Below are 57,671 nucleotides of genomic sequence, written 5' to 3' on the forward strand. Positions count from 1 at the left end.
AGGCGTCCCCCAAGGTCGATCTGGTGCTCGACGTCAGCGGTTCGATGCGGGCGCGCGACATCGACGGCCAGTCCCGGATGGCAGCCGCGAAGAAGGCGTTCAACGAGGTACTGGACGCGGTGCCGGACGAGGTACAGCTCGGCATCCGCACCCTCGGCGCCAACTACGCCGGTGACGACAAGAAGCTCGGCTGCAAGGACACCCGTCAGCTGTACCCGGTCGGTCCGCTCGACCGGACAGAGGCCAAGACCGCCGTGGCGACGCTCGCTCCCACCGGCTGGACACCGATCGGGCCGGCTCTGCTCGGTGCGGCCGAAGACCTCGAGGGCGGTGAGGCCACCCGCCGGATCGTGCTCATCACGGACGGCGAGGACACCTGCGCCCCGCTCGACCCGTGCGAGGTCGCACGTGACATCGCCGCCAAGGGGATTCACCTCGTCATCGACACGCTGGGGCTGGTCCCGGACGCCAAGACCCGTGAGCAGCTGACGTGCATCGCCGAGGCCACCGGCGGTACGTACACAACCGTGCGGCACACCGACGAACTCTCCGACCGTGTCAGCCAGTTGGTGGACCGCGCCGCAGACCCCGTCGTCACGCCGGTCGCGACCGAGGGTGCGCGGGAATGTGCGAAGGCCCCGCAGCTCGAAGCGGGCCTGTACAGCGACCGTGAGAAGTTCGCCGAGCACCGCTGGTACCGGGTGGATGTCCTGCCCGGCCAGGAGCTGCGCGCCTCGGTGAGCGTGGCCGCCGACCGTGCCGTGAACAATGACTACGGGGTCATGTTGCGCGCCGTGACCGTCCACGGCCGGGAAATCGTCCGCGGCTCGGAAGCGGGCAACGGACGCACCGATGTGATCTCGGCCGGTCTGCGCTATCCGAAGGCTCCCCTCGACGACACGGACGGCGACGCCAAGCCTGCGGCGGAGACCGTCTGTCTGCAGGTCAGCAACTCTTTCTCGGCACCCGCCTCGGTCAAGACCGAGCCCGGCCTGCCTGTCGAGCTGACCATCGACGTGGTCGACGCGCCGGAAAACGCCTCCGACGTGGCCTCCTTCGGTCTCGGCCGGGGCTGGTGGCTCCTCGCCGTCCTGGTGCTCACCGGCCTGGTGGCCGGTCTGCTGTGGGGCTGGGTCTCACGCTGGCGCGTCGCTGTCTGGAGGACCAACTGATGCGTACCGCACACCTGATGACCACAGCTCTGCTGGCTGGTGCCGCACTGTTCGGCACGGCGGGCGCAGCCGTCGCGGACGACCCTTCGGCGAGCCCGAGCGGGAGTACGTCGGCGCCGACGGAGGCCGGCACCACCTTCCGTACCGCGACCGCGATCGCTCAGGGCCAGCAGGCCACGGCAAGCGCGTCCGCGGGTGACTACCTCTACTGGGTGTTCCCCGCCGACGCGGGGCAGCGAGCCACGGTGAAAGCCACGGTCACGCTGCCCGAGTCCGCCGGACGGCACGGCGTCTCGACGTGGCAGCTCGATGTGTACGACGGACTGCGCCGTCGGCAGGCCTGTATGTACGGCATGCAGACCCGGCCGGCGGCGAAGGACGCCGCCTCGGTCGAGCTGTCCTGCACGCTGCGTACGGTCCGTTCCTGGGCGGAGCCGTGGGCCAATGATCCGCTGCCGGGCAGCTACTACGTACGTCTGACGGTCGTCGACCTTCCCGAGGAAGACCTCGGCCAGCCGGTACAGGCAAAGGTCGAGGCCCAGTCGGCCGACGCCGGCGGGGCGCACGCGGGGGACGGCTCACTCTCCGCTCCGCTGGTCCCCGGCACTGCCGCGCGGACGGAGAAGGAGAACGAGGGCGGGGACGCGCCGGAGCGGGCGACCGCCCTCGGTGAGCCGGACGGCGGCTGGTCCTCCGGCCGATGGTCCGACCGCTGGATCTGGACCGTGGCCGGAGGCCTGCTCGGGGCCCTTGCGGGCATCGGCGGCTACTCCCTCACCCGAGGGTCCGGCCGTCCCGCGCGGGTACCACCGGCCGCCTGACCAGGTGAGCGGCCACGGCTCGGCGCCGTGGCCGCTCCGCACTCGGCAATACCCGGACCAGCCGTCCCGCTGCCCGCTCTTCGTGACGTCCTTGCCCTGCACACGGCATACGATCTTCGGTTTCCGGACGGTCGGGGGGCGACCGGGGGCGGTGACGGCTCGTCAACCGTGGCGGTCCGGCCTGTATGTGGCGTAATCGGTACTGGCACGCGGTAAGGCCTGTCTCTTAGCGTGGCGCCTGACCCGGTCACTCGACTGACAGTGCAAGGGGGAACAAAAGTGAAGAAATCAACGAAGGTGTGGTTACGCTCCGCAACCGTTGTCATGGGAGCCGGTCTGCTGGCGATCGCCACCACGACGTCGGCCTCGGCAGCCACCGCGTCGCACGGCTCGGACCGCGCGCAGGCCACGTCGTACTCCATGCGGGCTTTTGACGGCGAGTCGGACGGTAATGGCGTCTACGCCGATGCCTACCTGGCCAACGGCGCCCACGTGTCGCAGTGGGACGGCAACGGTGCCCACGGGGACTGGGGCCCCTGGTCGACCTACTCGTCACAGATCAAGCAGTTCCGGGTCTGCGAGGACCACACGGGCTGCTCGTCCTGGATCTACTGGCCCAGCTGAGCTGTACCCCGTACCTGATCGTCGGTGGTGCCCGGGGGCTTCGGCTCCCGGGCACCACCCGGCCCACCCTGCGTCGCGGAGATATCGGCGTCAGTGCGTCGGCGGCTGTGGGCGATCCGCCTCCAGCAGGGTGCGCGCCGCCTCCCGGGCGTGGGCTGCCGGCGCGCTGTCCCCGGAGATTGCCGCTGTCGTGATGGCGCCCTCCGCGAGCAGGACGAGGGCCTCCGGCAGCCAGGTGGAGTGGCCCGCTGAGGTCGCGAGGTCCGCCAGATAACCCTTCAGCGCATCGACGTGTTCGCGTGACACCGCCGCGACCGCTTCCGATGTCGCACCCAGCTCCCCGAAGGAGTTGACGAAGGCGCAGCCGCGGAAGTCGGGCTCCTCGAACCATGACTTCAGCCAGTCGAAGACCGCCAGAATCCGGTTCTCGTCCGAGGGCCGGTCGTCGACATAGCTCGCGAGCGATGCGCGCCATCGCGCGTCCCGTCGGCGCAGGTACGCCTCCACCAGGTGCTCCTTGGAGGGGAAGAGCTGGTAGAGCCGCTTGAGGGACACTCCCGACCCGTTGCGGATCTCGTCCATGCCCACCGTCTGCAGTCCGCGCCCGTAGAAGAGCGTCTCGGCTGCGTCGAGGACGCGGGCCTCCTGTGCTGCGGCTTCCATGCCACCAACCCTCGCCTTGCCAGAGAATCACTGTTCTCCTAGGCTACTGCACGCAAGGGAGAACGCACGTTCTCCCATCCGTGAAGGGGAAAGTCATGACTGCTCAGAGGCCGCCGTTCCCGCCGTTCACCGCCGAGACCGCCCTGCAGAAGGTCAGGGCGGCCGAGGATGCCTGGAACAGCCGGGACCCCGAGCGGGTCGCACTGGGCTACACCGAGGACTCCGAGTGGCGAAACCGCGATGTCTTCCTCTGCGGGCGCACGGAGATTGTGGAGTTCCTGCGCACCAAGTGGCAGTACGAGCTGGACTATCGCCTTCGCAAGGAACTGTGGGCCTTCACGGACAACCGCATCGCCGTCCGTTTCGAATACGAATGGCGCAACGAAGAGGACCGGTGGTTCCGCAGCTACGGCAACGAGAACTGGGAGTTCGACGAGAACGGTCTGATGCGGCGCCGGTACGCGAGCATCAATGACTTCCCTGTTTCCGCGGACGAGCGACGCATATCCCTCTGACGGACGGGTGGTCCCGCTCTCCGGTCCCCCAGGGGCGGCGAGCGGGATGCGCCTCGTCACGTCCGTCCGCCCTGCGGGCGGACGGCGCTACTTCCCCGGCACGTCCTAGCCGTCGCCCAGGCCCAGATGTTCCACAAGCTCGCGGTAGGCCCCCGCAACATCCTCCAGGAGGACCGTGGTCATCTCCTCGCGGGTCGGCGTACCACTCGCGTAGGCGGAGTAGAGCCGTAGATCGCGCAGAGCCGTGGCCTTCATGCACAGCTCGCGGGCGAAGCGGCCGTTCCCCAGCTCGTCGGCCAGACCGCCGTCCACGGCCTGCCCGCAGCGCGCTTCGAGCGCGGCGTCGGCGTCGGGAGACAGCGTGTCCCCGTGCTCGGCCAGCACGGACCGTGCGATGAGGGCCAGTTCCGACGCCGAGTACGAAGGGAAGTCGATCCGGGTGGTGAACCGCGAGGCGAGGCCGGGGTTCGACGCGATGAGCTCGGCCATCTGGCTCCGGTAGCCGGCGAGTACCACCACGAGCCGGCCCCGGTCGTCCTCGGCCCGTTTGAGAAGGACCTGGAGGGCTTCGTCGCCGAAGGCGTCGCCTCCCGAGTAGCCACTGTTGGACAGGGCGTATGCCTCGTCGATGAACAGCACTCCGTCGAGTGCCGAGTCGATGATCTTCGTTGTCTTGATGGCGGTCGACCCGAGGTGCTGGCCGACCAGGTCGACGCGCTGGGCTTCGACGACATGACCCCGCTTCAGCAGTCCGAGGCCGGCGAAGACCTTGCCGACGATGCGAGCGACGGTGGTCTTGCCGGTTCCCGGCGGTCCCGCGAAGACGAAGTGCTGGGGCCTCGCGGCCGACGGCAGGCCCTGTTCCTCGCGCAGCGTCGCCATGCGCAGTTGGGCGATGAGCGTGCGGACCTGGCGTTTCACCGGCTCCAGCCCGACCATACGGTCCAGGGTCTGCTGGGCGTCCGCCAGGAGTTGGGCCCGTTCTGCGGCGGGCAGCTCCCTTGCGTCGGTGGTCGGCGGGCCCGGAGCCGTGGCGGCCCCCGCGATGGTAGCGGCGGTAGCGGCGGTCGCCGGGGGGATCTTCGGCGGGGACGGAGGTGCGGGCTGCGGCGTGGGTTGCGGGGTCGCCGCCGGCTCGGCCGGCCTGGCCTGTGCGCGCTCGGCCACGTCGAACAGGTCGGGCCAGTAGCGGAACGAGTACTGGTACTGCTTCAACGCCTCCTCCGACCGGCCGACTTCCTCGTGTGCCCGTCCCCGGAAGTAGGCCACCTCGGCGTCGAAGCGGCTGCCGGCCGTGAGGGCCAGCGGGAGCGGGGCGAGCGCGCTCAGGGCCTCGTGGTGCACATTCTGCTGGATGAGCGCGATACCGACGTAGAGCTGTGCCTCGTCGCGCAGGAAGCCGTCTCCCGTGATGCCGCGGGCGAAATTCAGGACGAGCGGCCAGTCGTTCTTCAAAAAGGCATAGCGTGTGCAGACGAATCGCGTTTCGTCGCAGTCCAGCAGAGCCTCGGACAGCGCTGTCCACGCCGTATCCAGCTCCCGCGCCTTGAGCAGTTCGGTAATGGTGGCCAGCCACAGGTCGCGGGCGTTCTCGAGCCGGAAGGTGACGTACTCGCCGATGGAGAACCGGGAGTTCAGTGTCATGCCGGACTTCTGGCGCAGGGCGCCGAAGGAACCCGCATGGGCGATCATCTCGTCGAGCGCCTCCTGCTGACGCCGGCCCGTGGCATGCAGTCCCAGCCAGGCGTCCGCCGCGCTCGGATCGTTCTGTACGGCCTCCGCGAACAGGCCGGCGGCGTGATCGATGTTTCCCTGCCGCAGCAGACCGACAGCCTGTGTCCAGGCTCGCTCGGCCTTCTTGGTGGCGCGCCACGGAGTGGCAGGTCCCGGCACAGTTCCCCCTCCGGCACGTGTACCCCCGTGTGGTGGGAGTCGGTACGGCATGATCACCCCTGAGTGGCAGATGATAACCAACCTGCTGCTCAAGCGCCTTGAGGCATGAGCGGTCAGGCGCTGCCCGCCGGGCCGCTCGAGTGAAGAGGCCGGCCCGCGGTGTCCACCGCGGGCCGGGACGGGTGATCTGCGGCCGTTACCGCCTGGAGCAGTGCAGCAGCCCAGGGTCGACGGTGGCTCCCATGCGCCGCATCCCGGCGTCGTTGGGGTGCAGATGGTCCCCGCTGTCGTAGGCGGGGAGCAGGCGGGCCGCGGCGGCTGGATCCTTGACCGCCGCGTCGAAGTCGACCACCGCGTCGAACGCGCCGCTGTCCCGGATGAAGGAGTTGACCCGCTGCCGGACCGCCTCACCGCTCTCGGTCCAGCCGCGCCACCCCCGGTACGGCATCACGGTCGCCCCGACGACGCAGAGGCCTGCGGCATGGGACCTGGCGATGATCTGCCGGTATCCGGCGATCAGATCGGCGGCGGTGGGGGCGGGGGTCGCCTTGATGTCGTTGACGCCCTCCAACAGGAACACCGTCCGCAGGCCCCGCTGCGACAGGACGTCCCGGTCGAGCCGCTTCAGCGCGCTCTGCCCCGAACCGTCCGAGAGGACCTTGTTGCCGGAGATGCCTTCGTTGGCGACGCCCTTGATACGGGAGCGCGGATCGTCCTGCAGCCGACGGGCGAGGAAGTCCGGCCAGCGGCGGTTGGTGTCGAGAGTGGACGCCGAGCCGTCGGTGATCGAGTCGCCGAGCGCGGCCACGGCGCCGGTTCCCCGCAGGGCGTTCACGACTGCCGCGTCGAGATAGAACCAGGAGGTCGCCCGCTGGGTGAACGCAGTGGCGGAGTCGTCCGCGGAGTGGTCGCCGACGGGTGCGACGTACGAGGTCTGCAGCGCCATCCGGTGGCCGGTCGCGGGTCCGGCCGCGCTCTGGACGTAGAGACTGACGGCCAGGTCGGACTGCGGCGGTACGGTGCCGGGCAGCGGATCGCTGGAGACCGATCCGCCGGGCGCGACGGTGACGGAGGGTGAACCACCGAAGGAGAGCGGGTGGTTGGTGCCGGGCACCAGCGTGGCGCCGGTCTTCCGCAGTCCGGCGTGGGCGCGGCCGAAGGTCACCGGACGGTCGCCGAAGGCGTTGGAGAGGCGGATCCGCAGTCCGCTCCCGCCGACACTGGTGCGGACGACGAGACGGTAGGTCCGCTCCTGGGCAGCCGTGCCCAGCAGTTGGGGACTGGCGGCCCAGGTGACGACGGGCGAGGTTTCGGCGGGCGACGCTTCGGTGGGCGAGGTGCCGACGTGCGAGGAGACGAGGGTCGTGGCGCGGTGCGGGGCGCCGGCGGGAAGGGTGGAGTTGGTGGGAGCGGGTGTGGCGTACGCAGCTCCGGCCGTGAGGACCATGCCGATTGAGGCGGCGACCGCGGCCACGGTGCGCAGTGGGTGGGTGCGTAACTTCGGTCTGGACATGGACAGCATTGACTCGCGCGCTGCCTGTTGTGTCCATGGCGCCTACCGGGGTTCACCCTCCTGGTGGAGCTCCGCGGCGGCCAGCAGATGGATCTGTGCGTTCACCCACGCCTCGGCCGCGGCCGCCTCTTCGTGCGGAAGTGCCTCGAGGAAGGTGCGTATCAACGCGGCGGCCCGGTCCAGGCCGACCAGCGACAGACGCGCGGCGGCCTCCTGCAGATGCGTCCTGGCCGGAGCAGGGAGACGGCGCACTCCCCGGTGCGCGGCGGCGGCGAGTGCCGAGAGCGCCTCGTCCAGGGCGGCGGCGAGCGGATCCGCCGGTGCGGTGGACGTACTGGGTACGGGTGCTGCCGAAGTGAAGGGCGCGAGATCGAGGACGGTGACACCGGTGGACGACAGAACGGCGATCGGATCGATCCGGATACGACCGCCGGAGCGGCTCAGTGAGCCGCTGAGGAAACGGGGCCCGCTGTCCAGGACCGTGGCCAGGGCGTCCAACGCACCGGGGCACAGCGGGTTGTAGGCGGCACGGACGAGCGCAGGAGTGCCGACGGCATCGTGGACGACCGCTTCGAGATGCTGCTCGGCCGGGTCGTACCCCACACTCTCGACACGGGAGATCTCGACGACGCGGACCGTCTCCGCCTCGACCCGCGGGCGGATCAGCCGGGGCGGCCGGGCATCCCACGGCGCGGTGTGCTTGGCGAGGTCGCGTACGAGGAGGGGTTCGGGCAGCTCCGTCCAGGCCGAGCCGACCGGTACGACGCTGGTGGCGGCGAGACGGCCGCGGGCCAGGGTGAGCGTACGGCTCGGGCTGCGCCGGGCGTTCTCACTGATCAGGCTGCCTGTCGCCAGGGCGGCCAGCGTCGAGCCGAGGACACGGCGCACGGCAAGGCCGTGCCCGGTGAGCGGGCGGTCGCCGGTCGCGCTCCACCGCTTGCGCAGCACCAGCACGACGCCCGCGTCGGCGTGCGCCAAGTAGACCTCGGCGACCGGAGCTTGGGGATCGCCGCCGATACGGCAGCCCAGGGAGGTCAGACGCACCCGCCGCAACGGGGTCTCCCCGGCCTCCTGCGCGCCCAGAACCTCGGGCACCGCGGAGGCGCGGTGGCGGGCGTGCAGCTCGGTGAGGAGCGCGGCAAAGCGCTCGGGCCGGTAGTGGGCGCTGCGGGTGGCGTACGCGTCCAACTGGTCGGTCAGCTCCGCGACCGCGGCCGCAGGCCAGTGCAGCGACGCGGCGGCAAGGTCACTGCCGGTGCGGTGCAGCGTGCTCGCAAGGACCGGGCCCGCGTGCACGGCACCTTCCATCAGCAGGTCGTCGACATGGACGAGGGCGGTGTCCAGGGCGGGTGCGGCGGCGGTACGGCCCGGTGCGGTGCGGCCGCCGACCGTCACTGATCCGTCGGCGTCGCTGTCGCTGCCGCTGTTGTCCGCCGCCCGGAACGCCCAGACGGCCAGGGCCGTGACCTCGCCGCGCAGCGCGGCCGCGGCGTCGGTGAGGGCGTAACCGACCTCACCGGGGACCGGGAAACGCACCGTGCAGGTGGGCAGTTCCACCCAGGGCCCCGGATGCTCCGCCGTGGGGCGGTGCACCCGGGCGACGAAGCCGCGCTCGAAGGCACGCCTGGCGCCGGCCATCGCCCGGGCGCCCACGGCGGCGGTCAGCGTCTCGTCGTCGATGGCGCCGGGCGACCAGCCGGACCGGACGGCGGGCACGGTGCCGGCGGAGGCGGCGTGGCTGGAGGATGCCTCGGCGGAGGTGGCCTGTGGGGAGTCGGTCTGATGGGAGGCGGCCTCGGGGGAGGCGGTCCGACCGGGGCCGGCCTGCTCGGGGTCGGCCTGATCGGCGTCGGACTCGGCGGAGCCGGTGTGGTCGGAGGCGGCTTCCTCTGAGGCGGCTTCGTCGGCCGAGCGCTGATATGCCAGCACCAGGCCGATCAGATGCCGGCAGACCCCGGGCGCGCCACATCCGCACGCGCCGGTGTCCAGGTTTCCGCCCGGCGGCAGCTCCGCCTTCGTACCGTCGGCGAAGCTGCCGCGTACGGTGCCGTCCGCCTCGGCCGTGACGGTGGGCCCGGAACCCGCGCCGAGGTCCTTCGACGCGCGTTTGACCAGGCCCCGGTTGGTCAGCGCGGCCAGCGTGTCCGGGGTCAGCGCCAGCAGATCCGTACGTCTCATCGGCCCAGCCTCTCCGCGACGAACTCGGCGAGCCGGCCCGGCGTCATCGCCCCCATGTGCGCGCCCGCCTCCGCCAGCCGGCCGGCCAGCGCACGGTCGTAGTCCGCGTTCGCCTCCTCGTCGAGGGAGGCGAGGCCCAGCACGGTCGTGCCCTGCCCCACCAGCGAGCGGACCGTGCGCACCAGCCGGTACGGATCGCCCCCTTCGTAGAAGTCGGAGACGATCGCGAAGACACACCGGCGCGGGTTCTCGACCAGGCCCGCGCCGTAGTCGACGGCCCGTGCGATGTCGGTGCCGCCGCCGAGCTGGACACGCATCAGCAGCTCCACCGGGTCGGTCACCTCGGACGTCAGATCCACCACGGAGGTGTCGAAGGCGATCAGATGCGTCTTGAGGCCCGGCAGTCCCCACAGGCAGGCCGCGGTCACCGCGGAGTGGATGACCGAGCCGGCCATCGACCCCGACTGGTCGACCAGCAGCACCAGTTGCCACTGCTCCAGGTGGCGGCGGGTACGGGAGTGGAAGTACGGCCGCTCGATGAGGACGCGCCGCCGGTCCGGCTGATAGTGCGCGAGGTTGGCGCGTACGGTCTGTCGGAAGTCGAAGTCCCGCGCCAGGGGCAGCCGGCTGGGGCGGCGCGACCTGGTCCCGGTGAAGGCCCGGTGGACCTCCGGCTTCAGCCGCTCCATCAACTGGCGCACCACGCCCTCCACGATGCGCCGGGCCAGCCGGAGCACCTCCGGGTTCATCAGGTGCTTCGTCCGCAGCACCGCGCGCAGCAGGGTCGCGCTGGGCTCGATCCGTTCCAGTACCGCCGGGTCCGTGACGATCTCCTGGATTCCGTACCGCTCGACGGCGTCGCGCTCCAGCCGCTCGATGGTCTCCTTCGGGAAGAGCCGGTGGACGTCGTCGAGCCAGTCGACGGCGGTGACCGCGGACGGCCCGTCGCCGCCCTCGCGGCCGTGGGGACCGGCGCGGCGCACCCCGCGCTCCGCGAGCTCCGGGTCCCGGCCGTACAGCCACTCCAGCGCGGCGTCGCGGGTGGCGGCTTCGGTGCCGAGCGGTCCGGTGCACCGCTCGGCGGGGGCGCCAAGGATGAGCCGCCAGCGCTCGAGAGAGGGGTCGGCCGCGGGTGCCCGGCCGGGCTCCGTCCCGGTCATGGGGCGACTCGCAGGCTGTAGCGGTCGAGCAGCTGGGTCACGTTCTCCTCCAGGGACTTCGCCCGGGCGATCAGCAGTGGATCGGCGCTCGTACGCAGCAGCGTGCGCGCCGAGCCGTGCACCTTGCGCCGCTCGAGCAGACGCCGGGCGATGCGTTCGCGCTCGCGCGGCGGGAAATAGGCGAAGGCCTGGCGCAGTGCGGGCAGGCCGGTGAGGAAATCGGCGTCGGTCATCGCGGCGACGATCCCGTCCAGTACGTCGATCAGCGACTCCGCGCCGTCGCCGTCGTTGCTGTCGGTGTCGGTGTCGGTGTCGGTGTCGGTGTCGGTGTCGGCGCCGTCGGCCCCGTGTGCCGTCACCTCGTCGCGGGCGAGTGCAAAGAGCCCCGCGAGCCAGTCGCCGAGCGTGTCGGGAGCGGCCGCGCGGACGACGGAGGTCTCGTCGCCGGGTGCGCCGAGCGACCGGTGCAGTCCGAACGCGGCGCCGCGCAGATCGGCGGGGGCATCCGGGTCCCGGCCGATACGCCGGGCGACGGCAACGGCGGCTTCGCGCGACACGGAGAGCAGCGCCGGGGCGTGCAGCAGAGCGTCCCGTACGGCGACGACGGCACCCAGCCGGGCGAAGTCCACCCCGGACGCTCCACCGCGCACGCCTTCCAGGAGCCACAGCAGCCGGCCGGCCGCACCGTCCACGACGGTGGCGAGCAGCGGACTGCGCGCGATGCCGTACACGCGGTCGTGCCGCCACAGACCCAGGGCCGTGGCGAGTACGTCGCCGAGCGGACCCGGCTCAAGGAACTCACCTGTCTCTGCGGAGAGTTGGGACAACAGCTGTACGGACAGCTCACCCACCCCGCACAGCACGGCGTCGAACAGTGTCTGCGCCAGAGGTCCGGCCGCCGTGTCGCCGAGGGCGACCGCCGCGGCCTCCTCCAGGCGTGCCCCGTACGCCCCCGCCTCGACCAGCGCGGCCTCGCGGCCCGGCCGGGACTGCGGCTCCCAGCGTTCGGTGAACACCGGGTCGGCGCCATGCCGCGGGCCCGATGTGCGCGCGTATCCGGGGATGCCCAGCACCCGCAGGCGGTGCAGCACTTGGCTGCGTTCCAGATCGGGGGCCCGGGTGAGGTCGAGGGTGAACGCGCGCTCGTGGCCGTCCAGTTTCAGGCGCCCCAGCTGCGCGGCCACATCGTGGACCAGCGGTGGCGCCGGGGTGGCGGGATGCAGTCGGCCCGTCCGGTCACCACTGCACGCCGCCACCATCTCGACGACCACCGGATGCGTACCGGCAGCGAGCGGCCCGCGCGTCGTCCACGGCAGTGGCTGGTCCAGGTCGTCGCTGATCAGCGCACCGGCGAGACCGTCCAGTACATCGATCCTGGCCGGGCGCGGATGGCCGCGCAGGGCGGTGAGGCCCTGGGTCAGACTGCGGGCGGCGATCAGATCGGCGGTGGACACCGGGTGCTTTCGGCCGCGCAGCCGCCCGGCGACCGCGCGCAGCAGTGTGTCCGCGGCCGCCTCGGTGCCGTGCTCCCACACCTGCTGGTAGTAGCCGGGCGAGGGCATGCCGGACTGGTATCCGGCGAAGGCGTCCAACTGCCGGAAGGAGTAGGGCACGAGGAAGCTGCCGGCGAGCGCGTCCTGAGGCGGTGCGGGCACCTCGGGCCAGGAGCTCTCGCCGTGCGCGGCGAGCGTGCGCAGCGCGGGCCGGTGGAAGCCGCCCGTCACCACGAGCACCGGACGTTCCCCGGCCTCCGCGACGGCGGCACGCACCCATGACGCCATGTACGCCTCGCGGGTCCGGTCACCCGGGTCCGCCTCCGCCTCCCCGCGCACCAGCGCGAAGTAGGTATCGAGCCGCTCGGCCAGCCCGTCGTCCGGCTCGACCTCGAACAGCCGGTCCCACAGGGCGTCCACAGAGTCGACCGCGAAGTGCCGGCACAGCCGCTCGGTCGCCTCCGCGTAGCGCGCTTCCGCGTCGGCGTACCGATTGCTGCGCTCCGCGAACGCCGGATGCCACGCGGGCAGATCGATGAACCGCACCTCCGCCCCGGCTGCCCGGCCTGATGTGAGCGCGACCCACTCGGGTGAGTAGTCGCACAGCGGAGCCCAGGAGGTGGCGGCGCGCTCCTCGTCCCGGTAGTGGCTGAACACCGCGATCGGCAGATCGTGGCCGAGCAGCAGTTCGTCCAGCCGCCCGTTCATGTCGGCGGGCCCCTCCACCAGGACGTACGCGGGACGCACCTCCTCGATCGTTCTGGCGACCAGGCGCGCACAGGCGGGGGAGTGATGGCGCACCCCCAGGAACAGTGCGGGCATCAGTCGGCCAGCAGATGGCGGGCGTCGTACAGGGCCTTCCACTGCGGGCCGCGGCGGCGGGAGACCTGCTGCTCCAGATAGCGGCGCAGCCGGGCCAGATCCTCCGGGCTGTCCTTCGCGGCGGTCCCCGCGAGACAGGCCACCACATCGGCGGCGCTGCCCGCTTCGGCGCGCAGGAACCAGCCGCGGATGCCGACCGCGTGGGCGACGGACACCGCCTCCGCGGTGCTCATCACCGCGGACGGACGATCCGTCGGCGCCCCTTCACGGGTGGTGCCCGAACGCAGCTCGCGGAAGGTGGAGACCAGCACCTCCAGCACGTCGCGGTCGGGCGGGGTCTCGACGCCGGACCGGCGCAGCAGCGCGCTCGCCTCGGCCTCGACGAGGGCGAGTTCGGTGTCGAGGTCGGGGATCGGGAACACCGTCTCGAAGTTGAACCGGCGCTTGAGCGCGGCACTCATCTCGTTGACGCCCCGGTCCCGGGTGTTGGCCGTGGCGATCACATTGAAGCCGGGCCGGGCGAAGACCATGCCCTCGGCACCCCCCAGCTCCGGTATCGCCAGGACCCGCTCGGAGAGCAGGGACAGCAGCGAGTCCTGCACCTCCAGCGGGCAGCGGGTGATCTCCTCGAACCGCACGAGCCGGCCTTCCGCCATGCCGCGCAGCATCGGAGCCGGTACGAGGGAGCGCTTCGAGGGCCCCTCGGAGACGAGCAGCGCATAGTTCCAGGAGTACTTGATCTGATCCTCGGTGGTGGCCGCACCGCCCTGGACGGTCAGGGTGGAGGTGCCGGCGACCGCGGCCGCGATGAGCTCGGACAACAGGGATTTGGCGGTGCCCGGCTCGCCCACCAGCATCAGCCCCCGGCTGGTCGCCAGGGTCACCAGGGCCCGGTCGACCAGCGAGGGGTTGCCGACGAACTTGCGGCTGATGCCCGCGCTCTCGTCGCCGACGATGAAGCGGCGGGCCGCGCGCAGGCTCAACTCCCAGCCCGGCGGGCGAGGATCGGAGTCGGCGGCACGCAGCGCGGCGAGCTCCGCCGCGTACCGCACCTCGGCCGGGGGCCGCTGCAGCAGTTCCTGGTCCGCGGCCGTGTCCGTGTCCCTCTTTGGGTCCGCGGTGCTCACTTGGCGGCCTCCGCAAGCTCCAGCAGATCGGCGAGCACCTCGGAGACGGCCACCGGGTCGAGGTCGCCGAAGCGCAGCGGGTGGTGCGCGCGCGGAGAGAAGTCTCCGGGGGCGGTGCCGAGCCAGATGGTCTCCAGCTTCTGGTCGGGGAACACATCGAGCGCGCCGACGGCGATGCCCTCGTACAGATCGATGACCAGATACCGCTCCGGTGCAAGCTTCTTGGAGAACCAGCGCTCGACTCCGGCGTCCTGCGGCGTGCCGCGCTCCCAGCCGCGCCGCTGCAGGCCGAGCAGCTTGCCCGTCGGCACGGTGATCCCCTCGAATCGGGTCAGCCGCGAGCCCTGCGCCTCCTGGTCGGTCGGCGCGTACAGCGGGCGGCCCAGCTGCGGGAAGGGCTGAAGGATCTCGTAGTCCGCGAAGACCTCCGACCACGAGGAGAGGCTGTCGCCCAGGTGGAGCGGGTGGGGGAGCCGTACGGAGGCGTCCTCGGGAAGGGTGAACTCGTCGTCCTCGACATCGGCGAACGTACGGTCCTCGGCCACCCGGAAGGCGGTGACCGTGCCCGCTGACTCACTCAGCCACACCAGGCGGCGCACCAGATGCCACAGCAGCGGGTGCTGGACGAACAGTTCGCAGAACTCGGCCGCCGGCCAGGAACGGCCCGCGACCATCGCCGTCTCGAGCCGACGCATCTGATCCGAGGCGATGGTACGGACATCCTTCTTCAGTGCCATGAAGCGCTTGCGTTCGGCGGGGGCGAGCTCCGCGTCGTCGCGGGCGCCGGGCTGCGGCAGATCCTTGCGCCGCTTCCCGTCCTGGTCCAGGACGTACGGCCGCAGCTGTTCGTCGAAGCCCACCGTGAAGCGACGGGTCCCGTAGTCGATGACCGTGGAGCCGTCGGCGCTCAGGCCGAAATCGGGGACCAGCCGGTCGGCCAGTTGCTCACCGGTCAGCCCGAGACTCTCCGCCACCACGGCGATCTTCTCCTGGGCGCGGACCTTCAGCGCCTTGAACTTCACCCGCTGGGCGACGCCGTGCAGATGGAGCAGTGCCACATCCGTACCGATGGAGGCCAGTACGTCCAGACCCTCCACCGCACGGTGATGCGCGCCCTCTCCCGGCCAGACGCGCACCAGCGGGGTGAGCCGGCGCACCGTCTCGTCGTCGCCGAGCAGGCCGAGCGCGTGCAGCGCCCAGCTCTGCTTGGACGGCATCCCCGACAGCCGCCACTGCTCGAACAGAGCCCAGACGAACTCGGCCAGCGAGCCCGCGTCGCACACCTCCTTGAGCACCGCGATTCCCGGATAGGTCTCGCCCGGCTTGGAGAGGGCCAGCATGGTGACGGCGTGCCTGGTGGCGTCCGCGGGAAGGGCTTCCCCGGTTCGCACCAGAATCTGGGGCAGCAGGGTCGGCTCGGCCCACTCGACGGGTTCGGGCATCCGGGTGGGCAGCGCGTTCTCCAGGGGGTCGGCGGAGAGAGTCTCGTCGACGACCGCGACGGCCTCGGGCCCGTATGCGGAGGCGGCCGTGCGCACGGTCTCCGTACTGTGGGCGGCGGCGATCAGACGCAGGGCGTGCTCCGCGCGGCGCCGTGCCGGACCGGCCTTGCCCACCGCGTCGGGGACCAGCAGTGCGGCCGCGGCCGCTCCATGGCGTACGAACCAGGAGCGGGCCGTGCCGGCCGTCGAGGTGAGCCGGATCGCCCAGTCGGCCATCTGCCGGGCGACCCGGACGTCCACATACGGCAGCAGCAGCGGACCGAGGCTGCTCGGTTGCCGGGCGGCGACACGGAGCAGCAGGCCCAGCGCGGACTCCTCGAACCTGGCCACGATCGGCTTGAGCACGTCGGCGCCGTCCCAGAGATCGTCAGGGTCCCAGTCGTCGAGCAGCGGACGGATCAGCTCGGCAGGCGCGTGGATGAACGCCCCGGCCGACCTGACCGACCCGGACCGGAGCTCGCGGCGCAGGGCCTCCGCGTCGTGCATCCACGTCTGCGATGCGGACCAGGAGCGGTGCCAGGAGGGGGTGTCGGCCCATTCCTGCTGTTCGCCCGGCAGCCAGCTGACGGCGGGCTCGGACACCGCCGTCAGCCCGGCGACGACTCCGGCCTTCGCGGCCGGGCGCCTGTTCACCCACGGGGGGCTGGTCAGCAGCGCGGGCAGAGCGTCGGCCGGGGCATCCGCGATCCGGACCTGGCGGTCGAGGAGCGGCGCGAGGGCCGCTGCGATCTCCTCACCGAGCGTGGGAAGTACGGCCTCGACCAGGTCACGGTGGGCACCGACGTGCGCGGACAGCAACTGCCGGGCTGTCGGTCCGTCCGCGACGGCCAGCATGCGCAGCGCCCGTACGGGGTAGCGGTGGGCGGCCTTGAGCAGGGCAGGACGGACATGCTTGTCGTCCGAGTGGGAGAGCAGGATGCCGAACGCCTCGTCGGTCGGCAGTTCGCACAGCACACCGGCGATGAGCTTGACGGTGTCCGAGCTGCGGTAGGTGTGGCTCAGCGGCTCGGCCAGGAGCGGGGCCACCGCCGGGCCGACGCCCTCCGCGACGGTGCCGATCGACGTGACCGTCCAGCCGTACCAGCCGAATCCGCCCCGACTGCCCAACTGGGCGACCTGGTCCGGTGAGTTGAGCGAGCAGAACAGCATGGCGCGTACGGTTTCGTCCTCCTCGCCGCTGACGCCGGGGTGTGCACAGCATGCGGCCACCCAGTCCGTCTCGGTGGGAACGAGGTACGACGCCACGATCCGTCGGCGGTCCGTGCCCCGGCGCTCCGCCAGCGCCGCGACGGCCTCCCGGTAGGTCGCCTCGTCCGTTGCGGCGAGCAGCGCCCGCACCCGGTCGGCGGCCGGGCGGCGCTGCGAGGCCGCGTACGGGGGTGCCGAGGGCCCGAGTTCGCCGATCCAGGGGTCGGTGCGGTCCTGACCCCGCTGGAGGTAATGCACGTCGAGTTCAAAGAGCTCCACCACGGCCGCGGCCGCGAACGGGAGCCCGTAGGAGCTGACCCAGGTGTCCGCCCAGGCGTCCGCGGGCAGGGGGTAGATCCCCGTCAGCGCGGCGAGGACCGCGGCGCCGACCGGGTTCGCGTCGCCCCCGAGCTGGGCACGCGCGGCCTCGGCGAGCTGGGGAGCGGTCTTCGGACTGAGCAGGAACTCCTCGATCCACTCGGCCTCCTCCTTGACCCGGAGCCCGGTCTTCTCCGCCGCGTCCTCGATGGCCGTGCCGGGCGACCGGCGTATTCCACCACGCCGGGGGTGCACCCGGCGCCGCCAGGCCGTCGGCAGCGTGAAGGTGTCCTCGTCGGGCAGCTCGACGGCCGAAGCGCCGGAGACCTGCGCCGCTTGCGCCGTCGGTGCCGCCTCGCCGGCCTCGCGGTAGCCCTTGCGCTCCTTCTCTCCGACGGCCTTGAGCAGATAGTCGCTCGCCGCGTCCGCCGAGGCGCACTCCTTCACCTGCGTACGGCCCGTCGTGCCGCAGCGCCCGAAGCGGATCGTCACCACGGAGCCCTCCGCCTCGGCCTCCCAGAACTTTGCCGAGCCCCCGTCGACGTACTCCCAGCGCGTCACAGCCACTCCCCATCGTTGTGCCCGGAGCTACCCAGTCCGGATGATCAGTGGCGTCACAGTAGCGAGGCCCACTGACAACGGAGCGGAGTGCTGCGCCGCCCCCGTCGCCCTCCTGGGAACTCCCCACAGCAGAAGTTCAGTTGCTTGCCGACGGTGAGGACGCCTGCGAGGATCACGTGATCGGACTGATCGACTGATCGACGGCCGGAGAATCTTGAGCAGTCAGGGGAGCCTCGTATGACCGGGACCGAGCCGGCCGGCAAGCGGATCGACACCAGCAAGCCGCATCCGGCCCGGGTGTACGACTGGTTCCTGGGCGGCAAGGACAACTATCCGGTCGACGAAGAGCTCGGCCGCCACATCATGAGCATCGACGCGCGCGCCAAGCATGTCGCGCAGACCAACCGGTGGTTCATGCAGCGCTTCACACGCTGGATGGCGGGCGAGGCGGGCATACGCCAGTATCTCGACATCGGCACCGGCATCCCCACCGAGCCCAATCTGCACCAGATAGCCCAGGCCGCCGCCCCCGAGTCCCGCATCGTCTACGCCGACAACGACCCCATCGTGCTGACGCACGCGGAGGCGCTGCTGCGCAGCACGCCCGAGGGCATGACCGACTACATCCAGGCGGATGTACGCGACCCCGAGCGCATCCTCGAGCAGGCCGGGAAAGTCCTCGACTTCGGGCAGCCGATCGCCCTCTCGCTGGTGGCGCTGCTGCACTTCGTCGGCGACGAGGACAGCCCCTACGACCTGGTCCACCGGCTCGTGGACGCGCTGCCGGCCGGCAGCTATCTCGTCCTGTCGCAGCTCACCGCCGACTTCGACCCGGTGGCCGTCCGGCGCGGAGTCGACATGTACGCGGCCGGCGGTGTCACGCTCGCCCCGCGTTCGCGCGCCGAGGTCGAGCGCTTCTTCCACGGGCTGGAGCCGACCGAGCCCGGTATCGTCCCGCTGACGCAGTGGCACCCGGAGCTCGGTGTCGACGAGGTCTCCGACGGGGACGAGGCGGTCTCGCTGTATGCGGGAGTGGCCCGCAAGCCGTAACCGGGGGAGCGGAGGCGGGGGGTGGGGCGATCTGCCGTACTCCCCAAATTCTGCTTATGATTCACGGGTGTTCGATGCCCGGCACATCAGGACGTTCCACGAAGTGGTCAGAGCCGGTTCGTACTCGGCCGCCGCTCGCGCGCTCGGCTATACGCAGCCCGCGATCACGCAGCAGATGAAAGCCCTGGAACGGGACGTCGGCACACCGCTGTTCATCCGGGTCGGCCGCGGCCTGCGCCTCACCGAGGCCGGAGAGGCGCTCTCGCGGCACGCCACGGTCATCCTCGACAGCATGTCCGCCGCACAGCAGCAGATGGGTGCCCTCACCCGGCTGCGGGCGGGACGGGTGCGTGTCTGTGCCTTCCCCAGTGCCAATGCCTCGCTCATCCCCGAGACGCTGGCCCGGCTCGCCGCCGACCACCCCGGGGTGCGCGTCGACCTGCTGGAGAACGAGCCGCCCGAGTCGCTGCAGCGGCTGGTGCGCGGCGAATGCGACATCACGCTGGCCTTCACCTATCCCGGTCTGCACGAGCATGTGCCGGACGAGCTGGTGGAGATACCGCTTCTCGAGGACCAGTTGACGGTGCTGCTGCCGACCGGGCATTCACTGGCGCGGCGGCGGGCGGTGCAACTGGCCGATCTCGCCGAGGAGCGCTGGATCGCGGGGTGTCTGCGGTGCCGCGCCAACCTCCTCCACGAGTGCGCCGAGCGGGGCTTCGCGCCGGACATCGCCTTCACCACGGACGACAATCTCGTGGTGCAGAGCCTGGTGGCGGAGGGCCTGGGTGTCGCCATGATGCCGGCCCTCGTGCTGAACTTCCTCTGCCACCGGAAGGTGACCGGCCGGCCGCTGCAGCCCGCCTCCCGGCGGCAGATCTCGGCGTACGTCCTGCGGGAGCATCTGAGGATCCCGGCGACGGCTCTGGTGCTCGACGAGCTCAAGACGGTCGCGGCGAACAAGATCGGCTGCTGAGCCTCGCGCACCCAACTCATAAGCAGTGCTTGGGAACTGGCGAAGAAACCCTCGTTGGACGTGATGGGTCGGGCGCCACGACGCTGCCGTTATGGCTACTTCGACCGTATCGACCGCATCGACCGCCTTCCGGGCCGCGCGCAGGACCGACCGCCTCGACGTGCTGATAGCCGAGGTGCGCGAGGCCGTCGGACGGGGACTGCCGCCGGACCTGACGGCGTACCTGGTCGGTGAGCGTCTCGCGCCCCATCTGGGCGCGGACGATCTCCTCACCCCGGAGCAGTGCGAGAGCGACCCCGCGTGTTACCGCCAGCATCTGCTCCACGCCGAGCACGACGGGAGCTTCTCGCTCGTCGCGCTGGTCTGGCTGCCCGGCCAGGGCACCTCCGTGCACGACCATGTGTCGTGGTGCACGACAGGCGTCCACGAGGGCGAGGAGCACGAGCGGCGCTACCGGCTCGTCCCGTCCACCGTGGACGGTACGTCCGCGCGTCTCGTCGCCACCGGTGATGTGGTCAATGCCCAGGGAGCAGTGTGCGGCTTCGCTCCGCCCGGTGACATCCACCGGGTCTGGAACGCGGGCACGGGCCGGGCGATTTCCCTCCATGTCTACGGCGCGGACATCTCCCGCCTGAAGTCCAGCGTCCGCCGGGTCTACGAGCTGCCGGCCGACCACTGATGGCGCTGCTCCGCGAACGGGCCTCCACGGCGCCCCCGTCCGCCGCCGCGCCCCGCGCGCTGCCCGGGCTCGCGCTCGCGGCCGCCGGCGTCGCTGTGGCCTGGTCCGTCCACCACCTGCTGCCGGGCCTGCCGATGCTGACCGCCGCCGTGGTGCTGGGCGTCGTGGCGGCGCACCTGCCCAGGGTGCGCTCCGTGGTCCGGGGAGCAGCACGCCCGGGACTCTCGTACGCGGGAAAACGGCTGATGCGGATCGGCATCGTCCTGCTCGGGCTGAAGCTGAGCCTGGACGACGTGCTCGGCCTCGGCTGGGCAACGGTCACCATGGTGCTCGGCGTCGTCGCCGCCACCTTCTTCGGCACCTGGTGGCTGGGCCGCCGGATGGGGCTGCCCGGCGACCAGCCGCTGCTCATCGCCACCGGCTACTCCATCTGCGGGGCGTCCGCGATCGGCGCGGTGAGCGAGGCGACGGACAGCGACGAGCGGGACGTGGCGACGTCGGTGGCCCTGGTGACGCTGTGCGGGACGCTCGCCATCGCCGTACTGCCGCTGCTCCAGGGGCCGCTGGGGCTGAGCGACGCGGAGTTCGGCCGGTGGGTCGGTGCGAGCGTGCACGACGTGGGACAGGTGGTGGCCACCGCGCAGACCGCCGGGCCCGGCGCACTCGGAGAGTCGGTCCTGGTCAAGCTGATGCGGGTGGCGCTCCTCGCACCGCTCGTCGCGGCGGTGGCGCTGTCCGTACGGCGTCGGCGACGGGCCGGGGAGGCAGCGGCTCTGCCGGGCAGGAAGCGGCTGCCGCTCGTACCGCTCTTCGTCGTCGGCTTTCTGGCGATGGTGGCCCTGCGCAGCACCGGCCTGCTCCCGGCCACCGCGATCGACGCGGCGCAGATCGCCCAGGAACTGCTGCTCGCCGCTGCCCTGTTCGGGCTCGGCAGTGCGGTGGACCTGCCGTCACTGACCCGCACGGGCGGCCGGGTGGCGGCGCTCGGACTGTGCTCCTGGGTGGTGGTGGCGGGGGTGTCGTACGCGGGAGTACTGCTGGTCATGGGGTGAGCGCAGGGTTCGCCCGGTTGCCGCTCGTACGCGTCCCGGCGCCGCGCCGGGTAATGCGGGCCGACGTCAGGAGGATGAAACTGGGGGCAGGGCCCGGAGGGTGGAGGTGAACATGTGTGCGACGACCCGCTCGGCCCCGGGTGCCAGGCCGAGATCCCGCCGGCGGGCCTGTCGACGGGCGTCGCCGTCCTCGGCACGGACACGAGGTACCTCTTCGCGGATGCCGCCTACTGCCGGATCTCGGGCGAAGATCCCACGGCGCTCGTGGGCCGGACCGTCAGCCCACAGGCCGAGCGGAAAGTAGGCTCCGCGGCGCTTGTGGCCGGGGTTCTCGCGGACGGGACCTCTCGTACCCAGGTGGGCGCCGCGAGTCGTTGCACGTGGCATCGTCTGACCGGCCACGGCAGAGTCCTCGGTGCCGTGGGCATCGTTGCCGAGACAGCCTCCGCCCCGGGAGGCGAACAGGAATCCGCCACGTACCGCCTCGATGCTGCGGATGACGCCGGCCGGATCGGGACGACCCTCGATGAGGGGACCAGCTGCGTCGAAGCGGTGAATTTTCTCGTCCCCCGGCTGTGCGACGCGGCCGCGGTCGATCTGCTGCCGGAGCCGCCGTCGACAGTCGGCGACCCACGCAGCGTGCCGATGCCCATGGTGTACCGGGCCGCCGTGGCCGGCCGGGCGGACCTGCTCGCCGCCGGTCAGGCGCCCAGGGAGGCCAGCTCTTCGATTCAGCCGGCAGATTCACTCTCGGCCCGCGCAATGCAAGGCGGCCACCCCGTTCTCGACGACAGATGGATGGCAGTACCGCTCATCGCTCACGATCGTGTGAGGGGTGTCGTGCTGGTCGCCCGGATGCACGGCAGCTTCGGCCGGTACGAGGCGCTGACCATCCGGTCGGCGGCCCGGCGTGCTGCCCTCGCCATCGACCATGCCCGTCTGTTCGCCCAGGCCCAGCGGACCGCTGTCGAACTGCAGCGAGCCCTGCAGACCGCCCCCGGGCGCCCGCACCCCAACCTTCAGTTGGCCACGCGCTACCTTCCCACCGGCACCGGGACCCTGGTCGGCGGGGACTGGTTCGAGACCGTTCGTCTTCACTTCGGGCGGACGCTGCTCGTGATGGGCGATGTGATGGGGCACGGCGTGGAAGCCGCGGTCGACATGAGCAGCTACCGCTCGATGCTCCGCGACGTTGCGGCGGCCGATCTTCCACCGCACCGGGTGCTGCGGCAGCTCGACCTCGCCATCGCCGAAGCCACCGCGAGGCGGCCCGCCACGTGTCTGCTCGTACGGGTGGACCCCGCGCGCGCAATGGGCTCCTTCTCCAGCGCGGGGCACCTGCCCCCCGCCGTGTTCAGCCGGGACGGCGCCGCGGATCTGATCCAGGTGCCCGTCGGGCCGCCGCTCGGCACCGGTGTGGGTGGATACGACATCGTCTCCCGGGCTCTGAACCCCGGCGACACTCTGCTCCTGTTCACCGACGGCCTGGTCGAACGGCGCGGGGAGGACATCGACTCCTCGCTCGCACGCCTGGCGCGCGTACACCCGGCCCCCGGTCACACCGTCGACGAACTCGTCGACGAAGTGCTCGGCGCACTCGACGCCGCGCATGCGGAGGACGACGTGGCTCTCATGGCCGCGCGCATCCGGCACCGGCCGGTACCGGAGCACCAGTGACCGCTGAGTGATCACCGCCTGACCGGGCCGGGAACTGGGCGGGAGGTCCGTCCGACTCTCTGGCGAGCGGGGTGTACCCGCGCGCAAGGGAGGTGCGATGGGCGGGCTTGATGTGCGGATGCGAGGGATCGTCTGCCGCCATGGCCGGGTCGACGCCGTCCGGGACACGGACCTCGAGATCGCCGCCGGCGAGCGGGTCGCCCTGACCGGCACCAACGGCTCGGGCAAGACCACACTGCTGCGGGCCGTCCTCGGTCTGCACCGGCAGGCCGACGGCGAGATCCTGGTCGGAGGGCGGGGTACGCGTACCGCGGCCGACTGGGCCTGGCGGCGGCGGGTCTGCGCATGGATACCGCAGAAGCCCGCAGCGGGACGCTTTCCGCTGCCGGCCCGGGAGTTGCTCCTGAGCAGCGGCGCGGCGGCGGAGGCGGGCGAGGCAGCGCGGAAGCTGGGCGTCGGCGAACTGGTCGGCCGGCCGCTGCACACGTTGTCCGGAGGGCAGTTGCAGCGTATGCATCTGGCCCGCGCGGTCGGCTGTGTCGCCGCCGGGGCAGGGGTGCTGCTGGCCGACGAGCCCACCGCGGCACTCGACTTCTCCGGTCAGGAGGAGGCGGCCGACGTACTGCTCGCGCTGCCGGTCACCGTGCTCGTGGTGACGCACGACCGGGCGCTGGCGGACCGCTGCGACCGCGTGCTGGAGATGGCCGCGGGCCAGTTGCGGGTGGTCCGGTGAGCATGACCCTGGCCGTGGCGGACGTCGCCGAGCTGCTGCAGCTCCTGCCCGTACAACGGGCCGGACTGGCCCTGCTGTTGGCGGCCGTCGGACTGCCCGTCATCGGTGTGGTGATCGTGGGGCTGGACATCATGCCGGTGCGCTTCGCGATGATGCATGTGGCCCTGCTGGGCATCGCGATCGGCATGCTGACCGGGCTCGATCCCATGCTGTGCGCGCTCGTTGCCTGTGCGCTCGCGGGCGCCGGGGTCGCGCCGCTGGCCCGTACGCCCGACGGGCTCTCCGGGGCCATGGGGCTCCTGATGAGCCTGGCCGTCGCGGCCGCGCTGCTGGTGCTGGCGGTCTCGGGGGTCAACGCCTCCGGTGCGTTCGCGCTGCTGTGGGGGTCGATCCTCTCGGTGGGCACCGCGGACCTGGTGGTACTCGGAGTGCTGGCCGTCCTGGTGCCGGGCCTGTTCTGGTGGCGGCGGCGCGACGTGGCACTGCTCTTGTACGACCGTGAACTCGCCCAGTGTTCCGGCGTTGCGGTCTCCAAGCTGACGCTGCTGCTGCTGGTTCTTGTCGCGGTGTCGGTGGCCGGGGCGCTCAAGCTGACCGGAGCGCTGCTGGTCGATGCCCTCACCCTGCTGCCCGCGCTCGCCGCACGGCGCCTGGGCACGTCCCTCGTATCGATCACCGCCTGGGCGGTCGGCATCGGCATCGCCGTCAATCTGACCGGGTTTCTGCTCGCCCTCTGGCTGGACCTGCCGCCCGGTCCTGTTCTTGTCCTGACGGCGGGGGCGGTTGTCCTCGGCGTTCACTTCATCCCCGAACGGAGAATCAGCTCATGGCGCGCAACCGCGTCCGCATCCGCATCGCTTCCCTCTTCCCCTTCCTCGCACTGAGCGCGGGTGTGGCCCTGACGGCAGGCTGCGGCACCGCCGACGACCCCTCCGGCGGCAAGCACCCGCACGACGGGGCGCCGGTGGTGGTCGCCACGACCACATGGGAGGGCGCCTTCGCCAAGGCGGCGGGTGCCAAGGATGTGAAGGTCATCGTTCCCCAGTCGGTGCAGCACGCCCCCGATTACGACCCCAAGCCGTCCGATCTGGCGGCGGTCGCCGCAGCCGACTTCGTGCTGTACGCGCCCTTCGAGCCGTACGCCGAGAAGATCAAGGAGGCGGCCGGATCCGACGCCGAGCTCGTCGAGGTCGGCCTCGACAACGACGCCGACAAGGTGACGGCCGAAGTGACCCGGCTGGGAAAGCTGTTCGGCACCGATGACGCCGCCGCCCGGTGGAAGAAGTCGTTCGGGGCGGAGTACGGCAAGCTGCAGAAGGAGCTGAAGTCGGCCTGGCCGGAGGGGAAGCCGCCGACCGCCGCCGCACAGGTCTTCACCGCCTGGTCGGCCAGGATGACGGGCGCGGAGGTGGTGGGCACGTACGGCCCCGAGGCGGTAACGGCCAAGCAGTTGTCCGAGCTGTCGGGGAAGAAGCCGGCTCTGGTGCTCGACAACGCGCATATGTCGACCGGCACGGTGCTGCCCGACTCCGGCGCCGAGCAGGTGAAGATCGTCAACTACCCGGGCCCGGACCTCGAGCTGCTGCCCGTGTACCGGGCGGCCGCGGACGCGGTGAAGAAGGCCATGGCCGGCTCCTGAGCCGTGCGGGGGGCCGGGTTCCGGCCCCCCGGGGCCGGCCGCCGCGTCTCTTCGGCGCCGGCCCCCGCCGCCTACCGTTGGCACCGCGTACCGTCAGCCGGTCCTTTCCGACTCCTGCGGACCGTTGAACAGGGCCCGTATCGCCGCGCGGTCGGGCTTCCCGGCGGGGGTGAGCGGCAGCGCCTCCAGCACGAACAGCCGCTCCGGATGCTTGCGGCGTTCGAGGCCGCGCTCGTCCAGACGCGCGCACAGCTCATCGAGGGTCAGGGCCTCTCCGCCGCGCGTCATCACACACGCCGCGAGCCGTTCACCCATCAACGCGTCGGGGATCCCCACGCACACCACGTCCCGGATGCGCGGGTCCATGGCCAGCTGGATCTCGACCTCGGCCGGACTGATGTTGGCCCCGCCGCGGATCACCACGTCCTTGAGCCGCCCGACGACTCTGAGGGTGCCGTCCTCCTCCAGCAGGCCGAGGTCCCCGGTGCGTACCCAGCCGTCGGTGGTCCGGTAGCGGGCGTCGAGGTCCGGGGCACCGACGTAACACAGCGGGGTCATCGGCCCTCTGGCGACGATCTCGCCCACGTCGCCCGCCGGGACCTCCTCCATCTCCGCCGTGCCGGGCACGGCGATGCGTATGTCGGCCACGCCCGGATCGGGACGCCCGGCCACCACGCCGGGGCCGTCGGCGGGCGGGCGCTCCTCGCCCAGTCCCGTATGGCAGTTGACTCCGTCCGCCGAGCCGTAGAGGTTGACGACCGGGCAGCCGAAGGCGCGGCGGGCCTCGTCGGCAGTGGCGGGGTCCAGAGCCGAGCCGCCGAGCACCAGTGCCGTCAGGGACGGGGCATCGAGCTGCTCGTCGCCCAGCCGGTCCAGCATCATCCGCACCATCGTCGGCACGCCCAGCACATGGGTGGGTTCGTGCGTGACGATCGCTTCCAGAGCGGCCTCGGGCGTGAAGTGGTCGAGCAGGACGAGGGTTCCGCCGTGCCGGGCGAGCGCGACCGCGGTGCCGTTGCTGCCGTAGGCCGAGCCGAGCGGGACGAGGAACAGGCACCTGGGCGGTTCCCCCTCGCGCATCAGGGAGGCCAGGAAGTTCCCACGGCCCCCGGCGAGGGCGTTGTGGGAGTACGCGATCATCTTCGGCTCGGCCTCGGAACCGGAGGAGACCAGAATCCGGGCGGCGGAGTCGGGATCGGGACGGGCGGCGACGAAGGCGGCCGCATCGGCGCGCAGCAGCTGCGCCATGGGCACGGCACCCTCGGCCGCGGTGCCGGGGCCGGCGGCGATCACCGTTCGCAGCGCGGGGAGTTCACCGGACAGGGCGAGCAGATCGGCGGCATGCCGGTAGCCGCGGTGCTCGGTACTGGCGATCACCGCGACGGCCTCCGAGCGGCCGAGCAGTGACGCCGCCTCCTGTCCGCCGCGTCCGACGGGGAAGGGGAGAGCCACGGCGCCGAGAGCGGCGATGGCCAGGTCGGCGATGACGGCGTTGCGGCTGTTCGGCAGCTGGACGCCGACCACCTCGCCCTCCTGGATGCCGAGCCCGGTCAGCCCGACCGTCATGGCGCGCACCTTGCGGTCGAGCGCCGTGTAACAGAGCTTCCCCTTGGCGTCGATGAGCGCAGTGCGGTGCAGGTCGGCGATCTGCCGGGCTCTGTAGAGGCTGTAGATGTCCAGATCGGGACAGGTGCCGTCGATCGCCCAGGAACGGCGCAGCTCTGCGGGCAGGAGGTCGTGCAGCTTGAGGGTCATACGAAGCTCCAGGGGTCGGGAACGGCGGGTGCGCCGTGCGCGTCGCGGGTGATCGGGCCGGTGAAGCGCGGATCGTGGTGCAGGGCCGCCAGGTCGGTGGTGACGGCGGTCGCGGACAGGCCGTGCGCGTGCAGCCGTGCCAGCGCGTCTTCCGTGGGCAGCGCGTGCAGGTCATGGGCGCCGGCGGCGCCCGCGCAGGCATCGGTGGGCGCGACCCAGCCGTCGGCGGTGCGCAGGGGGCGACGGAACCCGGCGGGGCGGCGCGCGGGGAGGCCCGCGGCGGCACGGCGCAGCGCGGGCGCGGTGAGGACGTCGGCGGCGCCGAGGAGCGAGGAGTCCACGCGTACTCCCCGGCCGGTGCGTTCGCGCAGCAGCAGCCCGGCGAGCACGGCCTCGGCGCCGAGCAGTCCCCCCATCACATCGAGCAGAGTCATCAGGGACGGTGCGGGCGGCTCGTCGGCCGGCCGGGCGGCCTCCCCGACCCCGGTGCGCGCCTGGACCATGAAGTCGGTTCCCAGGGGCGCGCCGGTCAGCCGTCCCGCCCAGCCACTGGTGTACGCGTAGACGAGCGCGGGGTTGGCGCGGGCCAGATCCGCGGAGTCGAGTCCGAGCTGCGCGGCCTTGCCCGGCGCCCAGTTGTGCAGGAAGACGTCGGCCTCGGCGGCCATCTCGCGCAGCATGCCGCGGTCGGTGCCGGACTTGATGTCGACCTCGACGGCGCTCTTGCCACGATTCAGGGCGAGCCAGCGCGCCGAGATCCCGGAGCAGGCCGGCGGCATGCCGCGCAGCGGGTCGCCGCCCGGCGGCTCGATGCGGATGACCTCCGCGCCGAGCAGTCCCAGCAGATGTGCGGTGAGCGGGGCCTGGATACGGCGGCCGGCCTCCAGCACGGTCAGTCCGGCGAGTGGCAGCGCCTGGGTGAGCCGCGGCGAGTAGGCGGCCTGGTACGGGGCCTCGTGCGGAGCGCCGGGCGAGGTCAGGGTCCAGGGGGCCGCCCCGTCCTGCTCGGCGGCCCGGTCGGCGAGGGAACGCAACGGGCACACGTCGGCGCCGGAAACGTCGGCCGCCTCCCGGATCCGCTGCCAGGAACTCGACCGGGCTGTGCTGTGCAGGGAATCGGGGAAGGGCGCGCAGGCGGTGGCGTACCGGAACTGGAAGGGGCGCCAGCCCGCCCGTATCGCCACCTCCGGAGCTTCGAGCGCGCGCCAGAAGGCGGCCCATACCCCGGGGTCCAGGGTCTCGAGTTCGAAGAGCGTCCCGTCGGCGGACGTGAACGGCGGTCCGCCCGGGGCGAGTTCGGCCGCCTCCCCCTCCTCGGCACCGGCGGCGGCCAGATACTGGGAGACCGCCAGCAGCCCGGACCGTTCCGCCGAGGTCTTCACCTGCGCGGTACCGGCCCCGCGGCCGCGGGCGAGCAGACCGGCCAGCAGTCCCTGCACGGTCAGGACGGCCGTGGCGGTGGCGGCGTAGTCGAAGGCCAGACCGCGCGGTACACCGTCGCGGCGGCCATGGACCGCCATGATGCCGGTGGCTGCCTGCACGGTGGACTCGTCGGTGATGCCGGTGCCGGACCCGCCCCAGGTCGTGTGCGCGGTGAGTTCACCGAACTCGGATCCGGCGAGCGCGAAGTGGCTTCCGTGGTCACCGTGAGCGCTCTGTTCACCCTCGGCGCCCACGGCCCGCGCTCCGAGCAGCCGCAGATGCTCGGCGACGAGTACGTCCCCGGGCCCGGACGGCCCCGACGTGCTCAGGCGCAGTCCGTCGAGCGGCCGCCGGGCCGTTCCGGTGGTGGCTGGTGTGGCCATGGCTCTCCTCTCCGGGCGCGGTGGGAACTGGAAAGCCGCCGCGCCCGACCTGTTCGACGGAGAGACAGTCGGACTGCTGTTCCCATGGGTTCCCTGGAGGCCGGAGCAAAGTGGTGGAGAATCAGGTGCGGGCCGGTCGCGGCATGCCCGAATGCCCGGCCGGGCTGAGGGACTTGAGGGACCGCGTCACCGCGTTCGTACGACACCGGGTCATGCCCTGTGAGCCCGTACTGGACGCGGGGGGCCCGCAAGCTACCGCCGCGCTGCGCCGACTTCGGCAGGAGGCGAGGGAACAGGGGCTCTGGGCGTTGCCGCTGCCGGCCGAGCTGGGCGGTCAGGGCCTTCCCCTCCGCTCCTACGTGCATGTCGCCGAGGCCGAAGGGGCCAGCGACCACGGGCCCGCCGCGCTCGGATCGGCGCCCCTCCTGGACGTACTCATGCTCCAGCGGTACGGCAGCCCCCGCGTCCGCGAGCTCTATCTCCACCGGCTGGTCGCCGGAGAGATCCGCAGCTGTTACGCCATGACCGAGCCGGAGACGCCGGGCACGGACCCGTTCCTCACATCGACCAGGGCCGAGCCGAGCGCCGGCGGAGGCTGGACGGTCAGTGGCCGCAAGTGGTTCACCAGCGGCGCCGCCGACGCCGACCTCGTCACCGTGCTCGCCCGTACCGACGGCGCACCGGCGGACCGCGAAGGGCTGTCCCTGCTGCTCGTCCCCACCGCCACGCCCGGCTTCCGGGTGGTGCGCGAACTGCCGGTGCTCGGCGCGGGCGGGCAGTGGGAGATCGAGCTGGACCGGGCCGCGGTGGACGGGGACCATCTGCTCGGCGAACGGGGCAAGGCCCTGTCCGTCGCGGGGGAGCGGCTGCAACTCGGCCGCACCCTGCGCTGTCTGCGCTGGCTCGGCCAGGCACAGCGCGCCTTCGGCCTGATGTGTGAGCGAGCGGCCACCCGCGTGCGGTCACGCGGTGCGCTCGGCGACCTCCAGCTCGTCCAGCGCCATGTCTTCGAGGCGCTGCTCGCACTGCGCACCACACGCCCTCTGGTGTACGAAGCGGCCGCCCGTCTCGACGCGGGGCTGGACGCGCATGTCGAGGTGGGTCTGGCCAAGGTCGCCGCCTCCCGCATGCTCCAGGAGGTCGCGGATGCCGCGATCCAGGTACACGGCGCGGCGGGGCTCGGCCCGGACACGCCGCTGCCCGCGCTGTTCAGGACCGGACGCGCGGCGCGGATCCTCGACGGCCCCGACGAGCTCCACATCACGTCCGTCGCGCGCCGGGTGCTGCGTACGGACTGACCGCGGCCTCGCCCCGGGCCGGTCTCCCGGCGCCGCTCCTACGGCGAACCGTCTCGCGTGGTCATGCCGCAGTCACGCCTCCGCCACGCTGCGGTGACGCCGTGAGGCGTAGCGTCTTTGTCCGAAGCCGTCAGAGCAACGCAGGGGGCGACGACCTGAGCCGGCTGCCTGCGGGTATCGGCTCCCGAAAGGATGGCCATGTCCCGCAATCGCTGTCTCGCCCTGCTCGGAGCAGCACCGCTCCTCGCAGCACTCGCGATCTCGCCCGCTTTCGCGGCAGGAGGCGCGGGGACCCAGGAGTCGCTTCCCACCGCAGAGACGACGACTGCGATCGCCCCGAACGTCTGTCACGGCCTGAGCCTGCCCAAGGACGCCTACCACACCGGCTGTCGCCAGGGGTTTCTCCTGGGGTCGGCCGCCGGCAGGAAAGACGGCAGTCCTCCTGTCTGCCAGAAGCTGCCGCCTCCGCTGGCGCCGGTCAGTCCCAATGACCACGAGCGCGGCAAGATCCAGGGCTACAAGTACGGCTACAACCAGGCGTACGCGAAGGCGTTCAAGGAGAACTGCACGCAGAAGCCGGGGGAGCCCCCGCCGCCGCAGAAGCCGCCGGAGCAGACGTACGACAGCATGTTCAACGCCGGGAAGTCCTCCGGCACCACCTGGGCCCTCGAGGACGCCAAGACGTGCGTGCGGACCCACGCGCGTCTGACACCTCCGGCCAAGCCGGATGTGCTCATCGCCGCGTTCCAGAGCGGGTACGCCGTCGGCTACGACACCGCGTACGACGAGGCCTTCCGCAAGAACTGCCAGGGCACGCCCTAGGTTGTCGTCGCTGACCTCTCAGGCGGCGTGGACGTCGACGAGCCCGGTGAGCACGGCAAGTCCGTACGCGAGGAAGAAGGTCCCCCACACCAGTTCGTGCCGTACCGCTGCTTCTCTGCCGAGGTCGTAGCAGCCGTCGAGCAGCCGGCCGGAGCCGGTGAGATGGACGCGGACCAGTTCCTCCAGCACGGCGACCGCACGTTCGCGGTGTCCGAGCTTGAGCAGGGCGACGGCCGTGATCGCGGCCGCCGAGGTGTCGCACGGGCCGTCGGGGCGGCTCTCGTCGGCCAGGGGCACCAGGCGGGAGGCAGCCGACTGCCCAGGCATGCAGCCGAGTTCCTCGGCTCCCAGATGATGCACGGCATCGGCCGCGGCGAGCTGCAGCCAGGCCCGCCCACGGCTCCAGCCGGCCGGCGGATCGTCGAAGGGCAGCCATCCCGAACCCGGATCGAACCTCGACGTACCGCCGGTCAGACAGAGTTCCAGGTGCGTACGAAGATGGGATCCGGCCGCCCGCATCGCCTCCGGACCGGCCGTCGCGAGCAGCGGCACGAGGCCGGGCGACGCGTCGGCGCGGGCGAGCAGCCGTGGTCCGCCGAAGGCCGACCCCCAGGGGACGAGGCCCAGTTCGTGGTCGTAGGAATCCAGGCAGGCGCGCGCCGCGCGCGCACGCAGCTCCGCCGCCCGGTCGTCGTCGGCGGCGAGCGCTGTTCCATACCAGAAGATGAGTCCCCTGGTGGCTGTGTCGGCCTCGGCCCAGGGCGCCAGCCGCGCCGTGCATTGCGCGGCGGCGGCCCGGTCGAGGGCCTCGCCCGTCCCGAGCGCGCGCAGCCACAGCAGTCCGGCCCAGAACCCGCCGGTCCACGAGCCGCGTCCGGTCGTCGTCCAGTGCCCGCTGCCGGGTTCCGCGAACAGCGGGAAGCGGTCGCCGACGTCGCTCCGTACGGCCGCGACCCGCTCGAGGACCGCTGTCAGGGCGGGCAGGGCCCAGGCCGGCGTGCTCATCGCTGGGCCTCGCGCCGGTCCCGTACGGCCCAGAGCAGCGCCACCGCACATGCCCCGGCGAACTCGGCCGCCACCAGGAGCCAGCCGGGCCCGTAGTGGCCCGCCCCGGCCAGCAGGCCGAACAGCGGTGGCCCCACCGCGAACCCGGTGAAGAACCCCGCCGAGACCAGCGCCGAGTCCTGCCCCGCCCGGCCGGGAGCCGCCCGCTGCATGACCAGCACCATCGAGACGGCGTTGCCCGAGACCGCGAACACCCCCACAGCCACGGCCGCCGGCCATGCCAGCGGGTGCACGAGCAACGCGCCGGCCAGCAGCAGCGCCGCACCCACCGCGCCCGCGGCCAGCCATCCGGGCAGCCACTCGGCACGTCCGGGACGGCCGGCCACCTTCGACCAGCCCACCCGGCCGGCGATCCCGGCGACCCCCAGCACGGCCACCAGCGCGCCGGCGGCCGTGGGACCGAGCCCGAGCCGCTGCGTACCGAACAGCGCCAGATAGGTGTTGACCGAGGCGATCCCGCAGCCCAGCAGTAGGGAGAAGGCCGCCAGCCAGGCGATGGCGCCCCGGGGAACCAGGGAGGAGCGCGGGCCGGGGGCTGCCGCCGGTGGGTCGGCGGGGAGCATGCGCGCCGCCCACACGGCGGCCACGACGGCCGTGCCGGCCGCCGTCCACACCGCCCCGCGCCAGCCGATGCCGCCGGCGAGCGCGGCGAGGGGCAGTCCCGCGGCGAAGGCGCCGAGCTGGACCCCGGCCTGCTTCATTCCGGTCACCGCGCCGCGGTCTGCGGGCGGGACCGTGGCCAGAATCGCCTTGTTGGTGGCGGGGTTGGCCAGCGCCTGCGGCAGTCCGCCCAGCGCCACCGCCGCGAGCAGCAGCCCCGCGCCGGGCGCCGCGCCGATCAGTGCGAGCGCCGCGGCGGACACCAGCAGCAGCGCCACCAGGCAGCGGCGCGGGCCCACCCGGTCCACCAGCCGTCCGCCCACCGGCGACAGCACGGCCGCCGTACCGAAGCCCACCGTCGTCGTCAGGCCGAGGACGGTGGGCGAGATGCCGAGTTCGCCGACGAGCCGCGGCCCCAGCGCACCGAGCAGGAACAGCTGCATCATCGAGTAGGCCATGGCGCAGGTCAGCAGAGCCGTCAGCGCACGGGACGCCGGTTCCCCCGGCACCGCGCCCGCCGGCGCTGCTGCCGCTTTCTGCTCCGCCCCCACTGCTGTGCTCCGTTCCCGTCGGCTGCAAGAGGTCGTCGGACCTCGTCAGAAGTCGGGTCGTGTAACCATCAAGTTCCGGGAGTGGGATGTGATCTGAGTCACCGTCATGGCCGGGAGAAAGCCGTTCCGGGAACATTTCGGACGTGGTCTTGACGGCGGCGCGACGGATGCAAGGATGGGCCCGCCATGACTCCAGGGCGATGTTGCCGCGCAGTACGGGCCGCAGTGTTCGCGGCCGTCTGTGTGCTGCTCGGAACGCTCGGCCATGTGCTGATGTCCGGAGTGGCTGTCCCGTGGTGGGCGACTGTCCCCGCCTCGGCCGTGACAGGCGCCGTGGCGTGGGCGCTGGCGGCCCGGGAACGCGGCCTGTTCCTGGTCACCTCCGTGGCCGTGGCCACTCAGGCCGTACTGCACTCCGGGTTCTCGCTGGCGCAGGACATGGCGCACCCTGTGGACGGGTCACCGTCGGCCACGGCCGATCTGCCCATGCTGTCGATGGGCGGGCACGCCCACCACGCCCTGCGGGGGATGACGGACGGCACGGCCCTGCCCATGGGCCCCGACGACGGCATGCCGGCCATGGGCATGTCGTCCCTGGCCATGTCGTCAACGGGCATGCTGGCAGCCCACCTGCTGGCCGCGCTGGTGTGCGGCCTCTGGCTCGCCCACGGTGAGCAGGCCGTCTTCCAGGTCCTGCGTGCCTTCGCGGGCTGGCTCGTCGCACCGCTGAGGCTGCCGCTCCGTCTCCCCGCGCCCCCGCACCGGCCACGCCTCCGCGGCCGGTGCTCCTGCCGCGCCCGCCGCCTGCGGCAGCTGCTGCTCGTTCACGCCATCACTTCACGGGGTCCGCCCACCGGGATCGCTGTCGTCTGACAGCCAGTTCCCCGACGCGGCGACGGTGACCTCGCCTCGCGACTCGGGCATCGGCCTGCCATCGGGCAGAGCCGTACGACTTACCGGCCCGCCCGATCGGCGACCGCCGGATCCCGGAATTGTGAAAGGGACACCAGGCGATGAACTCTGCCCTGCCCCCGTGTTCGCCCCCGCCCCGCCCCGCCGATGTGCGGCGACCACCACACACGGCCGCGAGCGACGAGGTGGTGACCGGCTGGGCGCTCGCCGCTCGCAGCGGCGATCCCGTTGCCGTGGAGCGGTTCGTACGCGCGCTGCACCGCGACGTCTGGCGCTATGTCACCTATCTGAGCGCGGACCCGCAGGCCGCCGACGACCTGACCCAGGACACATTCCTGCGCGCGCTGGGGAGCCTGCACCGCTTCGAAGGCCGCTCGTCCGCGCGTACCTGGCTGCTCTCCATAGCCCGACGCGCGGTGGTGGACAGCCTCCGCCGCACCGCGGCCCGCCCCCGGCTGTCGGGCACGGACGACTGGCAGTCGGCCGCCGAGCGGACCCAGCCCCGCAACCTGCCCGGCTTCGAGGACGGAGTCGCGCTCGCCGAACTGCTGGCCACGATCCCGGGCGAGCGCCGCGAGGCATTCGTCCTCACCCAGCTGCTGGGACTCCCGTACGCCGAAGCGGCGCTGGCCATCGGATGCCCGATCGGCACGGTGCGCTCCCGGGTGGCCCGCGCCCGCAGCGCCCTGACGGCGCTGTTGCGGGAGGCCGAGCAACCCGCCGCACGGCAGGAGGAATGGGCACCGGACGCCGGCCGGGAACCGGGTGAACAGGAGCGGGTGCTCGTGACCACCGCGCCCTGACGGAGACGCGGACGGCCGTCCGGCAGCCTGCAGAGCCCGCGCGGCCGTCCGCGGACATCGGCAGATCGGCCCGGGGACGAAGCCCCGGGGCCGCAGTGGTGGTGACAGGAGATACCGACAACTGGTATGCCGCACAGAGGTGTTCTCACGGCGTTGGCTGGTCGTGAACGCCTGCCCGGCACCATCCGGACTCCCAGGACACCGGAGGGAACATGCACAGGCACCTACGCGGCTTACTGACAGCCGTCGTCCTCCTGGCCGTTGCGGCGATCGGCACCACCGCCCCCACGGCCCACGCCACCGACAGACCCGTGCGGGAACTGCCCACGGCCATCGACGGCGGGGCGTGGAAATCCGGCCATCTCCAGGGCATGGCTCTGGACCGCCGCAAGGGCCGTATGTACTTCTCCTTCACCAACCTCCTCGTCAAGACCGATCTGCGCGGGAAGCCGCTCGGCTCGGTCACCGGCTTCACCGGTCATCTCGGCGACCTGGACTTCAACCGACAGGACGGACGGGTCTACGGCTCCCTGGAGTACAAGGCCGCCCGAGCCTTCTACATCGCCCTCTTCGACGGTGACCGCATCACGCGGATGAACATGGATGCCCTCACCTCCGGGGTCGTGTCGACCGTTCATCTCAAGGAGGTCGTGCGGGACTACACGGCCGACATGAACGGCGACGGTGTCTTCGACGGGGACACGGCGAAGACCCCCGACCACCGTTACGGGTGCAGCGGCATCGACGGCGTCGCGTTCGGGCCGGAGTTCGGCAGTTCGCCGGGCAGGCAGAAACTGACCGTCGCGTACGGCGTCTACTCCCACACCACCCGGACCGACAACGACCACCAGGTCCTGCTCCAGTACGACGTACGGAACTGGAAGAAGTACGAGCGGCCCCTGACCGAATCCGCCCCGCACACCAGCGGTCCCGCCGCGCCCGACGGCAAGTACTTCGTGTACACCGGCAACACCACGTACGGGGTGCAGAACCTGGAGTACGACGGGCACAGCGGCAACTGGCTGATGGCCGCGTACAAGGGCACCAAGCCAGGCTTCCCCCACTACACCCTCTTCGTCGTCGACGGCCAAAAACGCCCGGTGTGGGGCGACATCCGCGGCCAGCAGCGCCCCGAGCGCGGACGGCTGCTGTCGCTGCTGCCCGAAGGGCTGCACCACACGCCGTCGGGGACGTACGGCTGGCAGTCGGCCGGCCAGTACGGACTGGTCTCCCTCGACGACGGCCGCTTCTACCTCGGCGAGGCAGGAAAGATCCAGGACGGTACCGGCACCAAGGAGACCGGCGAGGCGGTGCTGCACCGCTGGACGGGCAACGCGCCCACACCGTTCACCAAGGTCGATCCCGCAGTGCGCCGCATGCCCGTCGTCAGGTGAGCAGTGTCGGCGTCGCTCGCCCGAGCACGTCGTTGACCCGCTCCCATGTCTCCATGTCACGTGCCACAGGCGGCAGTTCGGTCGCGTTCCCGCCCTGCCAGCCGGCCGCCAGTGCCACCGGGTCCTCGCCCGTCGCGGCGCCCGCCGCCAGCGCCGCCGCGCCGAGGGCGACCAGTTCGGCGGACGCGGGGATCAGCAACGGGCGGCCGGAGAGGCGGCGTACGGTCTCCACCCAGTGGCGGCCCCGTGCGCCGCCGCCGATCAGGCGCAGCGGCCGAGTGGCCGCCTCCGGCCCGGACGGGTCGAGGCCGCAGGCGTGCAGTACTTCGTCGAGCGCGCGCAGGACCGTCACGACCGCGCCTTCATAGGCGGCGCCGAGGAGCTGCTGCCGGGTTGTGGTGTGCCGCAGGCCGGTGAGCAGGCCGGAGGCGGCGGGCAGGTCGGGGGTGCGCTCCCCGTCGAGGTAGGGCAGCAGCACGACCTCCCCGCCCGCCTCGGCGGCATCGCGGTGCAGGCCCAGCAGGGTGGCGACCTTGTCGACGGCGAGCGTGCAGTTCAGGGTGCAGGCCAGCGGGAGGTACGTACCGTCGGCGGCGGCGAATCCGGCGAGGGCCGCGGACGCGGGCCGGGTGCGGCTGGCGGCGAAGACCGTGCCGGAGGTGCCGAGGCTGAGCGCCGGGTGGTCCAGCAACCCCGCGCCGCCGAGCCCGAGGCCGACCGCGGCGGCCATGTTGTCGCCGGTGCCGGCGGCGACCGCGATGCCTGCCGGCAGACCGAGCTCCTCGGCGGCCGCGGCGGTGAGCGAGCCGACGCGGGCGGCGCCGGTGGCGGCCACCGGGGGCAGCAGGTCGACGTCCAGGCCGATGAGTCGCAGGAGTTCGGGGTCGTACGCACCGGTGGCGGTGGAGTACCAGCAGGTGCCCGAGGCGTCCCCGGGGTCGGTGGCCGCGGTGCCCGTCAGCCGTTCGGTGAGGAAGTCGTGGGGGAGACGGACCGCGGCCGCAGCCTCGGCCGCCCGGGGCTCGTGCTCGCGCAGCCACTGCCACTTGGCGGCGGTCATCGAGGCGACCGGCACCGATCCGGTGCGGGCCGTCCAGGCGTCCGGGCCGCCGAGCGCCTCGGTGAGGGCGGCTGCCTGCGGGGCCGAACGGGTGTCGTTCCACAGCAGCGCCGGCCTCACCGGCCGCCCGGAGCGGTCGAGGACGACCAGGCCGTGCTGCTGTCCGGCGACCGCGATACCCCGTACGGCGGACGCGGGCAGGCCCGACTCCTTGAGCCCGGTGGCGACGGCCTCACGCAGCGCGTACCACCACACCTCGGGGTCGCTCTCGCGGGCGCCGCCCTCACCGCCGACCTGGTGCGGGGCCCGGCCGACGGCAAGCAGCCGACCGGTCTCGGCGTCGGTGAACGCCGCCTTGGCGGACTGGGTCGAACTGTCCACACCGATGACGACCGTGTGCGTCTGCATTGCCTCACCGCTCCCTCCGGGCCATTTTGGCGTACGAAAAACAAATTACGTCACCCGGTCCGACGGGAACAGGGTGTGGAGTGGGGTATAGGAGTCGGGTAACAGAAGTTGAGGGGCTTCTGTGAGCACGGAGAGGTATGCATTATTAATAAGGTAAGAAAACAAACTGTGGATCGAAGGCGGTCATGGCGATGACGGAACGCTTCACCCCCACCCCCGAGGACAGGTTCACCTTCGGTCTCTGGACGGTCGGCTGGCAGGGCAGGGATCCGTTCGGAGACGCGACCCGGCCGCCCCTGGACCCCGTCGAGACCGTGCAGCGGCTCGCCGCGCTCGGGGCGTACGGCGTCAGCTTCCACGACGACGACCTGATCCCCTTCGGCGCCTCCCGGACCGCGCGCGAGTCGCACATCAAGCGCTTCCGGCAGGCGCTGGACGCCACCGGGCTGGTCGTGCCGATGGCCACCACCAATCTCTTCACCCACCCTGTTTTCAAGGACGGCGGCTTCACCGCCAACGACCGGGGGGTACGCCGGTACGCGCTGCGCAAGACGCTGCGCAACATCGACCTCGCCGCCGAGCTCGGGGCCCGGATCTATGTCGCCTGGGGTGGCCGCGAAGGCGCGGAGTCGGGCGCGGCCAAGGACGTACGCACGGCCCTGGACCGGCTGAAGGAAGCCTTCGACCTGCTGGGGGAGTACGTCACCACGCAGGGCTACGACCTCCGGTTCGCCATCGAACCCAAGCCCAACGAGCCGCGCGGCGACATCCTGCTGCCCACCGTCGGCCACGCGCTGGCCTTCATCGAGCGCCTGGAGCGGCCCGAGCTGTACGGCGTCAATCCCGAGGTCGGCCATGAGCAGATGGCCGGGCTGAACTTCACCCACTCCATCGCCCAGGCGCTGTGGGCGGGCAAGCTCTTCCACATCGACCTCAACGGGCAGAACGGGATCAAGTACGACCAGGACCTGCGCTTCGGCGCGGGCGATCTGCGCTCCGCCTTCTGGCTGGTCGATCTGCTGGAGACGGCCGGCTACGAGGGTCCGCGGCACTTCGACTTCAAGCCCCCCAGGACCGAGGACTCCGACGGGGTGTGGGCCTCCGCCGCGGGCTGTATGCGCAACTATCTGATTCTCAGCGAGCGTGCTGCCGCTTTCCGCGCGGATCCGCGGGTACGGGAGGCGCTGCGGGCCGCGCGGCTCGACGAGCTGTGCCTGCCCACTGCCGCGGACGGGCTGTCCGGACTGCTCGACGACCGTGCCTCGTTCGAGGAGTTCGACGTGGACGCCGCCGGGGAGCGCGGGATGGCCTTCGAGCAGTTGGACCAGCTCGCGATGGATCACCTGCTCGGTGTGCGCTGACTCCCGCGGCGGGCGCGGGCAGCCGCGGGCCCTTGCCGGGGCTCCGCCCGGACCCCGGTCCTCCAACGCCGGACAGGCTGAGTTCCGGCCGACTTGGGCCGCGGTCCAAGCCCCGGCCGCGGTCCAAGCCCCGGCCGCGGTCCAAAGGCAGGGCGCGGTCCCAACGCAGGGCGGGTTGCGGTGTCGGCCGACCCGGACCCGGACCCGGGTTCTCACACGCCGCACGGACACGTTCCGGTGGCCGGACTCAGTGGTCCGCGTAGGCCACCGGGTCCGCCAGCACGTCCTGTACCACCAGGGCCGCCGCGCCGCGCGCCGCGTCCGCCGCCGGGGACGAGGCGCGCAGCCGCCCGCTTCCCTCGGGCCACAGCCCCGACACCACCCGTCCTGCCAGCTCGCCGCCGGCCGGCGGCGAAAGCCAGGGCAGCAGCGGCCGGTAGATCCCACCGAGCACCACCGCGTCCGGGTCGAAGAGGTTCACCGCCCCGGAAAGCACCCGCCCCAGCATCAGCCCGGCCTGCCCGAGCGCCGCGAGCGCGCGCTCCTCGCCCGCCCGGGCCCGCCGCTCCAGCTCCGCCACGCCCGAGGCGCCGGCCCCCTCATCGATCCCCGCGGCCCGCAGGAGCGCCGACTGGCCCGCGTACTGCTCCAGGCAGCCCCGCGAACCGCAGCGGCACTCGGGCCCCTCCGCGGACACCACCACATGCCCGATCTCACCGGCGAAACCGTGCGCCCCGCGGAGCAGTTCGCCGTTCAGGACCAGCGCACCGCCGACCCCGATCTCGCCGGTCAGAAACAGGAAGCTGCGCATCTCGCCCAGACCGCCGAACCACAGTTCGGCCAGCGCCGCCAGATTGGCTTCGTTCTCCGCACGCACCGGCAGGGCGGGCACGCCGGGACGCAGCGCGGCGAGTGCCCCGGCGAACGGGCCCTCGGCCGCGACCCGTGTCCAGCCCAGATTGGGTGCCTGGCGGACCGTGCCCGCCGAGATCAGCCCCGGCAGCGCCAACTCGGCGCCCACGGGACGCAGTTCCTGTTCGGCGGCCGACGTCAGCGCGCGGGCGGTGATGCCGGCGGCGCGGTCGAGTACCTGCGCGGGCGGCGCGCCGCGGTTGTCGAGATGCTCGACGAGCCGCACCCGGTCCGTGCCCGCCAGATCCACCACGCATACCGACACATAGTCGACGTTGATCTCGATACCGACGCCCGCGGCGCCGGTACGGGCCACTTTCAGCACGGTGCCGGGCCGGCCCGCCTGACCGCTGAACGTCTTCCCGGACTCGGACAGGAACCCGCTCTCCAGCAACTGCTCCACCAGCGAGGAGACCGCCGCGCGGGTCAGTCCCACCCGCGCGGCGACCCCGGCCCGGGTCGCCTCGCCCTCGTCGCGGACCGCCCGCAGCACCAGGCTGAGGTTGTGCCGTCGCACGGTCTCCCGGTCCGCCTTGGGCTCCAGCGGTGTGTGGCCGCCGGTGTGGCCGGCGGTACGACTGCCCGTGTGATTGCCCCGGCGACGGTCTCTGTGACTGTCTCTGTGGTTGCCGTTCATCTCGCCGCCGAGCCTAGGTGACGGGACGCGACCTCACGCCTTCGCCGGATCGTTCAGCGGGAACCGCTCCGAGACCCGGCCGACCCGGCCGTACCGCGGCGGGTTGCCGGGCGGCAGGGACGGAGTGGTCCCGGCCGTTGTCCCGGCCGTCCACGACTCAGCCCTGTGGCCCGCGGTATCCCAACGACGCCTCGATCCGGCCCGCGAGTCCGTCACGCCGTACGCGGCCGCGGCCGGCCGAACCGGCCAGCCAGGAGCGGCACTTGCTGCTGAGCAGCAGGCCGAAGCTCTCCGCCTGGTTCTCCTCGGCCTGGTCGAAACGGGTCCGGGCCGCGACCTTGAGCACCGTCGCCTGGAGATCGGCCTCGTCCGTCAGCAGCCGGGCGGCGACGGCCGCGCCCTCGACGTGATGGGTGCAGTGTCCGGCCTCCATGTGCCACAGTTCATGGCCGAGAATGACCAGCTGGTGGTCGGGAGCGGTGCGCTCCTCGATGACGATCAGGTCCTGGTCGGCCATGTCGAGCCAGAGTCCGCTGGCCGTCCCCGGGGGGAACGAGGCCATGCGGTACCGGACGGGCCGGCCGCGGCGCCTGCTCATTCCCTGGCACAGCGCGGCATAGAGATCGGCGGGCTCCACCGGGGCGGACAGATCGATTCCGGCGACCAGCTCGCCGCACAGCCGACGCATCTCTTTGCCTATGCTCACCGTTCTCCTCTCCCCGTCAGCACCTGTGCAGACACCTGCGCATCCCACGCTGTCCTGAAGACGTCAGGGATCTGTCGGCTTGACGCTCTCCAGGAGCATGTCGAGCCATTCGGCGACCTTGTCCCGGTGTTTGTCGGTGGGCAGTTGAGCGGCGCGCCAGGCGATGCCCCGTACCCCGTGATCCTGCAGCAGCCGCTCCAGCGGGTCGCTGTCACCGCCGGCGTAGTCGTGCAGCAGTGCCTGCTCGGTGCGCTGCAGTGCGCCGCCGAGCGCATCGGCGTCCCCGGCGGTGAGGAATCCGGCATGGACCTTGAAGAACCTCTGTATGGCGTCGCAGTGCTCCATGGTCGGCCGGCGGTCGCCGTTGATGAGCGCTCCCGCCTGCTGCCGTGACATGCCCGCACCATCGGCGATCTCCTGCTGTGTGTAGCGGCGGCCGTTGGGCTTCAGCCGTGTCCTGCGCAGCAGGTCGAAGCGCTGCAGAAAGCGCGCCTGGAGGTCGGGTTCCCCGGCCGGCCTGCCGTCGAGCAGGGCGCGGACCACGTCGGCGGGAACACCCGAGGCCTCGGAGAGCTGATGAATGTCGAAGACCTCGCCATGAGGTACCCCGAGCTTGCCCGCGAGTTCGGCCAGGCGGGCGATGGACGCCGCCAGAGGGCCTGCGGCTGTCGGGCCCGGAACCGAGAAGCCGTCTGTCACCAGTAGGTCTCCTAGATCAGGCGAGGTTGCTCCGCAGACAGTGGGCTGCCGGGAGATTATCCGCTGGGAGGGAATACAGCCAGCTCATGCCACAGCTGTGGCGCGAATTGAGCGTTCAGCGACACGGAATGCCACGATAGTTGACATGGCCGCGTTTTCGGTAGCAGGATCGCCACGCGGTTGAAGATCGAACAGGCGCTGCCGCAGCGGGAGTTCGAGAAGGGTGGCGTTCTCGATGACACATGAGGCAAGCCTGGAACGGCCTGGTGTCCACGGGCGTCGAGGGTGTGCCGGCACGACGCGCGGCGCGCTGCGTGCGAGGCGGCTCACCGACGTGCTCAGACGTCGCCGTGAGGAACTGGGCCTGAGCCCGGAGGACGTGGCCGCGCGGCTCGGAATCAGCGCGCACGTGTACGGAACCTGGGAGCGCACACCGGCCCAGGAATGGTCCGACGACAGGCTCATCGCCCTTGTCGAGGCGCTCGAGATGAGCTCCCAGCAGAGCGGATGGCTGTTCCGTCTCGCCGTCGACCGGGACCCGCCGAGGGCAGCATGGAGCACACCGTTGCGTCCGTCGGGGCCGGTGCCTCCCTCCGGGCCGCCGGTACGTCCGCCGGGGCCCGCGCGCCCGGCGGGGCCCAGCCGCCCGTCCGGGCCCGCGTTTCCGGCCGCCCCCCCGCGCCCGCGGGTGCCTGCCCCTTCGTCGGCCTTCACTGCTGCCTGTGCTCCCGCTCCCGTGCGCCCGTCGACGCCCTCGCTGCCGGCGGTCCCCGCCGATCCCGGAGGTCCTGCCGTCCCCGCTGATTCCCCGGATCCGGAGACGCAGGCCTATCTGCGTGACTACGCCACGATGATGGACGCCGTGCCCCTGCCCTCCCTGCTCTTCGACCGGCGGTGGGACGTCGCGCACACCAACCCCGCCTTCGACGCGCTGTTCCGCGGCATCGGACCGCACCCTACGGCCATGCCGGGCCAGAACTTCCTCAGGTTCGTCCTGTTCCACCCGGACGCGGGCACGGTACTCGGTGAGCACGAGACAAGCTGGTGTCTGCCCCTGATGGCACAGTTGGAGTCCGCCCTGGAGGGCGACGACGGGGACGAGGTACTTCAGGCCATTCGCCAGGACATCGCCCTGGACCCGATCATGGACGCCGCCTACCGGTGCGGACTGCCGCACTGGATGCGCGCCATGGGGGCAGCGGCCCTCCATCACGACGGTGCCGTACGGCCGTTGCGGCACCCCGACCCCCGGTGGGGGCGTACCGACTGCCGGATCGTCGACGAGACGCCGCAGACGCTTCAGGACAAGGGGTTCACACGGATGACGCTCGTGCTCCGCGAAACCCGCTCCGCCGCCGTACCGGGAGTGCAGGGTGTCACCGCGGTACCGGGGCGGCGGCGCGGCAAGCATCTGCGGGCGGTCTCCGGAGTCTGAACGGGGCCTGCCTGCCCGCCGGTTTGCCGTCACCCCTGGCAGATGTCGCGCGTCCATGACGCTCCTCGGCGTCCGCGCCGTGAACCGGGCCGGTCTGCACAGCCCCGTGGCCTCCCCGCTCCCCGGCGCTGACTCCAGCACCGGCCGAGTCTCGAGGTCCCACGCGTAACGTGCCCGGATCCTCTGCGTTCCGCCGGGGAGACGGGGGTCCGCCTCCGGAAGGCGGCTGTGACGGTGTTCCGGGAGTTCGTGTGGCTGCGCTCATCGAGGACTATGCACTGATCGGGGACATGCAGACCGCGGCCCTGATAGCCAGGGACGGTTCGGTCGACTGGTTCTGTCTGCCGCGCTTCGACTCGCCCGCCGTCTTCGCCGGGCTGCTCGGCACGGAGGACCACGGATTCTGGCGGCTGGCTCCCGCGGGGCTCGCCGACAGCGCGGGTGCCGCCACCCGCCGTCGCTACCGCGGCGATTCCCTCGTGCTGGAATCGGAGTGGGACACTCCGGAGGGAACGGTCCGGCTGATCGACTTCATGCCGCCCAGGGGCGCAGGACGCGGTAGGCCGGATGCCGCACCGACTCTCGTACGAATGGTGGAGGGCGTCTCAGGGCGCGTCCGGATGAGCTCGGCCCTGCGGATGCGCTTCAGCTACGGCCGGATCGTCCCCTGGGTGCAGCGCGAGCACGGCCCCGGCGGCCGCGACCGGCTGGTCGCCGTGGCCGGCCCCGACGCGCTCTGGCTGGACGCCGACGTCGACACCTACGGGAGTGATCTGACCACCCACGCGGCGTTCAGCGTCGGCGCCGGCGAGCGGGTCACCCTGACGCTGAGCTGGCAGCCCTCCCACGGCGACGCCCCGCCCCGGCCCCACGCTGCCCAACTCCTCACGGACACCGAACAGTTCTGGTCCCGGTGGACCGGCCGGTGCAGCTACTCGGGTCCCTGGCGGGAGGCCGTGGTCCGCTCCCTGATCACCCTCAAGGCCCTCACCTACGCCCCGACCGGCGGCATCGTCGCCGCGCCCACCACCTCGCTGCCCGAGGAGATCGGCGGCGTACGCAACTGGGACTACCGCTACGCATGGCTGCGTGGCGCCGCCATGACGCTGACCGCGCTGCTGCGCACCGGCTACCACGAGGAGGCCCGCCGCTGGCGCGAGTGGCTGCTGCGCGCCGTGGCCGGGGACGCCCAGAACCTGCAGATCATGTACGGGGTCGCGGGCGAGCGCGAGCTGCCGGAGGCCGAACTGCCGTGGCTGCCCGGCTATGAGAAGTCAAGGCCGGTTCGCATCGGCAACGGCGCCGCCAACCAGCTTCAGCTCGATGTCTACGGAGAGGTCGTGGACGCCCTCTGGCTGGGCCAGACCTCAGGGCTTTCGCGCGACGACAGCACGCACATCCTGCAGATGAAACTCATGAACCACCTCGAGTCCAACTGGCGCGAGCCGGACGAGGGAATCTGGGAAGTACGCGGCCCACGCCGCCATTTCGTCCACTCCAAGGTGATGACCTGGGTCGCCGCGGACCGCACCGTACGCAGACTGAGCAGGCTGCCGCTGGAGAGCCCGGTACAGCGCTGGCGGGCCCTGCGCGACGAGATACACCGCGACGTCTGCGCCCACGGTTACGACGCCGGGCGCAACACCTTCACGCAGTACTACGGCTCGCGCGAGCTGGATGCTTCGCTTCTGCTCATCCCGCAGACGGGTTTCCTGCCGCCGGACGACCCCCGGGTGGTGGGCACCGTCGAAGCCGTCCAGCGGGAGCTGTGCGACGACGGCTTGGTACGCCGCTATCCGGTACCCGAGGGCGGCTCGGACAGGGTCGGTGCGGACGGACTGCCCGGCGGCGAAGGCGTCTTCCTGGCCTGCTCGTTCTGGCTCGCGCACGATCTGGCCCTGATCGGCCGGCGGGACGAGGCACGGCAGCTGTTCGAGCGGCTGCTGGCGCTGCGTACCGATCTCGGCCTGCTCGCCGAGGAGTGGGACACCCGGCGCGGCCGGCTGGTGGGGAACTTTCCGCAGGCCTTCAGTCATGTGCCGCTGATCGACACGGCCCTGCGGCTGTCCGGGCGCGGCCCCGGGGCCGGCTCCTAGAGCCATCGTCGACCGGCCCGGCGCATGGTCGTGCGGCACTGCCCCTTCCGCACAGAGGAGATCGGCCATGTCGTCGTCCGTACGAAGGTTCCTCGTCGTCAAAGTGCTGCGCCCGGTGGGCCGCGCACTGATCGCCTACGGGATGTACTGGGTGTGGATCCCGGGGGCCCACTACGAGGAGATCGCGCAGAGCGATCTCTTCACGCGAGCCGACAGCAGGTGAGGTTCACGCCTTTTTCGTCGAGGTCCAGCCGCCTTCAAGGCGGTCTTGAGACGGGTTTCCCAAGCTCTGGCCATCAGTACGCGGCGCTGGGGGCGACGATGGCTGCACACCGGAACTTCACCGAACTCGTGTTGGACAGAGCATCGGAACGTGCGGAGCGGGAGGCTTACTTCTGCGTAGGCACGAATCCGCAGGGTGAGCTGGAATCCGATGTGCTCGGCTACGGCGAGCTCGGCGAACGGGCCAAACGACTGGCCTCCTGGCTGCAGGACCACGGATCGCACGGCCACCGGGTGCTCATCCTGCAGAGCGGGGTACGGGAGTTCATGACGAGCTTCCTGGGCTGTCTGTACGCCGGGGCGGTGGCCGTGCCCGCGCCGGCCCCCGTCGGCTCGCGGCAGAACGTCGAACGGGTCGCCAACATCGTCCGCGACGCCTCCGTCAGCTACATCCTGACCGACGCCGCGATGGCCTCGACCGTCTCCCAGCTGCTGGCCAACATCGGTCACCCCGAGGTCGCGTGCCTGGCCACCGACCGCGCGGAGGCCGGCGACGCGGGCGCCTGGCAGGAGCCGGGTCTGTTCCCCGACGACGTGGCCTTTCTCCAGTACACCTCGGGTTCGGTGAGCGAACCCAAGGGAGTCATGGTCACCCACCGCAATCTGCTCGCCAACCAGCGCGCCATCCAGCAGGCGATGCGTACGACCGGCGACTCGCGGGTGGGCGGCTGGCTGCCGTTCCACCACGACATGGGCCTGGTGGGCCATCTGCTGCACCCGCTCTGGCTCGGCGGCGCCGGAGTGCTGATGTCGCCGATGACCTTTGCGAAGCGGCCGCTGCGCTGGCTCGAGATGATCGACCAGTACGGCATCACCACCGGCGGCGGCCCCAACCTCGCCTACGACCTGTGTCTGCGGCGGATCAAGGACGACGAGATCGAACAGCTCGACCTCTCCCGCTGGGAGACGGCCGTCAACGGCGCGGAGCCCGTACGGGCCGAGACCATGGACGCCTTCGCCGAGCGCTTCGCCCCCGCCGGCTTCCGCAAGGAGGCCTTCTACCCCTGCTACGGGCTCGCCGAGTCCACCCTGCTCGTCAGCGGCAAGGAGCCGGGCGAGATGGCTGCCTCGCGGGTGGTGGACGCTGCCGACCTCGAACACCACCGGCTGCGGCCCGCCCCGCAGGGCAGGCCCGCCCGGACGCTGGTGAGCTCCGGCCGCCCGCAGAACTGCGAGGTGGTCATCGTCGACCCGGCCAGCTGCAGAAAGCTTCCGTCCGGTGTGGTGGGCGAGGTGTGGATACGGGGCGAGAGCGTGGCCCGCGGCTACTGGAACCGCCCGCTGGAGAACGCCCACGCCTTCAACGGCGCCACCGAGGACGGCGACGAAGGCTATCTGCGCACCGGAGACCTGGGCGTCATGGACGGCGACGAGCTCTACATCACCGGGCGGATGAAGGACATCATGATCGTGGCGGGCCGTAACCTCTACCCGCAGGACATCGAGCGCAGCGTCCAGCGCGTGAGCGCGCTCTTCGGCTCCAGCGCCGCCTTCGCCGTGGAGTCGGACCGCGACCATGTCGTCGTCGTCCAGGAGGTGCGCACCGGCTCGGGCTTCGAGGCCGAGCTGGCCTCGCTCTCCGCCGCGGTACGGATGTGCGTGTCCAAGGAGTTCGAGGTCGCGGCCGAGAACGTCCTGCTGGTCCGCCCCGGCACCGTACGCCGCACCACCAGCGGCAAGCTCCAGCGCACCGCCATGCGCCGGCTCTTCCTCGACGGGCGGATCCAGCCGTTGCACGAGGTGCTGCACCCGGAGGTGCGCCGACTGGTCACCGTGGGCGCCGGCCACGAAGTCCACGACGGAGCCGGCGGATGACCGCGATCACCCAGCGGACCGGGACGGCACAGACCGCGTACGCCCCGGAGACGGACGCCGGCACCGGACTGCGCTGGCATCTCGCGGAACAGCTGGACCAGCGGCTCGGCGACCCCAACGGCTCAGGACCGCTCTCCTACGCCCGCGCCGCGAACGAGGACGCCGCGGAGCAGTTCCCGGCGGCGGCCTGTGAGCTGCTCGGCGCCCTCGGCGTCCACCACTACTACATCCCGCAGGAGTACGGCGGTTCACTCACCGGCTTCCCCCAGCTGCTCGAAATCGTGCGCACCATCGCCCGCCGCGACCTGACCTGTGCCATCGCACACGGCAAGACGTTCCTCGGCGCGGTCTGCGTCTGGGTCGCCGAGGACCACGCCGGTGCCGAACGCCTCGCCTCCCTCGTCCGCGCGGGCGAACCGGTCTCCCTCGGACTGACCGAACGCACCCACGGCAGCGATCTGATGGCCGGAGAGGTCGTCGCGGAGCGCACCGACGGCGGCTACCTCATCAGCGGCGAGAAGTGGCTGATCAACAACGCCACCCGGAGCCGCCTCGTCTGCCTCCTCGCCCGCACCGCGGCCAACGGCGGCCCGCGCGGCTTCTCCCTGCTCCTCGTCGACAAGAACGCCCTGCCCGGCCACACCTTCCGCACCCTGCCGAAGGTGCACACGCTCGGCATCCGCGGCGCGGACATCAGCGGCATCGCCTTCGACCGCGCGCCCGTCGACGCCCGCGGCCTGGTCGGCCGCGAGGGCGAGGGCCCCGAGACCGTCCTCAAAGCCCTGCAGATCACCCGCTCCCTGTGCACCGCGCTCTCGCTCGGCGCGGCCGACCACGGACTGCGCGTCGTCTACGGATTCGCCGCCGAGCGCGAGCTGTACGGACGCAGGCTGCTCGACCTCCCCGCCGCTCGCCGCACCCTCGCCGAGACCTACGCCGACCTGCTGGCGATGGAAGCACTGAGCACCGTCGCCGCACGCTCCATCCACACTCTGCCCGACGAGCTCAGCGTCACCTCGGCGGTCGCCAAGTACCTGGTGCCGACCGTCGCGGACGACATCCTCGGCCGACTGCGCGGGGTGCTCGGCGCACGCGCCATCCTCACCGGCTACTACGCGCACGGACGGTTCCAGAAACTGGAGCGCGACCACCGCATCGTCGGGATCTTCGACGGCAACACCATGGTCAACCTGTACGCCCTGACCGCCCAGTTCCGCACGCTGGCCCGCTGCCACCCCGTCCACGACCGCGAACCGGACACCGTCGCCGCCACCTACTCCTACGCCCGCCCGCTGCCCCGGCTCACTCCGGGACAGCTCAGCCTGCTCGCGCGGCGCGGCAGCACCGTACTGGGGTCGCTGCCCACCGCCGCCGAGGTGCTCGGTGCACAGGCGTCCCGGCAGCCGCAGCTCGCCCACGCCGCCGCCCTCGCCCGTACGCTCGCCACCGCGGCCGACCGGCTGCACACCGCAATGCGGGCCGCCCGCCCCGTCCCCGGTGGCGCGCCGGTGGAGAGCTTCGACCTCGCCCGCGGCTACAGCGTGTGCTTCGCGGCCGCCTGCAGCCTCGGCGTATGGCAGCACAACCGCCGCCTCGCCCACGGGCCGCGTACCACCGGCCTGTGGGCCTCGGGCCTCTGGCTCGAGGCCGTACTGGCCCGGCTCGTGGACCGCCTCGAACAGGCGGTGCCGGGCATCACCGGCCCGCAGCCGCGGCCGCCCGCGGCCTACGACACCGAACTGGAGTCGCTGTACGAGCGGTTGCTCGGGCGACTGACCGAACAGTACGAAGCGGGAGAGCTGTTCTCTCTGCTGCCGGGCCGTATCGCAGAAGGGCCGCCATGCTGACCCCGAGCCAGGAAGAAGTCCTCGTCCAGCGGCGCGTCGCCGACCTGGAGAGGCGCTTCGGCGACCCCGGGGATCCCGGCAACCCGCTCGGCCGGGACGCCCTGCTCGCCGCAGACGAACGCGGCGAACTCCTCCCCGAGGCGGAAGAGGCCCTGGCCGCGTTCCGCCTCAACGCGGAGTTCGTACCGACAGAGCTCGGTGGCCGGCTCGAGCGGATCGACACCCTCGGCCGGGTGCTGCGCGGCGTCTTCCGCAGGGACGCCAGCCTCGGCCTCGGCTACGGCGCCACCACCTTCATCGCGGCGATCGCCGTCTGGGCGGCCGGCAGCCCCGAGCAGCAGCGGCGCGTCGCCGACCTGCTGCTGGGCGGCGGCCGGCTGGCCATCGCGTACCACGAACTCGCCCACGGCAATGACTTCGTACGCAACGAGTTCCGGGCCACGCCGACCGACGACGGCTTCGTGATGTCCGGTGCCAAACACGTCATCAACAACGTCGAGCGAGCCGAGGCACTGGTGCTGTTCAGCCGTACCGAGGAGAGCGCCGGCAGCCGCAGCCACTCCGTGCTCCTCGTCGACAAGGCACAGCTGCCCGCCGGCCGCTACGGCTATCTGCCGCGCTACGAGACGGTCGGCGTACGCGGCTGCCAGAACGCCGGTGTGGAGTTCACCGACTGCCCGCTGCCCGCGGACGCGCTCGTCGGGAACCTCGGCGACGGAGTCGAACTGGCCCTGCGCTCCTTCCAGATCACCCGCAGTGTGCTGCCCTCCATGATCCTCGGCGGCGGTGACACGGCGCTGCGTACGGCGGTGAGCTTCGCACTGGACCGCAAGCTCTACCACCGCTCCGTGCTGGAGATCCCGCACGCCCGCGCCACGATCGTCGGAGCCTTCACCGATCTGCTCATCAGCGACTGCCTGGCACTGACCGCCACCCGGGCCGTGCACCTCGTCCCGGAAGCCACCAGTGTGTACGCGGCGGCCGTGAAGTATCTGCTGCCCAAGCTGCTCACCGAGACCGCCTACGACCTGTCCATCGTCCTCGGCGCCAACTTCTATGTGCGCGACGGGGCTTACGGAGCCTTCCAGAAGCACGTCCGCGATCTGCCGATGATCAGCCTCGGGCACGCGGGAACCGCGGCCTGCCAGGCCACGATCATCCCGCAGCTGCCCCGGCTCGCCCGCACCGCGTGGTTCACCGGCAAGGCAGCGCCCGAAGGACTGTTCCGCGTCCGCGACTCGCTGCCGCCGCTGGACCCCGCCCGGCTGGTGCTGGTCGCGGACAGCGACGCACTGGTCGGCTCGCTGGAGGGAGCGGCGGACGCGATCGCGGGCGAGGGCGGCTCCCGGGCCGGCGAGTACACCGAGGCGCTCACCGCCCTGGCCGCCGCGCTCGAGGAGGAGCTGCGCAGCCTCCAGAGCGAGTGCCGCACCATGTCGCCCAAGGACCGCACGGTGCTGGCCAGCCCCAAGGCGTACGCCATCGCCGACCGCTACACACTGCTGCTGGCGGGCGCCGCCTGCCTGGGCGTATGGCGGCACCAGGAGCCGGAGGACGACGCGTTCCTCGCCTCGCCCGCCTGGCTCGCCGCCGCGCTCACCCGGCTGGTGAAACGGCTCGGCCACCCGCTGCCCGGACTCCCGGACGGCTGGGCGGACCGGCTGCTCGACGAGGTCCTGAACCGCTATCACGAAGCCCGGAGTTACGACCTGTACGACACCCCGATCGCCGGCTGAACGCAGACACACGTTGATGAGGAGCATCAGATGGTGCTGCACCCCACTGGGCACTCCACCGGGGGAAACACCCCGGGCCCCTGGCCGGCCAAGCCCGTGGCCGCGTTCGGCGAACGAGACTTCCGCAACTGGCTGATCACCCGGCTGAGCGAGTATCTCCAGCGTCCCGCCGAGGAGATCGGCCCGCGCATCCCCTTCGCGGAGTACGGGCTGGACTCGGTAGCGGCGCTCAGTCTCTACGGCGACATCGAGGAGGAGTTCGGCCTCTTCCTCGAACCGACCGTCGCCTGGGACCACCCCACGGCCGACGATCTCGCCCGTCACCTGGCCGAGGAGTTCACCAAGGCCGGCGGCGAGCATCGGGAGGTGTGACCATGGGCCGTCCCTCGGGCCCGTCCGGGCAACCGGTCGCGGTGGTGGGTCTGGACTGCAGATTCCCCGGCGCGCAAGGACCACAGGAGTACTGGAAGCTGCTGATGAGCGGGGCGCACGCGATCGGTGAACGCCCCGCCTCGCGCGGCGGCGCACCGGCCGTACCCGGCGGCTTCCTGAGCGACGCCGACGCCTTCGACCGCTCCTTCTTCGGTGTCCCCGCCGCCGAGGCGAGGGCCATGGACCCGCAGCAGAGGCTGCTGCTCGAATGCTCCTGGCGGGCCCTCGAGGACGCCGGTATCTCCCCGACCCGCCTCGCGGGCGGCGGTGTGGGCACCTATGTGGGCTCCATGTCCGACGACTGGACGCGGCTCAGCATCGCCGCGCCCGACGGGGTGACCCCGCGCACCGGCACCGGCAGCGGACGCTCCATGCTGGCCAACCGCATCGCCTACCAGCTCGATCTGCGCGGCCCCAGCCTCACCGTGGACACCGCGTGCTCCTCGTCGCTGGTTGCCGTGCACCTGGCCTGCGCCGCCCTGCGGGCCGGGGAGTGCGACCTCGCGCTCGCCGGCGGCGTCAACATCATCCTCGGCCGGGTGCTCGACGAGATCTACGCCCAGGCCGGGCTCGCCGCCCCCGACGGACGGTGCAAGCCGTTCTCCGCCGCGGCGGACGGTATCGGACGTGGCGAGGGCGTCGGTGTGGTGGCGCTGCGCCTGCTCGAGGACGCGGTGCGCGACGGTGACCGGATCCTCGCGGTGATCCACGGCAGCGCGGTCAACCAGGACGGCCGCAGCAACGGCATCATGGCCCCGCACCGCGCATCCCAGCGCGAGGTGATCGCCAACGCCTGCCGCCGGGCCGGCGTGGCACCCCACGACATCCGCTTCATCGAGGCCCATGGCACCGGCACCCCGCTCGGCGACCAGATCGAAGTGCTGTCGCTGGGCGATGTGTTCCGCGACGAACAGGGCGTACGGCAGTGGCCTCTGGCGATCGGCGCGGTCAAGAGCATGATCGGGCACACCGAGGGCGCGGCCGGAATGGCCGGACTGATCAAGACCGTACTGGCGCTGCGGCACGGCGTCGTACCGGCAGGACCGTCGTGCGGAGGGGAGAACCCGCGGCTCGGACTGTCCCGCCGCTCCATGGAGCTGATCACCGAGCCGCTCGTGCTGCCCGCGGACGGCTGCCGCGCGGGCGTCTCCAGTTTCGGCATGGGCGGCACCAATGCCCACGTCGTGGTGGGTACGGCTCCGCAGACAGAGCCACCGTCGGCCGAACCCGGGCCGTCCGTCGGGGTGTTCACCCTGTCCGCCGACACCCCCACGGCGCTGCGCCGCAACCTGCGGCTGCAGGCCGTGGACGTCGCGGGCCGCACCCGTGAGGAGCTCGCCCGGCTGTGCTGGACCAGCAACCGCTCGCGGGCCGCCCTGCCGTACCGCTTCGCCATCGCCGCGGACGGGCCCGAGGAGCTGGCGTCCCGGCTGTTCGCCGGGGCGGAGCTGGCGACCGAGTTCCCGCGGGCGGCCGAAGAACCTGTCCTGGCCTTCGCGTTCACCGGTCAGGGTGCCCAGTACCCGCGGATGACCGCCGGGCTCTACGCGGGCTCCACCGTGTACCGGACCTTCCTCGAAGAGGCCTCCAAGGCGCTGCAGCCGTACACGGTCACCCCCGTCCACGAGGCGATCCTCGCCGGGGACCCGGCCGTCCACCGCACCGGCACCACCCAGCCCGCCCTGTTCGCCGTGCAGTACGCCCTGGCCCGCACACTGATGGAGCTCGGAGTACGGCCCGCGGCGGTCGTCGGGCACAGCATCGGGGAGTTCGCGGCGGCCGTCGTCGCCGAGGCGCTGGACCTGGCGGACGCGGCCAGGCTCGTCGCCGTACGCGCCGCCTTCATGCAGCAACTGCCCGAAGGCGGCGGGATGCTGGCCACCCGGGCCCGCCCCGCCGAAGTCGCCGCCCTCGTCGCCGAAGAGCCCACGGTCGGCATCGGCGCGCTCAACGGCCCCGGCGCCACCGTGCTCTCGGGCGATCTCGCCGCCCTCGACCGGATCCGCGCCCGGCTGGAGGAGCGCGGCCTGGCCTGCACCCCGCTGCGGGTCTCGCACGCCTTCCACTCGCCGCTGATGACACCCATGCTGGGCCGCTTCGAGCGGGTCGCGGCACGGATCCCCGGCGGCCGGCCGCGCCTGCCGTTCCACTCGACCGTACGCGGCAGACTGCTGGCACCGGGCGAGGAGCTGGACGCCGCCTACTGGACGGAGCACATTTCGGCGACCGTACGGTTCGAGGACGCCGTCACCTCGCTGTGCTGCCTGCCGCCCACCCATGTGGTCGAGATCGGCCCGAAGCCGGTGCTCGGCCCTTTGATCCGGCGGATCGGTGCCGCGCGGGACATCCCCGCCCTCGGCGTCTGCCGCAACGAGGACTCCGGGCCGCGGGAGCTCGGCGAACTCCTCGCCAGGCTCCACCAGGACGGTCTCGACCCCGCATGGGAGACCTTCTACCCGGACGCCGGGAAACGGGCCGTTCGGATGCCCGCCCATGTCTTCTCGACAGAGTGGCGGTCCTGGCACCAGCAGCCCAACGCCGCCGCCCCGCAGCCGGCCGGCCCGCCCGCCGGTACGAGGGCAGCCATGGTGGCCGTCCCCGCGCCGGACCGGGTGCGCCAGGCAGTGCGCGAGGCCGTCGCCACGGTCAGGGGCGGGCGCCACGACGAACTCGACGACACCCTGCGCTTCTACGACGACCTCGGCTTCGACTCGGTGATGCTGATGGAGCTCAAGTACCGGCTGGAGGTCTGCTTCCCGCAGGTCGGGGAACTGTCCATGCCGGAGATGCTCTCCAGCCTGGTCAGCGTCGAATCGCTGATCGGATATCTGAGCGAGCAGCTGCTGCGCCTTCCCCGGGCGCCCGCGGAACCGGCGAAGAGCGGGCCGGCGGGGCGGGCGGGACCGCTCTCACAGGGTGAGGCCCGGTGAACGCGCGCGGCGGCGCGCTGTCGTGGCCGGCCGGCCACGACAGCGGCATCGGGCTGGCCGGTGTGGGCACCGCCCTGCCCGGGGACCCCGTCGACAACGCCGCGCTCTCCCGGTGGCTCGGCATCACCCCGGAGTGGGTGGAGGGGTTCATCGGCACCAGAACCCGGCACTTCGCCGTCGACCTCGACGGAGGATCAGTGCGCTGGACGCTGGAGGACCTGTGCACCGACGCCGCCGACCGGGCGCTCGCCGACGCCGGAGCGGACCCCGACGACGTGGCGTTCATCGTCGTGGCCACCGCCACCCCGGACGCCCTGATGCCGACCACGGCCGCGCTGGTGGCGGACCGGCTCGGTATCGACGGAGTGCCCGTCTACCAGCTCCAGTCCGGCTGCACCGGTGCCGTACAGGCCATGGCGCTCGCCTCGTCACTGCTCGCGCACGGCGCGCGCGGCCGGCCCCCGGTGGGCCTGGTGGTGGGCGGCGACGTCTGCAGCAAACACCTCGACCTGCGGCAGAACTTCCGGGAACTGCCGCCCTCCCAACTGGTCAACTACGTGCTGTTCGGGGACGGCGCGGGAGCGGCCGTCCTCAGCCGCGCACCGGGCGCCGCGCGGGCCCGGCTCACCAGGGCAGATCACTGGCTCAGCGGCCTCGGCCGGGCACCCGGTCAGCGCGTCGAGTGGTTCGGACAGGCCGACCGTCACTCCGGACGGCCCGCCGTCGTGGAGGACTACAAGGCCATCGAGGCGCTGGTGCCCGTCATGGCCCAGGAGGTGCTCGACACTCTCCTCGACTCGCTCGGCTGGCCCGCCGAGAGCCTGGGCCATGTCCTTCCGCCACAGCTCAGCGGCCGGATGACCGAGCGCATCACGAGGGGGCTGCGGCAGGGCCTCGAGTGGGATGAGGTCTCCTGTGTCGCGGAGACCGGAAACAACGGAAACGCGCTCGTCTTCTTCCAGCTGGAGCGGCTGCTGCCCCGGCTGGAGGCAGGAGGGCGCGCGGTCGGCATCGCGATCGAGTCCAGCAAATGGATCAAGGCCGGCTTCGCAGTGGAGGCGAGCGGATGAGCGCGCGAGGCGAAGCACAGCGGGAGCTGCGAGCCCTGCACACGGCGGGCCGGCTGATCGACGCCTACCCACGGATCCCGGCGCTGCTCGCCCGGCTCGGCGACGAGGAACTCGACTTCGCCGGACGTCTGCTCGCCCGGCTGAGCCCCTCCGAGGTGCTCACCGCCCACCCCGCCACCCCGGCCCTGCGGACCGCGGTGACCGGGCGCTCCACCACGGCCGGTCTCGTTCCGGCCCTCACCGCCCAGGCCGCCCGGCACGGACTGCTGCTCATCCCGTACGCGGCCGGCAACGGCAGCTATGTCCAGGACCTGGCCGACCCGGCGTCCGCGCTGTACGCACACCGGCCCGAACTCACCCTGTGCGTACTGGACCCGCTGACCGTGTGGGACCGGATACGGCCCCCCTGGCAGCCGTACGACGTCGCGCTGGAGGCGGAGCGGCAGCGGCTGCTGCTGGCCGAGCTCGCCGCCTCCCATGCGGCGCACGCCCCGGCCGGAGCCACTTTCGTGCTGAACACCGTGCCGCTGCTGCGCCGGTTCACCCACCAGCTGACCGGCCTCGCGCAGCGCGCCGAACTAGGCGCCGTCTGGCGGGAGTTCGGCGCCGACCTGCTGCGGATGTCCGATCCGGCGGCGGGTGTGGCCGTACTCGACCTGGAACCGCTGACCTCCGCCGGGGTGCGCGCCGACGATCCGCGACTGGGTGCGTACGCCGACGCCCACTGCACCGCCGAGCTGCTCGCCGGGTACGCCCGTGAAGCCGTGCACCTCGTCCGGGCGCAGCGCGGCGACGCCAAGAAATGCCTGGTACTCGACCTCGACGGCACCTTGTGGGACGGGATCCTCGCCGAGGAGGGACCGGAGCGGGTACGGGCCGCGGACTCACTGCGCGCGGGAGCCTTCGCCGGATTCCGGCGGACCGTCGAACAGCTTGCCTCCCAGGGTGTGCTGCTCGCCGTGTGCAGCAAGAACGACCCGGAGCCGGTCGCGCGCGCCCTGGCCGCCCACCCCGACTGGCCGTTGAGCACGAGGGACTTCGTCTTTGTCGTCGCCGACTGGGGCTCCAAGGCGGAAGGGGTCCGCACCATCGCGGCCGGACTCGGCATCTCGCCGTCGGCCGTCGTCTTCGCCGACGACAGTGCCTTCGAGCGGGAGGTCGTACGGGCTGCGGTGCCGGGTGCGGCCGTCGTGCCCCTGGACGGCGAGCCCGCCCACCACACGGAACGGCTGCTGGCCGACGGCTGGTTCGACGTCCCGTCCGTCACCGAGGAGGACCGGGTACGGGCCGCGCACTACCGGGAACGCGAACAGCGTGCGAGGCAGCAGGCGGCCGCGAAGGACTACGAGAGCTTCCTGCGGAGCCTGGACATCTCGGTGGACGCCGGACCCGCGCAGGACCATGAGACCGCCAGGATCGCCCAGTTGAGCTTGCGTACCAACCGGTTCAACCTCACGGGGGCGCGGCTGACCGTCGCGCAGATCCGGCACCTCGACCGGGATCCGGACGCGCTCGTGCTCGCGGTGCGTGCCGCCGACCGGTTCGGGGACGACGGAGTGGTCGGCGCGGTCTTCGGCCGCAGGGACGGCGCGGGACTGCATCTGGAGAACATGGTCGTCAGCTGCCGGGTGCTGGGCCGGGGGATCGAGGACGCCGTACTGGCCGGGCTGTTGCACGCTGCCCGGGAGGCCGGCCTGCCCGCGGTGCACGCGCTGTGGCGTCCGACCGCGGCCAACGAGGCGCAGCGTGCGTTCTGTGCGTCGCACGGTTTCGTTGCCGCCGGCGGGGACGACCGCGGCGGGATCCGCTACCGCCATGCCCTCACGCGCGTCCCGCCCGTCCCGCCCCATGTGCGACTGCGTCTGTCGCTCGTCCCGGTCCAGGAGG

At 71.9% G+C, this 57,671-nt stretch carries 44 protein-coding genes (2 of these 44 only partly in view); 28 read left to right on the plus strand and 16 right to left on the minus strand.

Annotated features, from left to right (window positions below):
• The 3 genes from OG883_RS11255 to OG883_RS11265 form a co-directional block, all read left to right on the plus strand.
• Nucleotides 1-1,172 carry the 3' portion of a VWA domain-containing protein gene (locus tag OG883_RS11255; protein WP_266538490.1) on the plus strand. Its footprint begins 103 nt before the window's first position, so 1,172 of the gene's 1,275 nt are visible here — the last part of the coding sequence; its start codon lies beyond the left edge, outside the window; it ends in the stop codon at nt 1,170-1,172.
• Nucleotides 1,172-1,993: a hypothetical protein gene (locus OG883_RS11260; RefSeq protein ID WP_266538493.1), complete on the plus strand. Its 822-nt coding sequence runs from the start codon at nt 1,172-1,174 to the stop codon at nt 1,991-1,993. The genes OG883_RS11255 and OG883_RS11260 overlap by 1 nt, the downstream gene beginning before the upstream one ends.
• Before the next feature lie 279 nt (nt 1,994-2,272).
• The gene (locus OG883_RS11265) at nt 2,273-2,617 is read left to right on the plus strand and encodes a hypothetical protein (protein ID WP_266538496.1); all 345 of its coding nucleotides are present in this window, start codon (nt 2,273-2,275) and stop codon (nt 2,615-2,617) included.
• A gap of 90 nt (nt 2,618-2,707) precedes the next feature.
• On the opposite strand, the gene OG883_RS11270 is transcribed toward OG883_RS11265, so the two are convergent.
• Nucleotides 2,708-3,280 carry a TetR/AcrR family transcriptional regulator gene (locus OG883_RS11270; RefSeq protein ID WP_266538499.1) on the minus strand — a complete coding sequence of 191 codons (573 nt, stop codon included), beginning with the start codon at nt 3,278-3,280 and terminating at the stop codon, nt 2,708-2,710.
• Between the two features lie 95 nt (nt 3,281-3,375).
• On the opposite strand from OG883_RS11270, the gene OG883_RS11275 reads away from it, so the two are divergent.
• The gene (locus OG883_RS11275; protein ID WP_266538506.1) at nt 3,376-3,795 is read left to right on the plus strand and encodes a nuclear transport factor 2 family protein; all 420 of its coding nucleotides are present in this window, start codon (nt 3,376-3,378) and stop codon (nt 3,793-3,795) included.
• A gap of 105 nt (nt 3,796-3,900) precedes the next feature.
• Here the strand turns inward: OG883_RS11275 and OG883_RS11280 are convergent, their stop codons facing one another.
• The 7 genes from OG883_RS11280 to OG883_RS11310 all read right to left on the minus strand — a co-directional run bounded on the left by OG883_RS11280 (nt 3,901) and on the right by OG883_RS11310 (nt 17,550).
• Nucleotides 3,901-5,688, minus strand: coding sequence for an AAA family ATPase (locus OG883_RS11280; protein WP_266538509.1), 1,788 nt, complete (start codon nt 5,686-5,688; stop codon nt 3,901-3,903).
• A gap of 196 nt (nt 5,689-5,884) precedes the next feature.
• Entirely contained in the window at nt 5,885-7,201 is a 1,317-nt protein-coding gene (locus OG883_RS11285; protein WP_266538512.1) for an SGNH/GDSL hydrolase family protein, read from the minus strand.
• Nucleotides 7,202-7,243: 42 nt separating this feature from the next.
• Nucleotides 7,244-9,379: a hypothetical protein gene (locus tag OG883_RS11290; RefSeq protein WP_266538515.1), complete on the minus strand. Its 2,136-nt coding sequence runs from the start codon at nt 9,377-9,379 to the stop codon at nt 7,244-7,246.
• On the minus strand, nt 9,376-10,539 hold the full coding sequence (locus OG883_RS11295) for a VWA domain-containing protein (protein ID WP_266538518.1): 1,164 nt from the start codon (nt 10,537-10,539) through the stop codon (nt 9,376-9,378). The genes OG883_RS11290 and OG883_RS11295 overlap by 4 nt, the downstream gene beginning before the upstream one ends.
• On the minus strand, nt 10,536-12,854 hold the full coding sequence (locus OG883_RS11300; RefSeq protein WP_266538521.1) for a DUF5682 family protein: 2,319 nt from the start codon (nt 12,852-12,854) through the stop codon (nt 10,536-10,538). Before OG883_RS11300 ends, OG883_RS11295 begins: the two co-directional genes overlap by 4 nt.
• Nucleotides 12,854-13,981, minus strand: a complete 1,128-nt coding sequence (locus OG883_RS11305) for an AAA family ATPase (RefSeq protein WP_266538524.1) — start codon at nt 13,979-13,981, stop codon at nt 12,854-12,856. The genes OG883_RS11300 and OG883_RS11305 overlap by 1 nt, the downstream gene beginning before the upstream one ends.
• Nucleotides 13,978-17,550 carry a DUF4132 domain-containing protein gene (locus tag OG883_RS11310; RefSeq protein ID WP_266538527.1) on the minus strand — a complete coding sequence of 1,191 codons (3,573 nt, stop codon included), beginning with the start codon at nt 17,548-17,550 and terminating at the stop codon, nt 13,978-13,980. The genes OG883_RS11305 and OG883_RS11310 overlap by 4 nt, the downstream gene beginning before the upstream one ends.
• 237 nt (nt 17,551-17,787) lie before the next feature.
• Here OG883_RS11310 and OG883_RS11315 point away from each other — a divergent pair, with 237 nt between their 5' ends.
• From OG883_RS11315 to OG883_RS11350, 8 genes are all read left to right on the plus strand, one after another.
• The gene (locus OG883_RS11315; protein ID WP_266538530.1) at nt 17,788-18,600 is read left to right on the plus strand and encodes an SAM-dependent methyltransferase; all 813 of its coding nucleotides are present in this window, start codon (nt 17,788-17,790) and stop codon (nt 18,598-18,600) included.
• Between the two features lie 67 nt (nt 18,601-18,667).
• Nucleotides 18,668-19,573: a LysR family transcriptional regulator gene (locus OG883_RS11320; RefSeq protein ID WP_266538533.1), complete on the plus strand. Its 906-nt coding sequence runs from the start codon at nt 18,668-18,670 to the stop codon at nt 19,571-19,573.
• 91 nt (nt 19,574-19,664) lie between these two features.
• Nucleotides 19,665-20,252 (plus strand): cysteine dioxygenase family protein, encoded by a 588-nt coding sequence (locus OG883_RS11325; protein WP_266538536.1) that lies wholly within the window; start codon nt 19,665-19,667, stop codon nt 20,250-20,252.
• A complete protein-coding gene (locus OG883_RS11330; protein WP_266538539.1) occupies nt 20,252-21,304 on the plus strand; it encodes a YeiH family protein in 1,053 nt (350 codons plus the stop codon). Before OG883_RS11325 ends, OG883_RS11330 begins: the two co-directional genes overlap by 1 nt.
• Nucleotides 21,305-21,418: 114 nt before the next feature.
• Nucleotides 21,419-22,981, plus strand: coding sequence for a PP2C family protein-serine/threonine phosphatase (locus OG883_RS11335; protein ID WP_266538542.1), 1,563 nt, complete (start codon nt 21,419-21,421; stop codon nt 22,979-22,981).
• 97 nt (nt 22,982-23,078) lie between these two features.
• Nucleotides 23,079-23,714 carry an ABC transporter ATP-binding protein gene (locus OG883_RS11340; RefSeq protein ID WP_266538545.1) on the plus strand — a complete coding sequence of 212 codons (636 nt, stop codon included), beginning with the start codon at nt 23,079-23,081 and terminating at the stop codon, nt 23,712-23,714.
• A 2-nt stretch (nt 23,715-23,716) separates the two neighbouring features.
• Entirely contained in the window at nt 23,717-24,598 is an 882-nt protein-coding gene (locus tag OG883_RS11345; protein ID WP_266541425.1) for a metal ABC transporter permease, read from the plus strand.
• A complete protein-coding gene (locus OG883_RS11350; RefSeq protein WP_266538547.1) occupies nt 24,541-25,353 on the plus strand; it encodes a metal ABC transporter solute-binding protein, Zn/Mn family in 813 nt (270 codons plus the stop codon). The genes OG883_RS11345 and OG883_RS11350 overlap by 58 nt, the downstream gene beginning before the upstream one ends.
• A gap of 93 nt (nt 25,354-25,446) precedes the next feature.
• Here OG883_RS11350 and OG883_RS11355 read toward each other — a convergent pair whose 3' ends face one another.
• Both OG883_RS11355 and OG883_RS11360 read right to left on the minus strand, forming a co-directional pair.
• On the minus strand, nt 25,447-27,108 hold the full coding sequence (locus tag OG883_RS11355; protein ID WP_266538550.1) for a class I adenylate-forming enzyme family protein: 1,662 nt from the start codon (nt 27,106-27,108) through the stop codon (nt 25,447-25,449).
• On the minus strand, nt 27,105-28,913 hold the full coding sequence (locus OG883_RS11360) for a CoA transferase (protein WP_266538552.1): 1,809 nt from the start codon (nt 28,911-28,913) through the stop codon (nt 27,105-27,107). Before OG883_RS11360 ends, OG883_RS11355 begins: the two co-directional genes overlap by 4 nt.
• Before the next feature lie 143 nt (nt 28,914-29,056).
• On the opposite strand from OG883_RS11360, the gene OG883_RS11365 reads away from it, so the two are divergent.
• Entirely contained in the window at nt 29,057-30,211 is a 1,155-nt protein-coding gene (locus OG883_RS11365; RefSeq protein WP_266541428.1) for an acyl-CoA dehydrogenase family protein, read from the plus strand.
• A gap of 198 nt (nt 30,212-30,409) precedes the next feature.
• The gene (locus OG883_RS11370) at nt 30,410-31,033 is read left to right on the plus strand and encodes a hypothetical protein (RefSeq protein WP_266538555.1); all 624 of its coding nucleotides are present in this window, start codon (nt 30,410-30,412) and stop codon (nt 31,031-31,033) included.
• 18 nt (nt 31,034-31,051) lie between these two features.
• Here OG883_RS11370 and OG883_RS11375 read toward each other — a convergent pair whose 3' ends face one another.
• Together OG883_RS11375 and OG883_RS11380 are read right to left on the minus strand one after the other, a co-directional pair.
• Nucleotides 31,052-32,038: a sugar ABC transporter permease gene (locus OG883_RS11375; RefSeq protein WP_266538558.1), complete on the minus strand. Its 987-nt coding sequence runs from the start codon at nt 32,036-32,038 to the stop codon at nt 31,052-31,054.
• Complete coding sequence (locus OG883_RS11380; protein ID WP_266541431.1) at nt 32,035-33,207, minus strand: MFS transporter; 1,173 nt, start codon at nt 33,205-33,207, stop codon at nt 32,035-32,037. Before OG883_RS11380 ends, OG883_RS11375 begins: the two co-directional genes overlap by 4 nt.
• A 228-nt stretch (nt 33,208-33,435) precedes the next feature.
• Between OG883_RS11380 and OG883_RS11385 the strand changes: the two genes are divergently transcribed.
• The 3 genes from OG883_RS11385 to OG883_RS11395 all read left to right on the plus strand — a co-directional run bounded on the left by OG883_RS11385 (nt 33,436) and on the right by OG883_RS11395 (nt 36,358).
• Nucleotides 33,436-34,122: a hypothetical protein gene (locus OG883_RS11385; RefSeq protein ID WP_266538561.1), complete on the plus strand. Its 687-nt coding sequence runs from the start codon at nt 33,436-33,438 to the stop codon at nt 34,120-34,122.
• Between the two features lie 140 nt (nt 34,123-34,262).
• Complete coding sequence (locus OG883_RS11390; RefSeq protein ID WP_266538563.1) at nt 34,263-34,964, plus strand: sigma-70 family RNA polymerase sigma factor; 702 nt, start codon at nt 34,263-34,265, stop codon at nt 34,962-34,964.
• A gap of 212 nt (nt 34,965-35,176) precedes the next feature.
• Nucleotides 35,177-36,358, plus strand: a complete 1,182-nt coding sequence (locus OG883_RS11395; protein ID WP_266538565.1) for a hypothetical protein — start codon at nt 35,177-35,179, stop codon at nt 36,356-36,358.
• Here the strand turns inward: OG883_RS11395 and xylB are convergent.
• Nucleotides 36,351-37,826: a xylulokinase gene (gene xylB, locus OG883_RS11400; RefSeq protein WP_266538567.1), complete on the minus strand. Its 1,476-nt coding sequence runs from the start codon at nt 37,824-37,826 to the stop codon at nt 36,351-36,353. The two genes, OG883_RS11395 and xylB, sit on opposite strands and share 8 nt — an antisense overlap.
• A gap of 191 nt (nt 37,827-38,017) precedes the next feature.
• Here xylB and xylA point away from each other — a divergent pair, with 191 nt between their 5' ends.
• The gene (gene xylA, locus OG883_RS11405) at nt 38,018-39,187 is read left to right on the plus strand and encodes a xylose isomerase (protein WP_266538570.1); all 1,170 of its coding nucleotides are present in this window, start codon (nt 38,018-38,020) and stop codon (nt 39,185-39,187) included.
• 247 nt (nt 39,188-39,434) lie between these two features.
• Here xylA and OG883_RS11410 read toward each other — a convergent pair whose 3' ends face one another.
• The 3 genes from OG883_RS11410 to OG883_RS11420 all read right to left on the minus strand — a co-directional run bounded on the left by OG883_RS11410 (nt 39,435) and on the right by OG883_RS11420 (nt 42,141).
• A complete protein-coding gene (locus OG883_RS11410; protein ID WP_266538572.1) occupies nt 39,435-40,736 on the minus strand; it encodes an ROK family protein in 1,302 nt (433 codons plus the stop codon).
• A 157-nt stretch (nt 40,737-40,893) separates the two neighbouring features.
• Nucleotides 40,894-41,424: a toxin-antitoxin system, toxin component gene (locus OG883_RS11415; RefSeq protein ID WP_266541434.1), complete on the minus strand. Its 531-nt coding sequence runs from the start codon at nt 41,422-41,424 to the stop codon at nt 40,894-40,896.
• 81 nt (nt 41,425-41,505) lie between these two features.
• The gene (locus tag OG883_RS11420) at nt 41,506-42,141 is read right to left on the minus strand and encodes a helix-turn-helix transcriptional regulator (RefSeq protein ID WP_266538575.1); all 636 of its coding nucleotides are present in this window, start codon (nt 42,139-42,141) and stop codon (nt 41,506-41,508) included.
• Between the two features lie 334 nt (nt 42,142-42,475).
• On the opposite strand from OG883_RS11420, the gene OG883_RS11425 reads away from it, so the two are divergent.
• The 10 genes from OG883_RS11425 to OG883_RS11470 form a co-directional block, all read left to right on the plus strand.
• Nucleotides 42,476-43,576, plus strand: coding sequence for a helix-turn-helix domain-containing protein (locus OG883_RS11425; RefSeq protein ID WP_266538578.1), 1,101 nt, complete (start codon nt 42,476-42,478; stop codon nt 43,574-43,576).
• A gap of 251 nt (nt 43,577-43,827) precedes the next feature.
• A complete protein-coding gene (locus OG883_RS11430; protein WP_266538580.1) occupies nt 43,828-45,672 on the plus strand; it encodes a glycoside hydrolase family 15 protein in 1,845 nt (614 codons plus the stop codon).
• A 67-nt stretch (nt 45,673-45,739) separates the two neighbouring features.
• Nucleotides 45,740-45,895 carry a hypothetical protein gene (locus OG883_RS11435; protein WP_266538583.1) on the plus strand — a complete coding sequence of 52 codons (156 nt, stop codon included), beginning with the start codon at nt 45,740-45,742 and terminating at the stop codon, nt 45,893-45,895.
• A gap of 98 nt (nt 45,896-45,993) precedes the next feature.
• Nucleotides 45,994-47,769 carry a fatty acyl-AMP ligase gene (locus tag OG883_RS11440; protein WP_266538585.1) on the plus strand — a complete coding sequence of 592 codons (1,776 nt, stop codon included), beginning with the start codon at nt 45,994-45,996 and terminating at the stop codon, nt 47,767-47,769.
• Complete coding sequence (locus tag OG883_RS11445; protein ID WP_266538587.1) at nt 47,766-49,616, plus strand: acyl-CoA dehydrogenase family protein; 1,851 nt, start codon at nt 47,766-47,768, stop codon at nt 49,614-49,616. The genes OG883_RS11440 and OG883_RS11445 overlap by 4 nt, the downstream gene beginning before the upstream one ends.
• The gene (locus tag OG883_RS11450) at nt 49,610-51,352 is read left to right on the plus strand and encodes an acyl-CoA dehydrogenase (RefSeq protein WP_266538590.1); all 1,743 of its coding nucleotides are present in this window, start codon (nt 49,610-49,612) and stop codon (nt 51,350-51,352) included. The genes OG883_RS11445 and OG883_RS11450 overlap by 7 nt, the downstream gene beginning before the upstream one ends.
• 30 nt (nt 51,353-51,382) lie before the next feature.
• Complete coding sequence (locus tag OG883_RS11455) at nt 51,383-51,724, plus strand: acyl carrier protein (RefSeq protein WP_266538593.1); 342 nt, start codon at nt 51,383-51,385, stop codon at nt 51,722-51,724.
• A gap of 2 nt (nt 51,725-51,726) precedes the next feature.
• Nucleotides 51,727-54,714, plus strand: a complete 2,988-nt coding sequence (locus OG883_RS11460; protein WP_266538596.1) for a type I polyketide synthase — start codon at nt 51,727-51,729, stop codon at nt 54,712-54,714.
• On the plus strand, nt 54,711-55,784 hold the full coding sequence (locus tag OG883_RS11465; RefSeq protein ID WP_266538598.1) for a 3-oxoacyl-ACP synthase III family protein: 1,074 nt from the start codon (nt 54,711-54,713) through the stop codon (nt 55,782-55,784). Before OG883_RS11460 ends, OG883_RS11465 begins: the two co-directional genes overlap by 4 nt.
• Nucleotides 55,781-57,671, plus strand: partial view of an HAD family hydrolase gene (locus tag OG883_RS11470; RefSeq protein ID WP_266538601.1) — the 5' portion only. 29 nt of this gene lie beyond the right edge of the window; 1,891 of the gene's 1,920 nt are visible here — the first part of the coding sequence; its start codon is at nt 55,781-55,783; its stop codon lies beyond the right edge, outside the window. Before OG883_RS11465 ends, OG883_RS11470 begins: the two co-directional genes overlap by 4 nt.

The organism is Streptomyces sp. NBC_01142, assembly GCF_026341125.1.
In the GTDB taxonomy this organism is placed as follows: domain Bacteria; phylum Actinomycetota; class Actinomycetes; order Streptomycetales; family Streptomycetaceae; genus Streptomyces.

Bases quoted from the DNA above. Each gene is read 5' to 3' on its own strand.
- OG883_RS11260 (WP_266538493.1), top strand. From the start codon at position 1,172: ATGCGTACCGCACACCTGATGACCACAGCTCTGCTGGCTGGTGCCGCA.
- OG883_RS11270 (WP_266538499.1), bottom strand. From the start codon at position 3,280: ATGGAAGCCGCAGCACAGGAGGCCCGCGTCCTCGACGCAGCCGAGACG.
- OG883_RS11275 (WP_266538506.1), top strand. From the start codon at position 3,376: ATGACTGCTCAGAGGCCGCCGTTCCCGCCGTTCACCGCCGAGACCGCC.
- OG883_RS11285 (WP_266538512.1), bottom strand. From the start codon at position 7,201: ATGTCCAGACCGAAGTTACGCACCCACCCACTGCGCACCGTGGCCGCG.
- OG883_RS11290 (WP_266538515.1), bottom strand. From the start codon at position 9,379: ATGAGACGTACGGATCTGCTGGCGCTGACCCCGGACACGCTGGCCGCG.
- OG883_RS11295 (WP_266538518.1), bottom strand. From the start codon at position 10,539: ATGACCGGGACGGAGCCCGGCCGGGCACCCGCGGCCGACCCCTCTCTC.
- OG883_RS11300 (WP_266538521.1), bottom strand. From the start codon at position 12,854: ATGCCCGCACTGTTCCTGGGGGTGCGCCATCACTCCCCCGCCTGTGCG.
- OG883_RS11315 (WP_266538530.1), top strand. From the start codon at position 17,788: ATGACCGGGACCGAGCCGGCCGGCAAGCGGATCGACACCAGCAAGCCG.
- OG883_RS11325 (WP_266538536.1), top strand. From the start codon at position 19,665: ATGGCTACTTCGACCGTATCGACCGCATCGACCGCCTTCCGGGCCGCG.
- OG883_RS11330 (WP_266538539.1), top strand. From the start codon at position 20,252: ATGGCGCTGCTCCGCGAACGGGCCTCCACGGCGCCCCCGTCCGCCGCC.
- OG883_RS11340 (WP_266538545.1), top strand. From the start codon at position 23,079: ATGGGCGGGCTTGATGTGCGGATGCGAGGGATCGTCTGCCGCCATGGC.
- OG883_RS11345 (WP_266541425.1), top strand. From the start codon at position 23,717: ATGACCCTGGCCGTGGCGGACGTCGCCGAGCTGCTGCAGCTCCTGCCC.
- OG883_RS11350 (WP_266538547.1), top strand. From the start codon at position 24,541: ATGGCGCGCAACCGCGTCCGCATCCGCATCGCTTCCCTCTTCCCCTTC.
- OG883_RS11355 (WP_266538550.1), bottom strand. From the start codon at position 27,108: ATGACCCTCAAGCTGCACGACCTCCTGCCCGCAGAGCTGCGCCGTTCC.
- OG883_RS11360 (WP_266538552.1), bottom strand. From the start codon at position 28,913: ATGGCCACACCAGCCACCACCGGAACGGCCCGGCGGCCGCTCGACGGA.
- OG883_RS11365 (WP_266541428.1), top strand. From the start codon at position 29,057: ATGCCCGAATGCCCGGCCGGGCTGAGGGACTTGAGGGACCGCGTCACC.
- OG883_RS11370 (WP_266538555.1), top strand. From the start codon at position 30,410: ATGTCCCGCAATCGCTGTCTCGCCCTGCTCGGAGCAGCACCGCTCCTC.
- OG883_RS11375 (WP_266538558.1), bottom strand. From the start codon at position 32,038: ATGAGCACGCCGGCCTGGGCCCTGCCCGCCCTGACAGCGGTCCTCGAG.
- OG883_RS11385 (WP_266538561.1), top strand. From the start codon at position 33,436: ATGACTCCAGGGCGATGTTGCCGCGCAGTACGGGCCGCAGTGTTCGCG.
- OG883_RS11390 (WP_266538563.1), top strand. From the start codon at position 34,263: ATGAACTCTGCCCTGCCCCCGTGTTCGCCCCCGCCCCGCCCCGCCGAT.
- OG883_RS11395 (WP_266538565.1), top strand. From the start codon at position 35,177: ATGCACAGGCACCTACGCGGCTTACTGACAGCCGTCGTCCTCCTGGCC.
- xylB (WP_266538567.1), bottom strand. From the start codon at position 37,826: ATGCAGACGCACACGGTCGTCATCGGTGTGGACAGTTCGACCCAGTCC.
- xylA (WP_266538570.1), top strand. From the start codon at position 38,018: ATGACGGAACGCTTCACCCCCACCCCCGAGGACAGGTTCACCTTCGGT.
- OG883_RS11410 (WP_266538572.1), bottom strand. From the start codon at position 40,736: ATGAACGGCAACCACAGAGACAGTCACAGAGACCGTCGCCGGGGCAAT.
- OG883_RS11415 (WP_266541434.1), bottom strand. From the start codon at position 41,424: ATGCGTCGGCTGTGCGGCGAGCTGGTCGCCGGAATCGATCTGTCCGCC.
- OG883_RS11435 (WP_266538583.1), top strand. From the start codon at position 45,740: ATGTCGTCGTCCGTACGAAGGTTCCTCGTCGTCAAAGTGCTGCGCCCG.
- OG883_RS11440 (WP_266538585.1), top strand. From the start codon at position 45,994: ATGGCTGCACACCGGAACTTCACCGAACTCGTGTTGGACAGAGCATCG.
- OG883_RS11445 (WP_266538587.1), top strand. From the start codon at position 47,766: ATGACCGCGATCACCCAGCGGACCGGGACGGCACAGACCGCGTACGCC.
- OG883_RS11450 (WP_266538590.1), top strand. From the start codon at position 49,610: ATGCTGACCCCGAGCCAGGAAGAAGTCCTCGTCCAGCGGCGCGTCGCC.
- OG883_RS11455 (WP_266538593.1), top strand. From the start codon at position 51,383: ATGGTGCTGCACCCCACTGGGCACTCCACCGGGGGAAACACCCCGGGC.
- OG883_RS11460 (WP_266538596.1), top strand. From the start codon at position 51,727: ATGGGCCGTCCCTCGGGCCCGTCCGGGCAACCGGTCGCGGTGGTGGGT.